Genomic DNA, 56,318 nt, shown 5'->3' on the forward strand with positions numbered 1-56,318 from the left:
GGGTCGGTCTGCGCGGCGGCGAACTGTTCGGCGAAGCGGCTTTGGCCGTCGCGGAAGCGGGTCAACATTCGCCGGTAGAGCTTGTGGTTGTCCATCGTCGTGGCGAGGCCGGCGTCGATGTCGATGCCGGGCAGCGGGGGCAGGGTGCCTGCGGTTTTTGCCGCCGCCGGTGCGACGCTGCCGGCGCCGACGGTCGCGGGGCGGATCCACTTTGCGAGGGTGACGAACATTTCGCCGACGTTGAGCGGCTTGGCGATGTGGTCGTTCATGCCGGCGGCGATGACCTTTTCGCGGTCGCCCGCCATGGTGTTGGCCGTCATCGCGAGCACCGGAAAGTGCGTCCATGCGGGATTGCGGCGGATTTCGCGCGTGGCGGTGTAGCCGTCCATGACCGGCATCTGGCAGTCCATCAGCACGCCGTCGAAGCGCGCGTCGCGCGCGAGGATGTCGAGCGCTTCCTGGCCGTTGCCGGCGATGACAACGTCCATGCCGGCCTGGTGCAACAGGTCGTTTGCGAGCTCCTGGTTCATTTCGTTGTCCTCGACGAGCAACACGCGCGCACCCGCGAGGGCCGCCATCGCGGCGCTGGAGGCGTCGAGGTTCTCGTGTGCGCGGGACTCGACCAGGCCGCCCTTGTCGAGGGCTTCGCCGATGGCTTCGAGGAGGCGGGAGGCCGTGACCGGCTTGGTCAGCGCGGACTTGACTGCGACGCCGCGCTGTTCGGCCGATCCGAGCGCCTCATCGCGGCCGTAGGCGGTCACCATGATCACCGCGGGCAGCTTGGCGGGCGGATGCTCCTGCAGGCGCCGCACCGCCTCGACGCCGTCGACGACCGGCATTTTCCAGTCCATCAGCACAAGGTCGTAGGCGGTCCGGCGCGCGTCGGCGGCGGCGATCATGTCCAGCGCCTGGCTGCCGTCCCAAGCGGTATCGACTGCCAGCCCGAAGTGCCGCACCATGGCCGACAGGATTTCCCGCGCGGAGGCATTGTCGTCGACGACGAGGATGCGCACGCCCTGCAGTTCGTCGGCGCGGAACATGCGGCGCGCCATCGGTTCGGCCTGCAGGCCGAAGCGGGCGGTGAAGTGGAAGGTCGAGCCGCGGCCGGCCGTGCTTTCGACCCAGATGCGGCCCTTCATCATCTCGACGAGGTTTTTCGAGATCGCAAGGCCCAGCCCGGTGCCGCCGTACTTGCGTGTGGTCGACGCGTCGGCCTGGCTGAAGCTGCGGAACAGCGTGTCGCACTGTTCGGGCGTCATGCCGATGCCGGTGTCGCGGACCCAGAAGTGCAGCTCGACTTCGTCGTCGGTCTGCGCGACGGTGTCGATGCCGACGACGATTTCCCCGGCGTCGGTGAATTTCACTGCGTTGTTGCCGAGGTTCACGAGCACCTGGCCCAGACGCAAGGCGTCACCGACGAGGGCGGTGGGGACGTCCGGCGCGGCGTTGAAGAGCAGTTCCAGCCCCTTGTCCTCGGTCTTGATGCCGACGAGATTGGCGAGGTGGTCCATGACGTCTTCGAGGCGAAACTCGACCGTCTCCATCGACATCTTGCCGGCCTCGATCTTCGAGAAATCGAGGATGTCGTTGATGATGCCGAGGAGGTTTTCGCCGGCGCGGTGCACCTTCTCGATGTAGTTGCGCTGCTTGCGCTCGAGCGGGCCCTGCAGGGCGAGATGCGACATGCCGATGATGGCGTTCATCGGCGTGCGGATCTCATGGCTCATGTTGGCGAGGAAGTCGCTCTTGGCGCGCGTGGCTTCTTCGGCGATCTCCTTGGCGCGCAGGATTTCCGCCTCCACGCGCTTGCGGTCGGTGATGTCGAGCAGCCAGCCCATCACGCCCTTCTCGCCCTCGTGGGCGAAAGGCATGAAGGTGACGAGGAAGTCGCGCAGCTCGCCGCCGGCGGCCACCAGGCGCATTTCGCGGTCACGGATGTAGCCCTCGCGGCGCAGGTCCTCGATCATGCGCAGGCGCTCTTCCGGCGTCGCGTAGATGTGCTGCGCGGAGTCGCCGGGACGGCTGTCGAACATGCGCGTGAACTCGGGGTTGGTGTAGCGGAACACGCCGTCGGTGGTGAAGGCGGTGCCCACCGGGCTGTGGTCGAGGATGTACTGCAGCGATGCGCGCTGGTCGGCGATGGCCTTCTCGGCCGCCTTGCGCTCGGTGATGTCGCGGAACACGACGACGGTGCCGACGAGGGTGCCGTCCTTGTGGATCGGGGTGGTTGAATATTCGATCGGTACCGGGGTGCCGTCCTCGCGCCACAGCACTTCGCTGTCGACCGTGCGCGCCTGGCCGTCCAGTCCGGTGCGGTACATCGAGCAGTCGTCGCGGGGAAAGGCTCGGCCGTCGGGATAGCTGTGGTGGATCAGCGCGTGCATGTGCTGGCCGACGAACTCCACTTCCGCAAAACCGAGCATGGCCGGCGCGGCCGGGTTGGCAAAGGTGATCACGCCATCCTGGTCGAGGCCGACGATGCCGTCCTTGACCGAACCCAGGATCAGCCGGCTGCGCTCTTCCAGGATCGCGAGGTCGGCGGAGGTTTCGCGGAGGGACGCCTGCTGCGCCTCGAGTTCGACCGTCTGCTCTTCGAGCTGTCGCGCCTGCTGCTCCATGTTCTCCGCCTGGCGCTGCGTTTCCTCCAGCAGGGTTTGCGTGCGCGCGTTGCGTTCCAGAATCTCGAAGCTCATCGCCAGGATCGGCATCACCACATCGAGCAGCGCCTGTTCGGCGGCGCCGAGAACGTCGAAGCTGGCCAGCTCCACCACCGCCAGCAGACGCCCGTTGCGCAGCACCGGCAATACGGCAATCGCGCGCGGAGCCGCGTCGCCCAGTCCGGAGCCGATGTGCAGGTAGTCCGCGGGCAGCTCGGTGAGGATGATCGGTGCCCGCTCCCGCGCACATTGACCCACCAGACCCTGCCCCAGGGCAAACTGCGGAACGGGCGTCACGGGCTCGCTGCGCGCGTAGCCGGCGAGCAGGGCAAGCCGGTCGCCGGCTTCGTCGTGGCGGTAGAACGCGGCATGGCCCAGCTTGAGCACCGGCGCGATGCTCGACAGGAATTTCTGCGCGAGTTCGGCAAGGCTGGAGGTCGTCTGCAGTTCGCCCGAAATCTCCGCCAGGTGCGTCTTGAGCCAGCGCTGCGTTTGGACCTTGCGTGCCTCGAGGCGCAATACCTCCATGGCGCGGGCAAGATCGCCGATCTCGTTGGGATATTCCGTATGCGGGACGGGTTGCTCGAGCCGGCCGGCCGCGAGTTGCTCGACGACGGCGCGCAGGCGTTCGGTCGGACGGCGGATGGACAGGCCGACGAGGGCGCCGAAGAGCAGCGCCAGGGCGCTGCCGCCACCGATCAGGCCGTAGGTGCTCCGCTTGACGACCACCATGCGCCGCTCGGCACGCTGCGCGGCCTCGTAGGCTTCCTCCTCCATGACCCGCGCAATATCGGCCAGTGTGTCGCCGGCGGCCTGGCCGGCGAGCTGGAATTCGGGTGACGCGACCGCGCTCAGCGCATCGCTCAACTCGCCTTTCTTCTGGTACTCGACCACCCGCGCGATGCGCGCCTTGTACAGGGCAAAGCGTTCGTCGAAGCGCACCAGTTGGGCACGGTTGTCGTCCCGGTGAAACAGCCGGGCGGCCTCGGTCAGTTCCCGGCGCAGGCGGCTTTCGGCCTCGGCCAGCTGGCGGAACGCCTGGTCGCGTTCGCCGGGCGTCTGCGGCAGGATGGTCTGGCGCAAGGCGTCGCCCATCTGCACGAACTGGATGCGCGCCTCCTTGACGTGCGACACGCCCAGCAGCTCGTTTTCGTACAGCGCCTGCAGCTCGTCGTTCATCTGCTGCTGGTTGTACAGGGAGTGCAGGCTGATGGCGACGAGAACCAGCAACAGTCCTGCGAAACCCAGGAGCAGCTTCGCTGTGAGCGTGCGGCGTTCCAGCGCCATCATCGAAAGATTCATCCCTGCGGCTCCTGTCTGGCGCGGCGGCGTCCGCCTAATCGTTGAAACGCGCGGCAATGGCGCGGAATTCGTCCTGCAGTTCGACGAAGGCATCGACGATGTCGGGATCGAAATGCGAGCCCCGGCCGTCGCGGATGATTTCCGCCGCCGCTTCGTGCGACATGCCCTCCTTGTATACGCGCCGGCTGATCAGTGCGTCATACACATCGGCCACCGCCATCAGGCGTGCGGAGATCGGGATGGCGTCGCCGGCGATCCCCTCCGGATAGCCCGAGCCGTTCCATTTCTCCTGATGGCAATAGGCGATTTCCTTGGCCAGGCGGAGAAAATCGACGTCCATGCCGAGCTTCCGCTCCGCATGAAGGATGGCATCGCGGCCCAGCGTCGTGTGCGCCTTCATCGTTTCGAATTCGTCCGCGCTGAAGCGCCCCGGCTTGAGCAGGATGCGGTCCGGAATGCCGACCTTGCCGATGTCGTGCAGCGGTGCCGACTTGAACAGCAGGTCGATGGTGTTGCCGGCGAGGAACAGGCGGAAGCGCGGGTGGTCCCTGAGCCGCTCGGCCAGCGCCCTGACGTAGAACTGGGTGCGGCGGATGTGGTTGCCGGTATCGTTGTCGCGGGTCTCCGCCAGCGAGGCCATGGCCAGGATCGCGACATCCTGGATCGCCGCGAGCTCGCACGTGCGCCGGGCGACCTCGGCTTCGAGATAGGCGTTCTGGTCGCGGAGAAAATCGGCGGCGGCCTTCACCTGCAGCTGGGTCGCCACGCGCGCGAGCACCACCGGGGGATTGACCGGCTTGGTGATGAAATCGGCCGCGCCCATCGCCAGACCCTTCGTCTCGTCCTCGGTCGCCGTCATCGCGGTGAGGAAGATGATCGGGATGTCGCGCGTCGCGGGGTCGCCCTTGAGCGCCAGGCACACGTCGTAGCCCGACAGGCCGGGCATCATGATGTCGAGCAGGATCAGGTCGGGCGCGGGTTCGCCGCGGGCGATGCGCAGGGCCTTCTCGCCGTTGTTGGCAACCTTGATCTTGTAGCGGTCCTTGAGCAGGCCGGACATGAGCGACAGGTTGTCCGGCGTGTCGTCCACCACCAGGACCGTCGCCTTCTCGGTGAGATTCGGTGCATCCATGTGTCTTCCCCTTGCAGCCGATGGAGCGGAAGCGACGTCGCCGCAGCCTTTCCGTTTGACGCGCGGCGCCGTGAGCTTCGCACATTCAACCCCCGCTCCGCCTCCCAGGCAACAGGAATTCGGCACTTCGCGCAGCCCGGCGCGTCGCGTTGCATGGCAGATGCCAGTGCGCGCGCGCCATGCAGGCCGATACATGGCGAACGGGATTGGGCTAAACTCTCGCCCGACCCTGCATATGCGGGATAACCCCATGACTGGAGCGTAAAACATGTTCGATCAGGAAGACGGCGAACTCAATGTCGTCATCGGTGTGCTTTTCGGTGTCATTGCGCTGGTGATCGCGCTGGTCATCGGACTCGGCACCTGGAAGCTGCGTGCGGCCGATGCACCGGTTGCGGCGGCAGCAGGCGGATTCGTCGAGGTCGCGGAAGTGGGCGAGGCGCTGGTGAAGATCTATTTCGACCTCGGCGTGACGACGCTCCCCGCGGACGCGCCGGCCGATGTGGCGACGGTTGTCGTCGCGCTGGACGCTGCGCCGGGGAAGAGGGTGCTGCTGTCGGGTTTTCATGATGAAAGCGGGAGTGCTGCGGTAAACGCCGAAGTGGCGAAAAACCGCGCGCTGTCGGTGCGCGATGCGCTGGTCGCGGCCGGCGTGCCCGCCGAGCGCGTGCTGCTGCGTCGTCCGGCGGTGACGCTGGGCGGGGGCGATGCGGCTGAAGCGCGTCGCGTCGAGGTCCGCGTACAGTAAGCGGCACCGGTTCAGCAGCCAACGAATCAGCCGGGGACTCCCCGGCTTTTTTGTGTGCGCCAGGCACCGTTGCGCGGCGCGGCTCGCTGCCGAGGCTCGCGCCCTCGCGGTCCCTACATCCGCCACCCGGTCCACGGCCGCGTGGCGGATATACTTTGGCTTTCCCCAATAACATGGAACAAGGAGCCTGCATGTCCGCCCTGCATAATCGGCCTGCCCGCCAGCCCCTCCGCCCCGCACGGCGCCTTGCGCTGAGCGCCGTCGCCGTGCTCGCGACACTGCTCGGCGCCTGCGGCAAGCCGCAAAGCGAGGATCCGGAAGCCCGCGCGCGCCTGATCGAGCCGATCGCACGCGTCGTGCTGAAAGTGCAGAAGGTCGCTGCGGGCAACCGCAGCGGCGAACAGATATATCAGGGCACCTGCGCCGGCTGCCATGCCTCGGGGGCACTCAACGCACCGAAGGCCGGCGACACCGCCGCGTGGGCGCCGCGCATCGCGCAGGGTTTCGACACGCTGACGAAAAACGCGATCAGCGGTATCCGCCAGATGCCGCCGCGCGGCGGCGGCGCCGATCTGACCGACACGGAAGTACGCCGTGCGGTCGCCCATCTCGCCAACTCGGGCGGGGCGAAATTCGAGGAACCCCCGATCGCGAAATAGGGGCCACCCGCGCGCCGGGACACGTGGCGCGCGGCATTCGCCGATGCCGTCGCGCCGTGTCGTTGCCGGTCAACGCACGAGGCAGACGTGGCCGGTAAAACTCATGTCAACCGCGCCGGCGCAATTGATCGTGCCTTCGATGTACAGCCGCCCGCCACCGGTGGGGGAGAACTGTCCGCGTCCGGCCTGCGGGTCGGAAATCTCGCGAAAGCTTCCGTATTGCAGGTCCATGCCGGGGATGCCGCAGGAGCCGAAGTTCGGCAAGCCGTCGAATCGGCTGATCGAGATGACCTGCGAATGGATGCTGTCGACAGCGTTTTCGGCCTGGAGGGTGTCATCGCAAACGACCGAATGCGTGAAACCGCCAAAGGAACCATCCGGATTCAAGAAGGCCTTGCCGTGGATGCCGCATTTGAGCTTCTTCGAGCCAGCCAGCGTCCCCTGCAGCGTGCCGAGCGTATCGCCCGGCCCGAGCGAGTTGTTGAGGATCTTCCCGGCGATGGGCACCAGTTTGCCCGGGGCTTCGCAGGGACGTTCGTCCGCGCTCGCGGCGCCAGGTACAAGGGCGAGTGCGGCGAGCGCTACCGCGGCCGCGCTGGATCGAATCCGGGAATTCCTCATCATTGCTTTCATTGCCTGGCCTCCACCAAAATTTGTATCGAAGCACCCCGTGGTGCCGCGACAGGAAACAGCCCTGCCACGGAACATAATCCATGTTCAATCAAAGGCATATTCATTTGTGGAAATTGGTTTTCCGAGGGCATTGTAAAGGGAGCCGATCCGCGGCCATGCAGCTGACGCCGCGGCATCCGTGACGAACTACACACACACGGACTTGCGGTCTCCTGCGCGGCATGGCATGACGGCGGCTTGACCCGTGGAGCCGAAGGCGTGATGCTTGCGTGATGCTTGCAACTACCGGCGCGCGGCACTACCTGTTCGGTGCAGCGCTGTTCCTCCTCGCCGCCCTCGCACCGGTGCGCGCATACGCGGTGGACGACGCCGGCGCGGTGCGCATTGGCGTGCTCGCCTTCCTCGGCGCCGAAGCCGCGATCAACGAATGGTCGCCGGTGGTGCGCCGCCTGCAGGCGGCCATGCCCGGGCGCAAAGTCAGCCTTGTGCAACTCGACCACCGCGGCCTGCACGATGCGTCGGCCGCGGGCGAGATCGATTTCGTCATCACCAACCCGGGCCACTATGTCGAACTCGAGGCCGTGCTTGGCGCAAGCCGTATCCTGACGCTGGACCCCGGGCCGGCGCGCACCCCCGAACGGGCGATCGGATCGGCGGTGATCGTGAAGGCCGGCAGCGGCGACTTGCGCACGCTCACCGACCTGCGCGGACGGCGCGTCGCGGTCGTCGCGCGCGAGGGCTTCGGCGGCTTCCAGCTCGTGTGGCGCGAACTGGCGGCCCTGGGTATCGACCCGGAACGCGATTTCGCCGGCCTGAAGGTCGTCGGCCTGCCGATGAACCGGGTGTTCGACGCCGTCGCGCGTGGTGAGGCCGATGCCGGCATCGTGCGCAGCTGCCTGCTCGAAAGTCGCGAGGAATGGCGCAGCGCGTTCCGGGTGCTCGGCGCACGCAGCGAACCGGATTTTCCGTGCGCAAGCTCGACGCGCCTGTACCCCGACTGGCCGCTCGCGACGCTGCGTCACACCCCGGCGGCGCTGGCGAAGGAGGTGGCGATCGCGCTGCTGGCGATGTCGGAAGCCGAGGACGGCATGGCGTGGGCCGTGCCGGCCGACTACCAGGCGGTGCACGAGATGTTCCGCGAGCTGCAGATCGGGCCGTATGCCTATCTGCGCGAACCGACGCTGATGACGCTCGCCGAGCGCTACTGGCGCTGGGTTGTCGCGCTCGCAGTGTTGCTCGCGGCGTGGATCCTGTACACGGTGCGCGTCGAACACCAGGTCCATACCCGCACCGCGGAACTGCGCACGGCACTCGCGGTGCGCGAGGCGCTCGAAGCGCGCATCCGCGCGAACCAGGAACAGGCCGACCACCTGTCACGGCTGTCGGTGCTCGGCGAACTGTCGGGCACGCTTGCGCACGAGCTGAACCAGCCGCTCGCCGCGATCGGCAACTACGCCCAGAGCCTCGTCCGGCGCGTCGACAATGGCCGTCTCACCAATGATGCGGTGCGCGAGGCCGCGGGCGAAATCGCCGGCCAGGCCGAGCGCGCCGCGGGCATCCTCGCCCGCATCGGCGGTTTCGCGAAGAAGCGCGCCGCGGTGCGCGAGCGTGTTGCGCCGGTCACCATCGTCCGTGAGGCGATCGCGCTGTTCCGCGGCATGCTGGCGAATGCGCCCGAGGTGAGGCTGACGGACGAGACCCGGCCGGGAACGACGGTCGAGATCGATCCGTTGCAAGTCCAGCAGGTGTTGCTGAACCTGCTGAAGAACGCCTGCGACGCGACGCGCGGGCTCGCGCCGGAGCGCCAGCGGCTGCTCGTGCACATCACTCGGGGTGGTGACGGGAACGTGCACATGGCGGTGCGCGACTTCGGCACCGGGCTCGACGCAACGAGCCGAGACCGGCTGTTCGAGCCCTTCTTCACGACCAAACCGGACGGGCTGGGACTGGGCCTGTCGATCTGTCGTACGATTGCCGAGGCGCACCGCGGCCGCCTGACCGCCGAAGCCCCTGTCGACGGCACCGGCTGCGAATTCGTCCTGAGCCTGCCCTCGTGCGCCCCTGCAACCACGCCTGACGCCCGACCCGACGATGCTGCCGACCGATGATTGCGTGATCCATGTCGTGGACGACGATGCGGCCTTTCGCCGCTCACTGGTCTTCCTGCTCGAATCGGTCGGCTGGCATGTCGCCAGTCATGCCTCGGCGGAAGACTATCTCGCGGTGAGCGACGCGCCGCCCGCTGCGCCCGGCTGTCTGGTGCTCGACATCCGCATGCCGACAATGAGCGGACTCGAACTGCAGGAGCGACTGCAAGCACGCGGCGCGCTGCCGCCAATCATCTTCATCACCGGTCACGGCGACGTCGAACTCGCAGTGCAGGCGATGAAGCATGGTGCGTGCGATTTCCTGCAGAAGCCGTTCAAGGATCAGGCGCTGCTCGACGCGGTCGCCAGCGCCGTGCGACGCAGCGTCGAGGACCGCTCACGCAATGCACTGCGCGACGAGGCAACGGCGCGGCTTGGCCGCCTGTCACCACGCGAACAGGAAGTCGCGCGCCTGGTCGCGCAAGGCCTGCCGAACAAGCTCGTCGCGCGCGAACTCGATATCAGCGAGAAGACGGTGCATGTGCACCGCCAGCATGTGATGGAAAAGACCGAAGTGGGCAGCGCCGCCGAACTCGCGCGCCTGATGCTGCGCGCAGATCCCGCCGCGCTCGATTGAGCGGCGCGCCGGCGCTCGCGCAGGCATCCGTCCGCCCACGCCGATGCGTGCTTGCCGTGCCTAGCGGCCGGGCCCGCCGCCCATGCCGCCGCCTGGCCCCATGCCTCCACCCGGCCCCATGCCGCCGCCCGCCCCGGACCCGGGGCCCATGCCACCGGGCCCCATCATCCGTCCGCCCCGCATCGGCGGCTCGTCCGGCAGCGTCACGCCGCGCTCTTTCGCGCGCTGCATCATCCGCGCATGGTGCTCGGTGCGGATCTGCTCGCGCTCTTCGAGCGTCTTTGCGGCGCGCATCCGGTCGCGAAGTTCGGTACGTTCCTGCGGCGTCATGATCTGCGAGCCGTAGAGCGGCGCATCGTCAGCGATCGGCGGCAAACCGCCGGCCGGCTGGGCGTAGGCGCCGCCCGCCATCAATGCGGCAGCACACGCCGCAATCAGTATCCTGTGTTTCATCGGAACCTCCATCGTATGTCATCGACACGCACATCTGCCACCCGGCAGCCACCGAAGGCATCCGGGTGCCATTCCGATTCAATATAGACCTTCGCTTATATATAGGGTCATCCTGTTACATCCCGTTTTGATAATCCCGGAAACTCAGATCCTCATCAGTTTCGCCGGCAGGCCGTTGCGCACCGAGGTGCCGGACACTGCATCCACCCAGATCGCTTGATTGCCGCGCGTCGGGTCGGCGAGGCCGAGGTCATTGAGATTCACCCCCGCGCGCAGGTCCGGGCGCTCCGGCTGACGCGCGTCGCCCAGCGTGTGCGCGCGCGCCCCCAGCTCGCGGTGGCCGTAGCCATGCTCGACCGCGAGCACGCCGCGCATCACGCCTTCATGCACGATCACGCGGCAGGTCGCCTCGCCGCCGGGCGTCTGGATGCGCGCGAGATCGCCCGTCGCGAGCCCCAACCGCGCTGCGTCTTCGGGATGCACGATCACCGGGTTGTCCGGGTGCAGCGACGTGATGCGTGTCGCGATGCTGTAGGAATTCTGCAGCGCCGACTTGTAGCTGACGACGAGTAGCGGCCAGTCGCTCTCCTTGTGCACGTCGCGCATCGGCGTGCCATCGGCGAAGGCGGGCGGCTGCCAGGTCGCGCAGCCGGTGAAGCGCTTGCCGGTAAGGCTGTTCTTCGTGCCGCCGACGTTGTCGTTCCACAGCCACAGCGCGTTCTTGAAGCGGTTGGTCTGCCATTCGGGGTTCGTTTCGTCCTGCGCCTCCTTCGCCGGCTGGTAGCGGCCGCCGCGCGTGTAGAGGAAAGCCACCTTGCGCCACTCGTCGGGCTTCAGCGTCGCTTCGAGCAGCGGACGCAGGCGTTCGACGCCGGACAGCGCGAGATCCTCGTCGGTCGCGTCGCCGACCGGCGCCTTGCCGCCGAAGGCGACGTTCGCGCCGCCGCGCAGGTACCAGTCCTCGGGCCGTTCGAGCGGCAGGCGATTGCCTTCGATGTCGGCGAGCCCCGCCGGGCCGAAGCCCGGCAGTTTCATCGCCTGCGCCAGCGCAATGAACAGGGTTTCCATGCCGATCGCCGGAGCGTCGGGCGCATGCGAGGTCTTGGCGGCCTTCGGCTCGACGACCGGCCAGCGCGCGGTCGTCGCTTTCGTCGGCACACCGTTCCACGGTGCCGACCAGCCCCAGCTCTCGTACATCAGCGAATCGGGCACGATGTAGTCGGCGAACGCATTGCTCTCGTTGATCAGCGGATCGACCGACACGATCAGCGGCAGCTTCTTCGGGTCGGCGAGCGCCTTCTCGACCAGCGGGCGCAGGCCGGCGATGCCGTACAGCGGGTTCGAACTCCACAGGATCAGCGCCTTCACGCCGTACGGATAGCCGCGCAACATCGCGGGGAACCACTCGGTGCCGAGGCCCGGTGCGTTCGGAAACCACGCGTCGCGCGCCGGATAGGCCTTGCCTGCGGCCTTGCGACGCGCGAACTCGGCGGATTTCTCGTACGGCACGTTGCGCCCGAGCGGCGTACCCTTCGGTTTCACCGCGCCGGGGAAGGTCTCGAGCTCGTAGCGCGGACCGGCGCCGGCGTCCTTGAAGCCGCCGCCATTGACGACGAAGCCGCCCTTCCAGTTGAGGTTGCCGATCAGCGCGTTGAGCGTGACGACGGCGTATGCGTTATAGAAGCCGTTACCGGCCATCATGCCGCCGTGGGCGATCGCGCAGGCCTTGCGGCCGTGACGGGTGAATTCGTCGGCGAGGCCGGTGATCACCGCTTCGGGTACGCCGCAGATCCCCGCGTACTCGGCAAGGCCCAACTTCAGCGCCGATTCGCGCAGCAGTTCGAACGCGGTATTCACCGCCAGCTTCCTGTCGCCGACCATGACCGGAGCCGCTGCTTCCAGCGGCGCCGGACCGGTCGCCACGTCGGCCGGCATCGGCTTGCCGTCGGGCCCCTGCACGAGATAGGGATCGGCGTCCTTGTGCTTCTCTTCTTCCGCGACCGCGATGCCGATGTCCGAACCGCGCAGGAAGCGCCCTTCCCGCGGGTGCCCCTTCTCGGCGACGACGAGCCAGCTCGCGTTGGTGAAGGACGGCTCGCCCGCGGCTTCCGCGGCGTTCAGGTTCGGGTAGCCAAGGTAGGCGGTGTTGACGCGCCCGTTCTCGAACATCCAGCGCATCATGCCCATCACCAGCGCACCGTCGGTGCCCGGGCGGATCGGCACCCAGCGGCCGCGCTCGCCGGCGGCGCGGTTGTCGGCGTTGGTCAGCACCGGGTCGATGACGACGTATTCGAGGCGGCCTTCGCTGCGCCCTTTCGCGAGCAGGGTGCCGGTGCGCTTGAACGGGTTGCCGGCATTGCCCGGCGCGGTGCCGATGAAAAGCACGAACTCGGCGTTCGCGAGGTCCGGCTTCGCGTGCGGCATCTTCTTCAGGTCACCGAACAGCGCGCCCGAACCGGAGCGATAGGCGCCGCCGCAATAGGAGCCGTGGCCGACAAAGTTGAGCGTGCCGTAGGCCTGGTTCCAGAAACGCCGGGCGAAGGGCTCGCGGCCGTCATTGACGCTCGACAGCAGCGCGACCTGGTTCACCTTCGGACCGAGTTCGGGTGCGTCCGGGTCGATCGGCGTCGCCAGGTCGCGCAGCGCGGCGAAGCCCTCCACATGGCCTTCGCCGAAGAGATCACCGCCTTCGACGAGTTCCCTCACGAGCTGCTCGAACGAGATCGGCTGCCACTGGCCGCCGTTGCGCGGGCCGACGCGCTTCAAAGGCGTCAGCACGCGGAACGGCGAGTTCATCTGGTCCATCGCCGCGTTGCCGCGCCCGCAGGCGGTCGAGCGGCCCGCGAGGCCCTTGTCCTGGAAACGCGACAGCGCCACCAGACTGTCCCTCACGGACGCCTTCATCGGCAGATGCGGCTCGGTCGACAGCGGGCTGTACGGGTTGCCCGCCACACGGATCACGTTGCCGCTCGCGCGGTCGACGCGCACGCGCACGCCGCACTGCGTCGTGCAGCCGAGGCAGGCGGTGTAGCTCACCTGCTGGTTCGGGTTCGGGCGTAGCGCGCCGGTGGCCGGATCGACGCTGAATTCCGGCTCGGCCGAGCGCCCGTGGATGTTGTGCGCCTTCGGCGCGTCACCGACGAGACCCGACAACATGCGCCCCAGGGTCTGGGAGAAGCCGACGGCGAAGGCGGCCAGGCCCCCGGCGGCGATCAGTTCGCGACGTTCGATTTTCATGATGGCTATCCTGTAACTCGTTTCAAGCGCCGGTTGCGCCGGACTTGCCGATGCGATCGAGCGGCAGCAGCGTTGTCAGCACGACGAAGAGGAAGATCCACAGCCCGGCGGTGCCGACGATGCCCATCAGGCCTTCGGGCCCGAACGGCAGCTGGTAGCTGTAGTAGCCGGCGCCGGTCTTCGGCACTTCCTGGCCGCCGATGAAGATCGTCCAGCGCATCATCCAGGCCGAATGCAGCGCCAGCAGGCCGATCGCGAGACCCGATCCCGGCCGCTTCCACGCGAGCACGAGGGTCACGACCGTCGCGGCCACCGCCCACACGGCGCTCAACTGCCAATTCGCCGACGGCGCGACCTCGGCGAGGGCCTGCGCGTGAGTCGGCGACAGCCCACTCAAACCCAGCGCGAGCCACACGCCGCCGACCAGCAACGCGACAAGCTGCGTCACCGCGAGCGCGTTCGCCATGCGCCGCGTCGCCAGCGGGTCGCCACGGCCGGACAGGTAGCGGTTGAACAGCAGCGTCAGGCCAAATCCGCCGGCGAGCGCAGTGACGAAGAACTGCAGCGGCAGCAGCGGCGTGTGCCACAGCGGGCGGGCGCGCACCAGCATGACTTCGACGCCGGTGTAGAGCGCGACGAGCGCGGCGCCGACGAACGCGAGCAGCGCCGCGGCGACGAGCGCGTTGCGGCTCTCGTGGCCGCCGTAGGCGAGCCGACGCGCGAGGCCCGCAAGCCTGCCGCCTTCATCGGCATGACGCGCGAGCGCCGGACGGAACGCCAGCCACGCGTACAGGATCAACCCGGTGAGATACACCGGGATGAAGAACGCGCCCCACGACATCCACGAGCTCGGTGTGAAGTAGGCGTAGAAATGCCAGAAGCGCCCCGGCTGGTGCAGGTCGGCGAGCAGCGCGACCGGTGCGGTCAGACCGCAGACGAGCGCCGCCAGCAGCGCCAGCCGTGAGATGCCTTCCCAGCCCGGCCGGCGGAACACCAGGCCGGGCAGCGACACGAGATACGCGCCGTAGGACAGGCCGATGAGGAAGAAGTACTGCACCGCCCACGGCAGCCACGCGACTTCGCGCGCGACATTGACGGTTTCGACGATATCCGGATTCATGATCGGTCTCCTGTTGCCGTTCAGCCGTGCGTTGCGCGCGGCTGCCACAGCGTGCCCTGGCCTTCGACCCTGCCCTGGAAGCGCTCGTCGAGACCGATGTAGAACACCCGCGGTTCGGTGCCAGACTCGGGCTTCAGCACCTTCACTTCGGCCTTCGCCGCGTCGAGCCGCCGCCGCAGCTCGCCCGCAGGGTCGTTCAGATCACCGAAGATGCGCGCCCCGCCGACACAGGTTTCGACGCATGCCGGCAGCAGTCCGGCGTCGACCCGATGCGCGCAGAAGGTGCATTTTTCGGCCTTGTCGGTGTCGTGATTGATGAAGCGTGCGTCATACGGACAGGCCTGCACGCAGTACGCGCAGCCGACGCAGCGGTCGCCATCGACGACGACGATGCCGTCCGCACGCTTGAAGGTCGCGCCGACCGGGCACACCGGCACGCAGGGCGGCTGGTCGCAGTGGTTGCACAGGCGCGGCAGCATGTAAGTGCCGGCCGGCTGTTCGGCGTCGGCGAGCTTGACGCTATAGGTCGACACGAAGGTGCGGAAGCTGCCTTCCGGCACCGCGTTTTCCTGGATGCAGGCGACGGTGCAGGCCTGGCAGCCGATGCATTTGCGCACATCGACGAGCATCGCCCAGTGGTGCGTGGCGTCGGCGGCCAGCACCGGGGCAGGCGCCATCGCCGCGGCCGCGGTGAGCACCGGGATGCCGCGCAGGAATGCCCGCCGCGAAGGCGACGTCGCGGGCGCTGCGGTGGGCGGATTGTGGTCTTTCATGACAGCGCTCCAGAGGTTTGGGAGTCGCTGTCACTGTATGCCGGCAAAGACCACACGAATATCGGGTATATCGGCGAGGCGCCTAGATGAATTTACCTATTGCGCGGCCCATGCGCCGCGGAAAGAGTGCCGCTATCCCTTCCGCCCGCGCCAGATCGAGAGCAACACCCAGATCCCGCCGACGGCGGCGCCGAGGAAGCCGAGCAGGCCGAAAGTGCGCAGACCGGCCAGCGCCGGATCGCGCACCACCGTCATGACGATCGCCGAGCCGATGATCAGCGCCGCGGTGACGATGCCGATCGTCATGCGGCTGGCGGCGCGGTCAAGCTGCTCGCCGAAGCGCTTCAGCGACACCACTTCGACCTGGATCTGCAGTTTGCCGCGCCGCCCGGCACGCAGCATCTCGCTCAGGTCCTGCGGCAGGCCGGCGAGCACGTCCAGCGTGCCGCTCAGCGCGCGCCAGCCGCGCTTCGCCAGCGCCGCCGGGGCGTTGTGCGCCAGCAGCACGCGTCGCAGGAAGGGCGCCGCCTCGGCGCCCATGTCGAACCCGGGGTCGAGCTGGCGGCCCATGCCCTCGAGGGTGATGAAGGCCTTGACCAGCAGCGACAGGTCGGGCGGCAGCGCCAGCCCGTGTTCGCGCAGGATCGCCACCAGATCGGTCAGCATCGCGCCGAGATCGAGCTGCTTCAGCGGTACCCCGCTGTATTGGTCGACGAAAGCGTCGATTTCGGCGCGCAGGCGCGCGGGGTCGGCGTCCGCGTCGCCGTCGATGGTGCTGCGCCAGTCGAGCAGCACCCGGGCGACGAGTTCGGACTGGTGACTCACCAGTCCGTGCAGCAACAACGCGAGCTCGTAGCGCCGCGTCTCCGACAGGCGCCCGACCATGCCGAAGTCGATGAAGGCGATGCAGTTGTCCGGCAGGTAGAAGACATTGCCGGGGTGCGGATCGGCATGGAAGAAGCCGTCCTGCAGCATCATTTTCAACACCGCTGCGGCACCACGGCGCGCCAGCAGCTTGCGGTCGAGGCCGGCGGCGTCGGCTGCCACCATGTCATGGCCGGGGATGCCGTCGACGTAGTCCTGCACATTCAGCCGCTCGCCGCACCACTGCCAGTGGATCGCCGGCACGACGATGTGCGGTTGATCGACAAAGCGCGCCGCAATGCGTTCGGCATTGCGGCACTCGGCCGCGAAGTCCAGTTCACGGCGCAGCGAATGGGTGAATTCCTGCACCACCTCGCGCGGCCGGTAGCGCCGCAGATCGGGGGCTTCGGCGTCGATGATCTCGGCGAGGCGCGCGAGCAGATGCAGATCGGCCTCGACCGTCGGGCGGATGCCGGGGCGTCGCACCTTGAGGACGACCTCACGTCCGTCGGCAAGCCTGGCGCGGTGCACCTGGGCCAGCGACGCCGCCGCCAGCGGGCTGGTTTCGAGCGCCGCGAAAACCGTCGCGGGATCCTCGCCGAGATCTTCGGCGAGCTGCGCGCGGATCGTGGCAAAAGGCACCGCCGGCGCCGCATCCTGCAGCTTGCCGAATTCCGCGATCCACTCCGGTGCGAACAGATCCACCCGTGTCGCGAGGATCTGCCCCAGCTTGATGAAGGTCGGACCGAGCTCCTCGAGGGCGCGGCGCACGCGCGCCGGCGGCTCCAGCCGCGCCAGCTCCTCCGGCGCACGCCAGTGCAAAGCCTTGCCGGCCCGCTCCAGCGCCTCGGCCATGCCGATACGGCGCACCAGGTCGCCGAAGCCATAGCGGATCAGGACGGCCGCGATGTCGTGCGCCCGCGCGAGATCGCGCGCGGCGCCGATGGCCTGCCAGAACATCAGTTGCTGCGGTCAGTCGGCGGGGGCTCGGTCTTGTCCGGCGGCGCCGCATGCAGGCGATCGGCAATGCCCCGCAGCACCCCCGCCGCAAGGCTCGCGAGCAGGGTCGCCTCGTTGCGCAGCGTCTGCCTGCCGCCTTCGACCTGCTCGCGCGCCGCCGCGGGAACGGCGCGCGCGAGTTGCGACAGCGCGGAGCCGACCCGTCCTCCCACCGCCGTGCCGCTGTTGCGCGCATGCTCGGCAAGATCCCGCAGCGTCGCCTGGGCATGTCCGCTCGCACTTTTCGCCGCATCGGCCAGCGTATCGACGAACTGTGATTCCAGCGCCCCGAGCTGATCCACGGCCGTCTTCAGACTCTCGCGCGAGAACTCGCCGGTGCGCGACGCGGCCTCCTGCACGGCCAGCTGGGTGGCTTCCGCAGCCGATACCAGCGCCTCGTCGAGCCCCCGCACGGCCTCGCGCAGCGCTGCGGTGCGCTCGCCGCCGGGACGGGCAATGCCCTGCTGCGCGCCCGTCACCACGGCCCCCATCACCTTTCTCAGCGCCGCCGCATCCAGCACGCCCTGCGACAATGCCCGCAGCGTGATGGCGCGCACGCGCTCGGCAATCGACGCCTCCTCGCCATCCAGAGCGGCCTGCACGTCGTGCTCGATCCTTTCCACGTCCTGGCTCATGATTCCCCCCTGTCCTCGCATTTCTGGCTAGTACATTGTATTGATAGCCCACTCATGCGGGATTGGGTAGATGTCACGCTGCGGTGCCGACGACCATCCGGCGGGGACGTCGCCGATTCAGCCGCCGCGCCCTTCGAGCATCGCCATCAGGTTGGCGACGCGCGCGCGGCCTTCCTCCTTCGATACCGGCGCGTTCGACTTGCGGTCGTTGGTCTTGATGTCGCCGCCCATCTCCTCGATGAAGCGCGACGGATCGCAGGTGCGCGTCTCCTTGCCGGCCTTGCGCCGCTCGCACCAGGTGATGTTGAGGCTGCGCTGCGCGCGCGTGATGCCGACGTACATCAGGCGCCGCTCCTCCTCGACCTTGTCCTCGTCGATGCTCGACTGGTGCGGCAACAGGCCTTCCTCGACGCCGATCAGGAACACGTGCTTGAACTCCAGCCCCTTCGACGCATGCAGCGTCGCCAGCTGCACGCCGTCGAACTCCGCATCTTCCTTGTCGAGCATCGAGATCAGCGCGATCGTCTGCGTCAGCTCGATCAGGTTCTTGCCGTCCGCCTCGCCCTTCCTGCCGAGCCAGCCGACGAAGTCACGCACGTTGTTCCACTTCGACTCCGCCTCGCGCGTGTCGAAGTGCTCGAACAGCCACGCCTCGTAGCGGATCGCCGCGAGCAGGTCTTCGAGCAGGCGCGCCGCCGGCTCGCGCGTCGCGCGGTACTGCAGGCGGTTGATGAAATTGCCGAACTCCTGCACCTGCTCGAGCTGGCGCGCGCTCAGCGCGTGCGCCGCGCCTTCCTCGAAGCTCGCGGCGAACATGCTCACATGACGCCGCCCGGCGTAGCTGCCCAGCGCCTCGATGGTGCTGGCGCCGATGCCGCGGCGCGGCGTGGTGATCGCGCGGATGTAGGCGAGATCGTCGTCCTCGTTCATCAGCAGGCGCAGGTAGGAGATCAGGTCGCGGATCTCGGCCTTGTCGAAGAAGGACTGGCCGCCGGAAATCGCGTAGGGGATCTTCTGGTTGCGCAACTGCTGCTCGATCAGCCGCGCCTGGTGATTGCCGCGGTACAGGATCGCGTAGTCGGAGAATTTCGTGCGGAACTCGAACTTGTGCGCGTTGATCTTCGACGCCACCCATTCGGCCTCGTGCTCGGCGTCGCGGCATGCGGTCACCACGACCTGATCACCGTCGCCATGCTCGGACCACAGGCGCTTCTCGAAAAGCTTCTCGTTGTTCGCGATCACCGTATTGGCCGCGGTCAGGATGCGCCGCGAGGAACGGTAGTTCTGCTCCAGCTTGATCACCTTCAGCTTCGGGTAATCCTGCTGCAGCAGCTTCAGGTTCTCGACATCGGCGCCGCGCCACGCGTAGATCGCCTGATCGTCGTCGCCCACCGCGGTGAAGGCCCCGCGCACGCCGGAGAGCTGGCGCAGCAGGCGGTACTGCGCGCGGTTGGTGTCCTGGTATTCATCGACGAGCAGGTAGCGCAGCTTGTTCTGCCAACGCTCGCGCACCTCCGGGTTGTCCTCGAACAGGCGCACCGGCAGGCTGATCAGGTCGTCGAAATCGACCGCCTGGTAGGCGCGCAGCGTGCGCTCGTATTCCGCATAGAGCTGCGCGGCGGCCGACGCCAGTTCATTGTCGGCAAGCTGCGCCGCTTCCGCCGGCGTGATCATCGCGTTCTTCCAGCCCGAGATCTGCCACTGCATCGCCTTCGAGCGCGCCTTGTCCGAATCCCGCGACACATCGGCGACGATCTGCACCGTATCGGACGCATCGAGGATCGAGAACTGCGGCTTCAGCCCGCAATGCTTCGCCTCCTGGCGGATGATCTTCACCCCCAGCGCATGGAAGGTGCACACCGTCAGCCCGCCCGGCGCGCGCCCGCCCATCAGCCCGGCGACGCGCTCCTGCATCTCCTTCGCCGCCTTGTTGGTGAAGGTGATCGCTGCGATGTTCGACGGATTGAGGCCGCAGCCGTTGATCAGGTGCGCGATCTTGTGCGTGATGACCCGCGTCTTGCCGCTGCCGGCGCCGGCCAGCACCAGGCTGGGGCCGTCCAGATAATGGATCGCTTCGCGCTGCGGGGCATTGAGGAGGGCGGACATGGGCCTTGCTTGGGGGGAATCGCGTGCGGCGAAAATGACTGGCGCCACCCTCGGGCGGCGCCATCGCGAATTTTACCGCATCAACTCCGCGACTTCGGGTTCGTTACAACCGAAGCGGACGCAAGTACCCCGCGTCGCGCGGATAAGCCGAAGGCGCCATCCGCCCCGCAAGGCCGTGCAGCCGCCCGCTAGCGCCCGAGCGCGCCGAACACCTTCTGCGCCAGAGAGCCCGCGGCAGCCACGGGGTTGCTGCGGATCGCGCGTTCTTCCTCGGCGATCATCAGATACAGCCCGTCGAGCGCCCGACGCGTCACATAGCCTTCGATCTGCGCATCTTCGCCCTTGACGAGTCCGAAGCTCGCGGCCTGGCCGGCGATCTTGTTGTACTGCTCGGCGAGGGCCAGGCGATCGGTACTGCCCTTCACCACGGGCAGGAACTTCTCGGTCAGGCGCGTCTGCGTTTTCGATTTGAAGTACTGCGTCACCGAGTCGTCGCCGCCGCCGAGAATCCGGCGCGCGTCATCCACCGACATCTGCTTCACAGCATCGACCAGCAGCGTCTTCGCCTCGGGTACCGCCGCCTCGGCGGCGCGGTTCATCGCCGTCACCAGCTTGTCTAGATCCTTGCCGCGGCCCATCATGCGCAGCGCCGGCTCAGCCTGGGCGAGCCCGTCCGGCAGCGGAATCTTCACCTTCGGGTTGCCGAGAAAACCGTCCTTGGCACCGAGCACCTGCACCGCGCGGTTGGCCCCCTGGGTCAGCGCCTCGCGCAGGCCACCGGAGGCCTCGCCGTCGGTGATATTAGCCAAACCGGCCGCCCATACCGGCACACAGATGACAAGCAGGGCGAAAGCTCTCAGAATGCAACGCATGACGGTCTCCAGGCAGGCTGACTTTGACGGAACACCAGCATAACCGCGCACACGGACTTGATGTGCTTCCGTCATGCAGCCTTTTCACTTATTGACAGAACCGCCCCGCCGGAATTGGCGAGACGGCAGCAACACGGAGAACCCATGATGAACGCGACAGCAACCCGCAATGGTCAGCTCTCCGAAGCCGAGCTGCTGGCAATGCCGGCCGACGACTACATGAACGCGGCGCAACTGGAGTTTTTCCGCCAACTCCTGCTCAAGTTGCAGGATGAGTTGCGCGAAAACAGCGAGGAGACGCGCTCGCACCTGCGCGAAACGGTGGCCACGCCGGACGAGGCCGACCGCGCCACGCAGGAAGAGGAACAGGTGCTGGAGCAGCGTATCCGCGACCGCGAACTGAAGCTGCTGCACAAGGTGGAAGCCGCGCTGCGCCGCATCGACGACGGCTCCTATGGCTACTGCGAAGTCAGCGGCGAACCGATCGGCATCGGGCGCCTGCTGGCACGCCCGACCGCAACGCTCAGTCTGGAAGAACAGGAGCGCCACGAGCGCGCCGAACGCCTGTACCGATAAAGCCGACAAAAGCGAAGGGCGTGGGTGCCGGGGACACGCCCCCGCACCCACGCCCTTCGGTGCTGCTCACCCCGCAGGGCGGCGTGTCACACCACGCCGGCGCCGTGGGCCTGCTGGTCGGCCCAGTAACTCGAACGCACCATCGGACCGCAGGCGGCATTCTTGAAGCCCATCGCGAGGGCTTCGCGCTCGAACATCTTGAAGGTGTCGGGGTGCACGTAGCGCAGCACCGGCAGGTGCCCCGTCGACGGCTGCAGGTACTGGCCGATCGTCAGCATTTCGACGTCGTGCGCGCGCAGGTCGCGCAGCACTTCGAGAATCTCCTCGTCGGTCTCGCCGAGGCCCACCATCAGGCCCGACTTCGTCGGCACGTCGGGATGGCGCGCCTTGAACTCCTTCAGCAGACGTAGCGAATACTCGTAGTCGGCCCCCGGGCGCGCCTGCTTGTACAGCCGCGGCACGGTTTCCATGTTGTGGTTCATGACGTCCGGGGCCGCCTGGTCGAAAATTTCCAGCGCGATGTCCATGCGCCCGCGAAAATCCGGCACCAGCACCTCGATCGCGGTCTTCGGCGAGGCCGCGCGAGTCTCGCGGATGCAGTCGACGAAGTGCTGGGCGCCACCATCGCGCAGGTCATCGCGGTCGACGCTGGTGATCACGACGTAGTTCAGGCGCATCGCCGCGATCGTTTCCGCCAGTTCCTTCGGCTCGTTCGCATTGAGCGGCTCGGGGCGGCCGTGGCCGACATCGCAGAACGGGCAGCGGCGCGTGCAGATGTCGCCCATGATCATGAAGGTCGCAGTGCCCTTGCCGAAGCATTCATGGATGTTCGGGCACGACGCTTCCTCGCACACGGTATGCAGCTTGTGGTCACGCAGCGTGGCCTTGATCTCGTTGAAGCGTTCGGCCTCGTGGCCGGCGCCGAGCTTGATGCGGATCCACTCGGGTTTCTTCAGGCGTTCGGCCGGAACGATCTTGATCGGGATGCGCGCGGTCTTGTCGGCGCCACGCTGCTTGCGGTTGGGGGTTTCCATGGCGAAGTCTCTCGTCTCTCTGTGTCGTGTCAGGGCAGTTGTGCCGCCCGATTCATTATGGCCGTTCGGCGGCCGGGGTGTGCGGCGGCAGCAGGCGCAGCAGGTGCGCGAGCAGCCGCTCGCCCACCTGGTCCACGCCGTCGGTCACGCCGAAATCTTTCATCCTGATGGTCTGCAGGCCCTCGTAGCCGCAGGGGTTGATCGCCGAGAATGGCGCAAGGTCCGCATCGACGTTCAGCGCCAGGCCGTGGTAGCTGCAGCCGTTGCGCACGCGCAGCCCCAGTGCGGCGATCTTGGCGCCGTCGATATACACGCCGGGCGCGCCGTCCTTGCGTTCGGCAGCCAGTCCGTAATCGGCGAGGCAGTCGATGAGCGCCTGCTCCATCAGTGTCACCAGCTCGCGCACCTTGAGGTGGCGGCGGTGCAGGTCGATCAGCAGGTACACCACGATCTGCCCGGGACCGTGGTAGGTGATCTGCCCGCCGCGGTCGATCTTCACCAGCGGAATGCCGGTTTCGCGCAGCAGGTGCTCGGGCTTGCCGGCCTGGCCGAGCGTGAACACCGGCGGGTGCTGCAACAGCCACAGTTCGTCGGGCGTGTCGGCCGTGCGCGCGTCGGTGAAGGCGCGCATCGCCGCCCAGGTCGGCTCGTAATCGACCAGACCCAAGCGATGCACGACCGGCGGCAGCGTGTCGCCAGCCTGCACTACAGCACCACCTTGACCAGCGCGTGAGCGCTTAATTCGCGGTACAGCGCATCGAGCTGCGCCTGCGACACCGCATGAATGGTGCAGGTCAGCGCGAGGTAGTTGCCCTTGCTCGACGGGCGCATCTGCACCGTCGCGGGATCGAAGTCGGGCGCATGCTTCAGCACCACGGCGACCACCGCCTGGGCGAACTCGTCGACGCGCGCGCCCATGATCTTGATCGGGAATTCGCACGGGAATTCGATGAGGGTTTGTCGGGTTTCGTCAGCCACCGCGCATCACCGTAGTCTTGAAGTCCTGATACCAGGCATACATCTGCCGCCCCATCGGGCCGGGCTCACCGGAGCCCACCGGGCGCTCGTCGAGCGCGGTGATGGCGAGCACTTCCTTCGTCGACGAGGTCATCCACAACTCGTCGGCGCTGCGCACCTCGTCCTCGAGGATCTCGCGCACCACGTGCGGCAGCGCGTGGCGGGCGGCCAGTTCCAGCACCACGTCGTAAGTGATGCCGGGCAGCATCAGGTGACTCTTCGGCGGCGCCAGCAGCACGCCATCGCGCACGACGAAGATGTTCGACGCCGCGCCCTCGGTGAGGAAACCGTCGCGGAACAGCACCGTCTCGGCGCAGCCGCAGTCGACCGCAACCTGGCGCAGCAGGCAGTTCGCGAGCAGCGCCGTCGTCTTGAGATCACAGCGCAGCCAGCGGAAATCCGCCGCACTGACCGCCGCAACGCCTTTGGCGAGCTGCGCCGCCGGCGTGGTGACGAGCGCCTCGCTCGTCAGGAACACGGTCGGCCGCATCTGCGCCGGGAAGGCATGGTTGCGCTTGTCGTCGGGGCCGCGCGAGACGTGCAGGTAGATCGACTGGTCCACCCACGGGTTACGCGCGATGATCTCGGCGATGATCGCGGCCCAGCCGGCGGCATCATGCGGGTTGGGCAGGCGGATCGCGGCGAGCGTGTGGCCGAGGCGCTCGATGTGCTGATCGAGCCGGAACGGCCGGCGCGAATATACCGGGATGACCTCGTAGGCGCCATCGCCGAACAGGAAGCCGCGGTCCATCGGCGAAATGCGCGCCTCCGCGAGCGGCTGATACGTGCCGTCCAGGTAGCAGATGCTCATGTGCGCCTCCGCGCGCCTTACAGGCTCTTGATCCACAGCCGCAGCGTATCCCACAGGCGGCCGAAGAAGCCCGCCACCGGCACGTCCTGCAGCGCCACGACCGGGTATTCGCCGATCGCCTTGCCGTCCAGGCTGAGCTGCAGCGTGCCGACCTGCTGCCCTTTCTGCAGCGGCGCGACGACCGGCTGCAGGCTGGTGAGCTGGCTCTGGATCTTTTCCGCCTGGCCCTTCGGCAGCGACATCACGAAGTCGTTCACGAAACCGACCGGCAGTTCGTTGATAGTGCCCTTCCACACGCGAAATCGCGACAGTTCCTGACCGCCCGAGTACAGCTTGGCGGTATCGAAGAACTGGAAACCGTAATTGAGCAGCTTGAGCGATTCCTGCGCGCGGATGGTGTCCGAATCGGTGCCCAGCACCACCGACACGAGGCGGCGCGGGCCGCGCAACGCCGACGCGATCAGGCAATAGCCGGCATTCGCGGTGTGGCCGGTCTTGAGGCCGTCGACGGTCGGGTCGAGCCACAGCAGGCGGTTGCGGTTCGGCTGGGTGATGTTGTTGTAGCGGTATTCCTTCTGCGAGTAGTAACGGTAGTACTCGGGGAAGTCGCGCGAGATCGCCGACGCGAGCAGCGACAGGTCGCGCGCGGTGGTGTAGTGGTTGGGGTCGGGCAGGCCGGAGGAATTCGTGAAGTTGGTGTTCTTCATGCCCAGGCGCTGCGCTTCGCGGTTCATCAGGTGGGCGAAGGATTCCTCGCTGCCGGCAATCAGCTCGGCCAGCGCGACGCAGGCGTCGTTACCCGACTGGATGATCATGCCCTGCACCAGCTCCTCGACCGCCACCGGCTTGTCGGGCTGGATGAACATGCGCGAGCCTTCCATGCGCCAGGCCTTCTCCGACACCGGCACCACCTGCTGCAACGTGATGCTGCCGCTCTTGAGCGCCGAGAAGGTCAGGTAGGCGGTCATCAGCTTGGTCAGCGAGGCCGGCTCGATGCGCGTATCGGGCTCGCGCGCCGCAAGCACCTGGCCGGTGGCCTGGTCCATCAGCAGCCAGGAGCGGGCGGCCAGGGTCGGCGCCGGGACAGTCTGGGCAGAAGCGGCAAGGGAAATGACAGCGAACAGCAGGGCGGTGAAAAAACGCATGAGAATCAGCAGTCTTGTGGGAGGAAGAGAAAAGGAAGCGAAGCCGGAGATTATAGTTCGGCCCCGGGGAGCAGACCAACGCCGGCACCGATTGGTTCAGCGCACATTCAGCGATTGACCACCAGCGGACGGAATTTCAGTTCGCGCGCAATGCGCTCTGCGTCCCCGCGCGCTGCGTCGGTTGACGCGAAAGGCCCCAGGTGCAGGCGGTAGCGGCTGCCGTCGTGCAGCACCTCGAGCCGATCGGCAAACTCCGCAAAGGCATCGCGCACCATGCCGCGAAACCCCTCGGCATTGGCCGCGGTGGAAAACACGCCGAGCTGCAGGAAGACGCCACGCGTCGCGCTGTCCAGTGCAGTCGCCTCGGCTGCGGCAAGCTGCAGCGGCGGCTCGGGCTCGGGCGGGGCCACGGGCTGCGGCGCGGCGAGCATCACCGGCTTGCGCCCGCGCAGTGGCGGCACCGGCGTCGCGGTGGCGATCATCTCGACGCCGTCGGGCACGATCGCCTCGACCTCGACCTCGGCACTGCCGACATTCACATAGCCGAGGCGATGCGCCGCGGCGTAGGACAAATCCATGATGCGGCCCTTGTGGAAGGGGCCGCGGTCGTTCACGCGCACGACCACCGATCGGCCGCTCGCACGGTGCGTGACGCGCGCATAGCTCGGGATCGGCAGCGTCGGATGTGCGGCAGTCATGCCGTACATGTCATAGGCTTCGCCGCTGGACGTCGGCTTGCCGTGAAAGCGCCGGCCGTACCAGCTGGCGCGCCCGAGCTGGCGGAACGGCTGCACCGCGGTGGCGGGCACGTAGTTCGCGCCGAACACGGCGTACGGCCGGTTGGCAAAGCGGTGCAAGGGCTCGGCGCGCGGTTGTGCATCGGGGATCTCGTCGAGGTTCGCCGGCGGGTTGTCGCCGGGGCCGTCGTCCTTGTAGTACCCGCCGCCGCGCTTCTGCACGCCCTCGGAGCCTTTGCCCGCGGGCGGGACCGCCTGTGACACCGCCTCTGCCGGACCGGTGATGGGGGATGTCGTAGCGCAACCAGCCAGCACCGTCGCCAGCAGGGCGGCGAACAGCGGCGCGCGCGCCAGCGGGCTGGATTCAACGGTATGCGTCGGCATCATGCGGTCTCCGCGATCAAGCCTGCGCAAGCAGGCGGCTGCGCTGGATGCTCATGAGTATCCCGATCCCGAGACACAGCGTGACCAGCGCGGTTCCTCCGTAGCTGATGAAGGGCAGGGGCACCCCCACGACCGGGAGGATACCGCTGACCATGCCCATATTCACGAAAGCATAAGTAAAGAAAATCATCGTGATCGCCCCCGCCAGCAAGCGGCTCGCGAGCGTCGGCGCCGTCGCGGCAATGGCGAAGCCGCGCAGGATCAGCAGCAGGTAGGTGACGAGCAGCACGACGATGCCGAGCAGGCCGAATTCCTCGGCCAGCACCGAAAAAATGAAGTCGGTGTGCCGTTCGGGCAGGAACGCGAGGTGCGTCTGCGTGCCGTCCATCCAGCCCTTGCCGAGCACGCCGCCGGAGCCGATTGCGATCGTCGACTGGATGATGTGGAAGCCCTTGCCGAGCGGATCCTGCGTCGGGTCGAGCAGCGTGCACACGCGGTGCTTCTGGTATTCGCGCAAGCCATACCAGTCGACGCCGGGCTGGCACAGGTGATCGCCGAAACCGACGATGGCGCCGATGCCGACCACCCCGATCAGCACCACCGGCGCGATCAGCTTCCATGACAGTCCGGCAAAGAAGATCACATACACGCCGGCCGCCGTCACCAGCAGGCTGGTACCCAGATCGGGTTGGATCATGATCAGGCCGACCGGCACCACCAGCAGCAGGCCCGCAACGATGAATTCGCGCAGACGGATCTGCCCTTCGCGTTGCTGGAAGTACCACGCGAGCATCAGCGGCATCGCGATCTTCATGATTTCGGACGGCTGGATACGGGTCACGCCGATATTCAGCCAGCGCGTCGCACCTTTCGAAGTCTCGCCGAAGAGGTCCACGGCCACCAGCAGCAGCACCCCCAGCGCATACAGCGGCAGCGCGAGGCTGAGCAGCCGCTGCGGCGGCAGGCGCGCCGCCACCCACATCGCCGCCAATGCCACCAGCGTATTCACCTGCAGCGACGGCAGCCGCTCGGGCGAGGCGCTCATCATCACCAGGAAAGCAAAGCCGAGGAGGGCTGCGAGCAGCAGCATCAAGGGCGGATCGATCGGCCGCAGGAAGGCGCGCAGCACATGGCGCGGATGAAAGCTCAGTTCTGTCATTGCACTTGGCCTCCGGCCGGATCGGCAGCAGGCGGCACGAGGGTGGCATCGGGCGCGCCTTCATGCGCCGCGGCACCATGTTCGGCGTGCTCCTCGTCACCTTCGTCCACCGCGGCGGCATCCTCGCCGGCCGGCTGCTCCCGCCGCTTGCCGAGCAGGTGAAAGTCGATCACCTGGCGCGCGATCGGCGCCGCCGACTGCGCGCCGAAACCGCCGTTTTCCACCAGCACCGCCAGCGCAATCGTCGGCTTGTCGGCCGGCGCGTAGGCGATGAACCACGAGTGGTCACGCAGCCGCTCGATCACGCGGCCTTCGACGTAACGCTGGCCGCGCAACGAAAATACCTGCGCCGTACCGGTCTTGCCGCCGGCCGAATACGGCGCACCGGCAAAGGCGCGCGCGCCCGTACCGGCCTTGTTCACATCCACCATCGCCTGACGCACCGCCGCGAGGTGTTCGGGCTTGAGCGCGAGCTGACGTACCGGCTCGGGCTCCACCAGCCGTCGCTCGCCGGTCACCGGATTCACCACGTGACGCACCACGTGCGGGCGAAACATCTTGCCGTCGTTGACCACCGCCGCCAGCGCATTGGCCATTTGCAGCGGCGTATAGGCGTTGTAGCCCTGGCCGATGCCGACCGAAATCGTCTCGCCGCCGAACCACTTCTGGTGCTCCTTCTTGCGGAACCGCTTGCGCTTCCAATCCGGCGTCGGCAGCACCCCTTCCCCCTCGCCATTCAGATCGACACCGGTACGCGAGCCGAAGCCCAGCGGACGCATGAAATTGGCGATGCCTTCGATGCCCAGATCGTTGGCGAGCTGATAGTAGTAGGTGTTACACGACACCACGATCGACTTGTGCAGATCGACCATGCCGTGACCGCCGATCTTGTCGTCCATGAAACGGCGCCCGCCGAACATGAAATAGCCGGGATCGGGAATCGTCTGGGTGATCGTGCGCTTGCCCGCAGCCAGGCCCGCCAGTGCCATGAAGGGCTTGAAAGTCGAGCCCGGCGGGTAGGTGCTGAAAATCGCGCGGTTCACCAGCGGATGGTCGGGCGAATCGTTGAGCGACTTCCAGTCCTCGTTGGAGATGCCATCGACGAACAGGTTGGGATCGAAAGTCGGCTTCGACACCAGCGCCAGCACGCCGCCGGTGGCGGGTTCGATCGCGACCAGCGCGCCGCGGCGATTGCCGAAAGCCGCCTCGGCGATCTTCTGCATCTCGATGTCGAGCGTCAGATCCAGATCATTGCCGGTCACCGCCGGCGTGCGCGACAACTGGCGCACCGCGCGCCCGCCGGCGTTCACCTCGACCTGCTCGGCGCCCGTGATGCCATGCAGTTCGGCCTCGTAGCTCATCTCCAGACCGCTCTTGCCGATGTAATCGGAGCCGCGGTAATTGGCCACCACGCCCGTTTCCTCGATGCGCTCCTGATCGCGCTGGTTGATGCGGCCGATGTAGCCAATCACATGCGACGCCAGTTCCCCGAACGGGTAGTCGCGGAACAGGCGCGCCTGCACTTCGACGCCGGGGAACTGGTAGCGCCGCGCGACGAAGCGCGCGACCTCCTCTTCGGTCAGGCGCGTGCGGATCGGCAGGCTCTCGAAGTTCTTGCTCTCTTCCAGCAGCTTGCGAAAACGCCGCCGGTCGCGCGGCTCGATCTGCACGATCTGCGCCAGCGCATCGATCGTCGCCTCCAGATCACTCACCCGCGAAGGCGTGATTTCCAGCGTGTACGCGGCGTAATTGCGCGCCACCGCCACCCCGTTGCGGTCGGCGATGGTGCCGCGGTTAGGCACCATCGGCAGCAGCGCGATGCGGTTGTCTTCCGCACGGGTGTGGTAGTAATCGTAGCGCAGCACCTGCAGATAATAGAAGCGCGCCGCCAGCAACCCGAAACACACGGCGACGAACAGGCCCGCGACCAGAACGCGGCGTCGGAAGCCCGCCAGTTCCTCGTCCGGAGTGCGAAATTCCATCATCAGATCGGCCGGTTTTCGTCCCGATCCACCGGTCGGTACTGCGGCAGCAGCAACAGGTAGTTCAGCGGCACCCACAGTGCCGCGCTGGTGACGCTGGCCAGGAAGTACCACCAGCCGGGGAACTCGGCCCCCGCCAGCAGGCGCACCAGCACCATCATCACCTGCACCAGCAACAGCAACGGAAACATCTGCAGGGCCTGTTGCGCCGGCGGAAACCACAACACACGGCGCGACACGGAGCTGGCCAGATAGCACAACACCACATAGGCCAGCGCGTGCTGACCCATCGCCGCACCATGGCCGATATCGACCAGCAGGCCGAATACGAAGCCTGCCCCCATGCCCACGCGCAGCGGTTCACGGATCGACCAGAAGGCCAGCACCAGGGCCACCCAGTCCGGCACGCCGGGCGCCAGGCCGGTCGGGATATAGCTCAAGCCGAGGGCAACCAGCAGGCTCAGGTAGGCGAACCAGGATTTCGCCGGCAGCAGGATGCGGCTGGAGCGATGGGTCGGTTGCATCGATCAGCCCTTCCTGCCCGCACGGGCCTCGGGTTGCGCGGCCGGCACGGGGCGCGGCGGCGGAAATTCCGCACGGCCGAGCAGCAGCACCTGGGTGGTGCGTTCGACGCCCGCCACCGGCTCGCACACGATCACCGCGAAGGTCTGCGCCTCGCGGTCCACGCTCACCACATCGGCTACCGGCAGGCCCGCGAGGAACAGGCCATCCAGCCCGGACGTCACCAGCCGGTCGCCGACGCGCACGTCGGCCCCGGACAGCGTGAAGCGCAACTCCAGCCGACCCTGCCCCGCACCGGCGAGCACGCCGCGCAAGCCATTGCGCGCCACCTGCACCGGCACCGCCTGATCCTTGTCGGTCAGCAGCGTGACTTCGGCCTGCACCGGATAGACGCGCGTGACCTGCCCGATCATGCCCTGCTCATTGACCACCGCCATGCCGCCCTCGACACCCTGCTGGCTGCCGCGGTTGAGGATCACCTTGCGCGAGAACGGGTCCGGCGCGTCGTAGAGAATTTCCGCGGCGACGCTCTTGACCGCCACCGACGCACGCATTTCCAGCAGACCCCGCAGGCGGCGGTTTTCCTCCTCGATCTGCTCGAAACGCAGTAGCCGCTGCGCCGCCTCGAGCTCGCGATTGCGCAGGTCGGCATTGTCCTGCTGCACCTCGACCAGCGTAGCGAAATACACCGCGGCATTGCGTGCGAAGTCGACCGGCGCCGCCGCCGCCATCTGCAGCGGCCAGGTCGCCACCGACAGCGCCTGGCGCACCACTTCGAGATATCGGAATTTCAGGTCGGCCACCAGCATCACCAGGCACACCGACACCAGCACGAACAGCCGCAGCAGCGGCGTCGGTCCTTGCTTGAAAATGGGCGGAGACTGATGGCCTACGAGGGACATCGTGAGTGCTGTGCCGCGAACGGCGACAGACGAAAACGCCTGCCGCCGCAGCGCGACTTACTCGGACGCAAAGATGGAGCCGAGCTTGTCCATCTTTTCCAGCGCCATGCCGCAACCACGCGCGACGCAGGTCAGCGGCTCTTCGGCAACGATCACCGGCAGGCCGGTTTCTTCCATCAGCAGGCGGTCGAGATCGCGCAGCAGCGCACCGCCACCGGTGAGCACCATGCCGCGGTCGGCGATGTCCGCACCCAGTTCCGGCGGCGTCTGCTCGAGCGCGATCTTCACCGCGGAAACGATCTGGTTGAGCGGCTCGGTCAGCGCTTCGAGGATCTCGTTACTGGAAATCGTGAAACTGCGCGGGATGCCTTCGGCGAGGTTGCGGCCCTTGACTTCCATCTCGCGCACTTCGGAACCGGGAAAGGCCGAGCCGATGTTCTTCTTGATGTTCTCGGCGGTGGTGTCGCCGATCAGCATGCCGTAGTTGCGGCGGATGTAGTTGACGATCGAGTCGTCGAACTTGTCGCCGCCCACGCGCACCGAACCGGCATACACCATGCCGCCGAGCGAGATCACCCCGACTTCGGTGGTGCCGCCGCCGATATCGACGACCATCGAGCCGGTCGCGTCCGACACCGGCAGACCGGCGCCGATCGCCGCGGCCATCGGCTCCTCGATCAGGTACACCTGGCTCGCCCCGGCCGCCAGCGCCGCATCGCGGATCGCACGACGCTCGACCTGGGTCGAACCGCAGGGAACGCAGACGATGATGCGCGGGCTCGGCGAGAACATGCGCGAATCGTGCACCTTCTTGATGAATTGTTTGATCATCTGCTCGGTGACGACGAAGTCCGCGATCACGCCGTCCTTCATCGGACGGATCGCGGTGATGTTGCCCGGTGTCTTACCCAGCATCTGCTTGGCGGCGTGACCGACCGCCTGGATCGTGCGCTTGGCGTTGGGGCCGCCTTCGGTGCGGATCGCCACCACGGAAGGCTCGTCGAGCACGATGCCCTTGCCGCGCACGTAGATCAGCGTGTTCGCGGTGCCAAGGTCAATGGCCAGATCGTTGGAAAAATAGGAACGCAGGAAACCAAACATGGGGACAATCCCGAAACCGGTAAAGATGGGGGGTACTGAAGCGGGCAGATGCCCGGCCGGACTGGCGGCAAACGAGTATGATAACCTACAAACCTTTGTGAATTAAGCGGGTTTTGTTACCTCATGTCGCTATCCACTGAACAGGTCCGGCGTATCGCCGGACTCGCGCGCATCGAGCTTTCCGACGGCGACGTCGAAGCCACCCGCGCCAAGCTGAACGGAATTTTCGGCCTGATCGAGCAGATGCAGGCGGTCGACACCAGCGGCGTCGAACCGATGAGCCACCCGCAGGACGTCGCCCAGCGCCTGCGCGAGGACGTCGCCACCGAGCCGAACCGCCGCGACGCCTTTCAGCACATTGCACCGCAGACCGAAGCCGGACTCTATCTGGTTCCCAAGGTTATCGAGTAAGGATGAGCGGGCAGACTGCGGCCCCGCAGCGCCCCACTAAGCCATGATCAACGCCAGCCTGACTGAACTGCGCGCCGCCCTCGACGCCAAGCGCGTCTCCAGCGTCGAACTCGCGACCCTGTTCCTCGACCGCATCGAGCGCCACAACCCCGCGCTCAACGCCTTCATCACCGTCGACCGCGACGGTGCGCTCGCCGCCGCGCGCGCGGCCGATGCACGCATCGCCGCCGGAACCGCCGCCCCGCTCACCGGCATTCCGCTCGCGCACAAGGACGTGTTCTGCACCGAAGGCGTGCTGACCACCTGCGGCTCGAAAATGCTGTCGAATTTCGTCAGCCCCTACGACGCCCACGTCGTCGCCCTGCTGAAGGCCGCCGGCGCGGTCAGCCTGGGCAAGACCAACATGGACGAGTTCGCGATGGGCTCGTCGAACGAGAACTCGCACTTCGGCCCGGTGAAGAACCCGTGGGACACCACCCGCGTGCCCGGCGGCTCGTCCGGCGGTTCCGCCGCCGCAGTCGCCGCACGCCTCGCGCCGATCGCCACCGGCACCGACACCGGCGGCTCGGTGCGCCAGCCCGCCGCGCTCACCGGTGTCACCGGCATCAAGCCGACCTACGGCGTCGTCAGCCGCTACGGCATGATCGCCTACGCCAGCTCGCTCGACCAGGGCGGCGCCTTCGGGGCATCCGCCGCAGACTGTGCGGTACTGCTGTCCGCGATGGCCGGCTTCGATCAACGCGACTCGACCAGCCTGGAACGCCCCGCCGAAGACTACACGCGCGAACTCGCCGCACCGGCTGCCGGCGACAAACCGCTCACGGGCCTGCGCATCGGCCTGCCGCGCGAATTCTTCGCCGAAGGCATGGCCGACGACGTGCGTGCTGCACTCGACACCGCACTCGACGCTTACCGCCAGCTCGGCGCGAGTACCGTCGAAGTGAGCCTGCCCAACGCCAAGCTCGCGATCCCCGCCTACTACGTGATCGCGCCGGCCGAAGCCTCGAGCAACCTGTCGCGCTTCGACGGCGTGCGCTACGGCCACCGCGCCGCCGAATACCGCGACCTCGCCGAGATGTATGCGAAGAGTCGCGCCGAAGGCTTCGGCGCCGAGGTCAAGCGCCGCATCCTCGTCGGCACCTACGTGCTGTCGCACGGCTACTACGACGCCTACTACCTGCAGGCGCAGAAGTTGCGCCGCCTGATCGCGCAGGACTTCCAGGCCGCCTTCGCGCAATGCGACGTCATCGCCGGCCCGACCAGCCCGACCACCGCGTGGGCGATCGGCGAGAAGGCCGACGATCCGGTGCAGATGTACCTGTCGGACATCTACACGATCGCCGTGAACCTCGCCGGCCTGCCGGCGCTGTCCCATCCCTGCGGATTCGGCGCCGGCAATCTGCCGGTCGGCCTGCAACTGATCGGCGACTACTTCGCCGAGGCACGCCTGCTCGCCACCGCCCACCAGTACCAGCAGGCGACCGAATGGCACCTGCGCCGTCCGGGCTGAGCATGAACACCCGCGAACTCCGCCTCGCATGCAGGATGGCGACGTTCGCCGCCGCGCTGCTGCTCGGCGCTTGCGCAACGCCGCCAGAGCGCAAGCCGGAGCCGGTCGCTACCAAGCCATCGGCCGCGCAAGCCGCCGCTGAGGCCGAACCGGAACGCGCACTCGAGCGAGGCCGGCTGAAGCCGATGCCGGTGCGTCCGCTCACCGTCAAGACCGACTGCCGCTTCAAGGACGAGGTTGGCTACGGCGGCAGCGCCGTGCTGGACATCAGCTATTCCGAAGTCCGCGCCTTCGCCGCCACTGTCGACGTACCCAAGCGCGGCAGCTGCAAGTTCGACCTCGTGGACTTCAAGCAGGTGCGCAAGGAGCCCCACGTCGAACTGCGCGCCCGCGACGGCTGCACGGTACGCATGTGGGAGCAGGGCGACCAGGTCACCGTCGCGTTTACAGAGTGCGCCAAGCGCTGCACGCGGGGCACTTTCGATTATGTCTGGCCGATCCTGGTGGACCGGCCGAGCGGTCGCTGCACCTGACCGCCTGAAACAACGGATACGAAGATGAGCAGATCGGATTGGGAAGTCGTCATCGGGCTGGAAGTCCACGCCCAACTCAACACCGCCTCGAAGATTTTTTCCGGCGCCAGCACCGCCTTCGGCGCCGCGCCCAACGTGCAGGCCAGCGCCGTCGACATCGCGCTGCCCGGCGTGCTGCCGGTGCTCAACCGCGGCGCCGTCGAACGCGCGATCCGCTTCGGCCTCGCGATCGGCGCCACGGTCGCGCCGAAAAGCGTGTTCGCGCGCAAGAACTACTTCTACCCCGACCTGCCGAAGGGCTACCAGATCAGCCAGTTCGAGCTGCCGGTGGTGCAGGGCGGCACGATCACGACCCGCGTCGGCGAAGGCCTCAGTGGCGAAAATCGGGCGTACGAGAAGACCGTCCAGCTCACCCGCGCGCACCTCGAGGAAGACGCCGGCAAGAGCCTGCACGAGGACTTCCACGGCATGAGCGGCATCGACCTCAACCGCGCCGGCACGCCGCTGCTGGAGATCGTCTCCGAACCCGACATGCGCTCCTCCGCCGAAGCTGTCGCCTATGCGCGCACGCTGCACGCGCTGGTGCGCTGGATCGACATCTGCGACGGCAACATGCAGGAAGGCTCGTTCCGCTGCGACGCCAACGTCTCCGTGCGCCGCCCCGGCGCGCCGCTGGGCACGCGGCGCGAGATCAAGAACCTCAACTCCTTCCGCTTTCTGCAGCAGGCCATCGATTTTGAGGTGCAGTGGCAGATCGCCACCATTGAGGATGGCGGCAAGATCCAGCAGGCCACCGTGCTGTTCGACCCGGACACCGGCGAGACGCGCATGATGCGTTCGAAGGAAGACGCGCACGACTACCGCTACTTCCCCGATCCCGACCTGCTGCCGCTGGTGATCGCGCCGGAATGGAAAGCGCGCGTGCAGTCGGAAATGCCGGAACTGCCGGGCGCGATGAAAGCGCGCTTCATCGAGCAATGGGGCCTATCGGCCTACGACGCGACGACGCTCACCGCCTCGAAGGAAATCGCCACCTTCTACCAGGCGACGGTCGACGCCGCCGGCGTGCCGCTCGCCAAGCCCTGCGCCAACTGGGTGATGGGCGACGTCGCCGCGCGCGTGAACAAGGCCGAAATGGACATTTCCAGCTCGCCGGTCTCGCCCGCGCAACTCGCCGTGCTCGTCACCCGCATCACCGACGGCACGATTTCGAACAACATCGGCAAGAAAGTGTTCGAAGCCTTGTGGAACGGCGAGGGCGGCAAGGACATCAATGCGGCCGATGCCATCATCGAGGCTCAGGGCCTGCGCCAGACCAATGACGCCGGCGCGATCGAAGCGATCATCGACGAAGTCCTCGCCGCGAACCAGAAATCGGTCGACGAATTCCGCGCCGGCAAGGACAAGGCCTTCAACGCGCTGGTCGGCCAGGTCATGAAAGCCAGCAAGGGCAAGGCCAACCCGGCGCAGGTCAATGAACTGCTGAAACGCAAGCTGGAAGGCTGAAGCCCACCCTTCACCGCAAATCGGGGGACGTGCGATGTGCCAGCTCCTCGGAATGAACTGCAACGTACCGACGGACATCTGCTTCTCGTTCGCCGGCTTCCAGGCCCGCGGCGGGGTCACGGACCACCACCGCGACGGCTGGGGCATCGCATTCTTCGAGGGACGCGGCGTACGCGTGTTCCTCGACCCCCAGCCCAGCGCGAACTCCCAGATCGCGGAGCTCGTGCGGCGCTACCCGATCCGCTCGCTCAACGTCATCGCCCACATCCGCAAGGCGACGCAGGGCGAGGTGAAGCTCGAGAACACCCACCCCTTCCAGCGCGAGCTGTGGGGCCAGTACTGGATCTTCGCCCACAACGGCAACCTGCTCGACTACGCCCCCGGTTTCGACGGGCGTTTCGTGCCGGTCGGCAGCACCGACTCCGAAGCGGCCTTCTGCGACATCCTGCAGTGCCTCGCCGCCGAATTTCCCGACGGCCCACCCTCGCCTCAGGCGCTGCACGCGGCGCTGCGCCGGCTCGCGATCCGCATCGGCGCTCACGGCCCGTTCAATTTCCTGCTATCGAACGGCGAGCGGCTTTTCGCGCACTGCTCCACGCGCCTCACGTACATCATCCGCAAGGCCCCGTTCGCGGTCGCGCACCTCGCCGACCAGGACGTCAGCGTCGACTTCAGCCAGCTCACGACGCCCGAGGACCGCGTCGCCGTGATCGCCACCACACCGCTGACCGACAACGAAACCTGGCATGCGATTGCGCCGGGCACCCTGCTCACGTTCCGCCACGGTGCCCCCGAAGCACTCGGCGACACCGCAACGATCGCCGGCGGGAGCGAGGCCGAGGCCGGCAGCGTGTAAATTTCCCTTCGCAGCACCATGCCGACAGGCTAAAGTTAGCGCTTTGACGACCTTGCCCATGGTGACGCCCGTGTCCACCGATTGCCCATTGTGTCTGGCTGCGCAGGAAATCCTCGTCTGGCGTGACGGCAGCTGCCGGGTCATCCTCGTCGACGAACCCGATTACCCCGGCTTCTGCCGCGTGGTGTGGCACGAGCACGTCGCCGAAATGACCGACCTCACCCCGTCCGAGCAACGCCATTTCCTCAATGTCGTCCTCGCGACCGAAGCCGCCTTGCGCCAGCTGATGCGGCCCGACAAGATCAACCTCGCAAGCTTCGGCAACGTCGTGCCGCACCTGCACTGGCATGTGATCCCGCGCTTCAGCGACGATGCGCATTTCCCGCAATCGATCTGGGCCAGCCCGCAGCGCACCGGCGCGCACCGCACAGCCCCTGCACCCGACGCGCTGACCGGCACGATCGTCGCAATGCTGACCGAACAGACCTCGGGATGAGCCCTACCCGGCAGGCGAATGCGCTGGCTGCCACAGCTGGAACGCCACACGGACTTGGAGGATTCATGGCTTATCAGGATCCTGTTGAATGCCTTGAACTGCTCAAGCAACTGCATCCGCTGAACATCGAGGAAACCCACCGGATCCTGTCGGAGATGGTGCCGGCCCTGCTGCATGCGCTGCCGGCGCCCGAGCAACATCTCGAGGTGCTCGAAGCCGCCCGTGCGCAGATCGCGCTGGCACAGGCCGAACTGGCCCGCCGCTACGCGTCGCACCCGCTGCCGCCGGACAGTGCCGAAAACGAAACGCTGCGCAACGTCGTCGGGCTGTGGCGCGCCATGGCGCGCTCGTACGCCCACATCGCGCGTCGCCGCGCCGCCGATGGCTTGCCCGCGGATCAGAGTGCGAGCCTTGCGCAACGGCGTGTGTATTACGCCGGCCAGGTGCTGCTCGAGTATTTCCGCGCACGCCGCGCACTGCCAGCCGGCGCATGGGCGGAGCTGCATGACAGCTATTCGGCCGCCGACGCCCTCGGCGTTGCCGGCACCCGCGTCTCCGACCCGCTCAACGAAATCTGGAAGGCGCAAAGCCCGACCGAAGCCTACGCCGCCGTGCTGCTCGTCGACCTCTCCAATCCCTACGGCCGCGGCGAGCGTGAATTCAACTGGGTCTGCCGCTGGGCGCAGCGCTTTGCCCCCTACTGCAGCCTCAACGGCGAAATGGCAGACGACGCGCCCAAGCCCGCCGCCTACGGACTCGACCTGAGTTCCGACCACGGCTTGCGCCCGCTCGGCGTGCTGGCACAGTCCGGATCACTGCGCCGCTTCGACGGCAGCCAGCTGGCCGGACAGATTCAGGCCGTCCGCAAGCAGTTCAAGCAGGGCGTTACGCCGGCATCGCTGGGCCTCGGCGCAGACTGCCCCGTCGATGCCTGCGCCAAGCTGCTGCTGTCGCTGTATCGCCCCTGGGGGCTCGCCTCGGCCGGGCGACGCTTCCCGCGGCGCGGCTGCCAGGGGGGTGCCGAACTGTGCACCGACTGGTCCGCCATTGCCTTCCACATCCTCGGCAAACCCTTCGAACAGCCGCCCACCTATGTCATCCAGCGCAGCCTGCGCAGCGACATCTCGCTGCTGACTTTTGGCGAACGCGTGGAGCAGGCCGAACGGCGCTGGTCCGAAGGCCAGCGCCGCCATGCCGCGACAAAGTTCGGCTTCATCTGCGAACGCTGGAACATGGCAGACCACTCCGTCAACGGTTTCCGCCTGCGGCAACATCCGCACACCCAGCGGCTCGAACACCATCAGCTCGTCGGCATCCGCCCGCCCGACGGCGAGCGTTTTCTTCTCGGGCAGATCAGCTGGCTGTTGTTCCGCGGCGACGGCATCATGGAGACCGGCGTACACGTCCTCGCCGGGCTGCCGAAAGTCATCGCCGTGCGCGCGTTCGGACTTCTGACGAGCCTGCGCGAAACCTACCAGGAGGCCTTCATGCTGCCCGCCACGCCGGCGCTCAAGGCACCGGCCACGCTGGTCCTGCCGGGCGGCTGGTACCACGCGCAGCGCGTGATCGACGTCTATGATGACGGCCGGCGCGTCCAGCTGCGCCTGACCGATCTGATCCTGCGCGGCACCAACTTCGATCAGGTCAGCTTCGAGTCCCTGGAGCCAGCGAACCAAGGCGTGACGCCGGGAAGCGCGCGCTGAAGCGGCTGCCCTTGCCGGGCTCGCTCTCGATGCGCAGCTCAGCCTGATGGCGCGACAGGATGTGCTTGACGATCGCCAACCCTAGGCCGGTGCCGCCGGTCTCGCGTGAGCGACCCCGATCGACACGGTAAAACCGTTCCGTCAGGCGCGGAATGTGCTGCGCATCGATGCCGATGCCATTATCCTCGACCGCAAACTCGCCGCCGCCGTTCACGCGGCGCCAGATCAGGCTGATCCGGCCGCCGGCCGGTGTATAGCGCACCGCATTACTGGCCAGATTGGCAAACGCCGAGCGCAGTTCCTTTTCGCTACCGAGCAAGGTGGCGCAGCCGGGCGCCTCATCGATCGCGACACTCAGCTCGTGACGGCCATTCGACAACAGTCGGGCATCCTCGGCGATGCTGCGCAGCAGCGGCGCGACTTCAACCTTTTCCTCGAGCGGCGCCGGCGCGCCCGTCTCGAGTGCCGACAGGGTCAGCAGATCCTCGATCAGCGTCTGCATGCGCAAGGACTGATCCAGTGCAAGCTTCAGAAAGTGCAGCACGTCGGCGCGCGCGAAATCGTCCAGCCCGTCGATCAGCGTTTCCAGAAATCCCCCGACCACCGTCAGCGGCGTGCGCAACTCATGCGACACATTGGCGATGAAATCGCGCCGCATCGTCTCCAGCTTCTCGAGCTGGCTGATGTCGCGCGACACGATCATCTTCTGCTCTGCGCCGAACGGCACGACCTGCAACAGCAAGGTCAGGCCGCCACGCCGGCTCAAATGCAGCACCAGCGGATCTGCGTAGTCACCGGAGTTCAGGAACTGCACGAACTCCGGTTCGCGCACCAGCATCGTTACCGGCACCCCCTGGTCGCGCTCGCTGTCGAGGCCGAAGTGCTGCGCCGCCTTGTGGTTGAGCCACTCGATGCAGTCGCCGCCCGACAGATACAACACCCCGTCCGGCATCGCCTGACTCGCCTCGTGAAACCGGTCGAGCGCCGTCGTCAGGCGCTCACGCACATCGTACGCAAGACGCGAACGCCGGCCGAGATCGCCGAACACATGGTTCCACGTCCCTAGGGCACGCGGCAAAGGCGTACCAACCGGCTCATGTGTCCAGTCAGCAAGACGCTGCACATTGCGCAGATGGTAGCCGAGCAAGAACAACAAACCGCCGACAGCGGTGATCAGCGCGGCCGAACTACCGCCCAGCCAGGCCGCCGCCAGCACGACCGGCGCCAGCACCGCGAGGGCAGCGGCTGCGCCGGTCCAGACATAAGGAATGGGGGATTTGATGGACCGCTCCAAGCGCGCAAATCGGAGCAGCGATCTTACACGCCACCAGCATCGGGCTGCGCCGAAAAGCGGTAGCCGCTGCCGCGCACCGTCTGGATCAGGCGGTCATGGCCGCTCTCTTCGAGCGCCGCCCGCAGCCTTCGGACATGCACGTCCACCGTGCGCTCCTCGACGAACACGTGGTCGCCCCAGACCTGATCGAGCAATTGCGGACGCGAGTGCACCCGCTCCGGGTGCGTCATCAGAAAATGCAACAGGCGGAATTCGGTCGGCCCGAGCGCGATCGGGCGGTCGTCGATGCCCACGCGATGGGTTGCCGGGTCAAGGCGCAGGCCACCCAGTTCCACCGGGTCTTCCGTCGCCTGTGGCGCCCGGCGCCGCAACACCGCCTTGATGCGCGCCACCAGTTCGCGCGGACTGAAGGGTTTGGTGATGTAGTCATCCGCCCCCATTTCCAGCCCGGCCACCTTGTCCTGCTCCTCGCCCCGCGCCGTCAGCATGATGATCGGGATCGCCCGGGTGCGTTCATCGGCCCGCAAGCGGCGCGCCAGTTCGATCCCGGACATGCCCGGCAGCATCCAGTCGAGCAGCACCAGATCGGGCAACGCGTCGCGCACGATGCGTTGCGCCGCTTCGGCGTCCGACGCGCGCACCACATGGTGTCCGGCCCGCCCCAGGTTGGCAGCAATCAGCTCCTGAATTGCCGGTTCGTCTTCCACTACCAGAATATTCGCGGCCATATCCACACTCCATGTCATCGCCTGCAGTGTATTGCAGTAAATTGACGCTTTTGTGACATGTCATGGGTGCGCAACGCTCACCCCCGGGGCCGCCCGGCACGCGTCGCGCCGATTCGGGTATGATTGTCGCCCCGACACCGCCAGACTTGAGGCTGACGCTCATGGCCGGACTCGACGAACACACCCCGATTCCCACCGCGATCACGCTGCACCGCAAGTCGCGCGTGTTCGAAATCGCCTTCGACGACGGCAGCCAGTTCTCCCTGCCCTTCGAATATCTGCGGGTGTATTCCCCGTCCGCGGAAGTCCGCGGCCACGGCCCCGGTCAGGAAGTCCTGCAGGTCGGCAAACGCGACGTCGATATCGTGGATCTCGAGCCCGTCGGCACATACGCGGTCAAGCCGGTGTTCTCCGACGGCCACGACAGCGGCCTGTATTCCTGGGACTATCTCTACATGCTCGCGCGACAGTTCGACACGCTGTGGCAGCAGTATCTCGATCGCCTTGCACAGGCCGGCGCCAGCCGCAACCCTGCCGATAACCCACCCCCCGCGCCGAAAGCCGGTTGCGGCGGTCACAAACACTGAGCATGAACGACAAAACCACCCACTTCGGCTTCAAGACTGTCGCCGAAGGTGAAAAGCAGAAAAAGGTTGCCGAGGTCTTCTCCTCGGTAGCGCGTCGCTATGACGTCATGAACGATCTCATGTCCTTCGGCCTGCACCGGCTGTGGAAGGCGTTCACGATCCAAATTTCTGGTGTCGGCCGCGGTGACCGCGTGCTCGACGTCGCCGGCGGCACCGCCGACTTGTCGCTCGCCTTCGCCAAACGCGTCGGCCGAGAGGGCCAGGTGTGGCTCACCGACATCAACCACGCAATGCTGTCGGTCGGTCGCGACCGTGTGCTCGATCGCGGCTTCGCCCTGCCGGTGGCGCAGTGCAACGCCGAGAAGCTGCCCTTCCCGGACAACTGGTTCGACTGTGTCACCGTCGCCTTCGGCCTGCGCAACATGACCCACAAGGACGTCGCCCTCGCCGAAATGAAGCGCGTCCTGCGGCCCGGCGGCCGCCTGCTGGTCCTCGAGTTCTCCAAGGTCTGGGCGCCGCTAGCACCGGCCTACGACCTGTATTCCTTCAAGATCCTGCCGTGGATGGGCGAGAAAGTCGCAAAGGATGCCGACAGCTACCGCTACCTTGCCGAATCGATCCGCATGCATCCGGGACAGGAGGAACTCAAGGCGCTGATGGAACAAGTCGGCCTCCAGCGGGTCGACTACTTCAACCTGACGGGTGGCGTCGTCGCGCTGCACCGCGGCTACAAGCTCTGAGCCGGGAGGGATGTCGCGGCGCCACGGAAACGGGGCCAACTGATGTCCCGGCCCGAGTTCGAACGTGCAAACGGAGTAAAGCCAAACATGAAAAACTTCATTCTCAGCCTGATTGCGGTGGTCATCACCTTCGGCTTCAGCGTCCCTGACGTCGAGGCCAAACGCCTTGGCGGCGGCAGCAGCCTCGGCATGCAGCGCCAAGCCACACCACAGCAGGCGCCGCGCCAGTCGGCAACGACCTCGCCGCAACAGACCCCGACGACACCGCCGAAGCGCTCGTGGATGGGCCCCCTCGCCGGCCTCGCCGCAGGCCTCGGTCTCGCCGCGTTGTTCTCGCACCTCGGCATGGGCGAAGAACTCGCCTCCATCATCATGATCGCCCTGCTCGCCTTCGGCGCACTGATGCTGTTCCGCCTGCTGACCCGCCGCAAGGCAGGCACACAGGGCCAGGGCGCAAGTCCGATGCAATATGCGGGCGCCAGCACCGCCGGCATTCCCGCATCGCCGCCGGCCAATGTCAGCTTCCCGGCGGGCAGCCGCGGCGATGCTGTCGCACCCGCGATTCCGCACGACTTCGACACCGCAGCCTTCGTCCGCCAGGCCAAGGTGCACTTCATCCGCCTGCAGGCCGCCCACGACGCGGGTAACGTGGACGACATCCGCGACTTCACGACTCCCGAAATGTTCGCCGAGATCCGCCTGCAGATGGCCGACCGAGGAAATGCTGAACAGCGCACCGACGTCGTCGAACTCAACGCCGACGTCCTTGAAGTCGCCGAGGAGGCACAGCGCTACATTGTCAGCGTACGCTTCAACGGCCTGCTGCGTGAAGAAGCCAACGCCGCGCCCGCAGCCTTCGACGAAATCTGGCACCTCACGAAACCGCGCACCGGCAACGGTGGCTGGGTCGTTGCCGGTATCCAGCAAGTCGCCTGACCGCTTCGCGCCGGGGCGTCCCGGCGCCCTTTCTACGATCCCCATGGCCCTCAGCACACGCGGCTTCCTGGCTGCGATCAACCACCTGCTCGCCCCCGCCACCTGGGCGCGCGAACGCCTCACGCCCCACGCGGGCCGCAGCGCACGCCTGCGCGCCGAACCGCTCGAATGCGTATTTACCATCGCGCCTGACGGCTTTCTCGTTGAAGCGGACGCCGAAACCGAAGCCGCGGTAACGCTGTCGATCCCGCTTTCGGCCGTGCCGCATTTCCTTGGCGGCGATCACAACAAGGCCATGAATGCGGTGCGCATCGAAGGCAATGCCGACTTCGCCGATGCGCTCGGCTTCGTGTTTCGCAATCTGCACTGGGATGCCGAGGAAGACCTCTCCCGCGTTTGTGGCGATATCGTCGCTCACCGTCTGGTCATGGCCGCCCATGGCCTCAAGGACGCCCAGCAACGCGCCTGGAACGCACTCACCGGCAACCTCGCAGAATATCTGACCGAAGAACAACAGACGCTCGTCACCCGCACATCGCTCGAGGCGCATGCCGATCGGCTGCGCCAGGTGCGCGATGACATCGCCCGCCTCGGCAAGCGCCTCGACCGCCTGTCGGCTCCGGTGCGTCGCTGAACCCCCGCCACACCGCGAGCCACCACACCCGCGCCCCGCCGATCCTCCTCGGCGGGTACATCGCGACGAACTGTTTTCCGTTCTGAAAAAACAAAAAGGGCAGCCCGTGAGGAACTGCCCTTTTCAGCCTTCGTCGGATTGCCCGACGAGCGACCTGTCAGTGACCGTGCTTGCGCAGCTTCTGGATCGCGGCGATCTGTGCGATCGCCTCGGCCAGTTCGGCCTGCGCCTTGGCGTAGTCGAGCTCCGACGACTTGTTCTGCATCGCCTCTTCAGCCATGCGCTTGGCCTCGAGAGCCTTCGCTTCGTCAAGATCCTTGCCCCGGATCGCGGTGTCGGCCAGAACGGTAACCAGTCCCGGCTGAACTTCGAGAATCCCGCCCGCAACGAACACCAGCTCTTCTTCGACCTGGCCCGGCACCTTGACCCGCACCGCACCCGGCTTGATCCGGGTCATCAGCGGCATGTGCCCGGGCAGGATGCCGAGCTCACCCGCTTCGCCCGGCAGCGCGACGAACTCTGCCAGACCGGAAAAGATCTGCTCTTCCGCGCTGACGATGTCCACATGGACCGTCATAGCCATAGTGATGTCCTTTTCAAGGCCGCACGACGGCTCACCGCCGTGCGGCATACCCGGTTACTGAAGCTTCTTCGCCTTTTCCATGGCCTCTTCGATACCACCGACCATGTAGAACGCCTGTTCGGGCATGTGATCACACTCGCCGTTGACGATCATCTTAAACCCGTTGATCGTATCCTTGAGCGGCACGTACTTGCCCGGCGAACCGGTGAACACTTCGGCGACGTGGAACGGCTGCGACAGGAAACGCTGGATCTTCCGCGCGCGCGAAACGGCCAGCTTGTCTTCCGGCGACAGTTCGTCCATGCCCAGAATCGCGATGATGTCGCGCAGTTCCTTGTAGCGCTGCAGCGTCATCTGCACCTGGCGGGCGACGTTGTAGTGCTCTTCGCCCACCACCAGCGGGTCGAGCTGGCGCGAGGTGGAGTCGAGCGGATCGACGGCGGGGTAGATACCCAGCGCGGCGATGTCACGCGACAGCACGACGGTCGAGTCGAGGTGCAGGAAGGTCGTCGCCGGCGACGGGTCGGTCAAGTCATCCGCGGGCACATACACGGCCTGGATCGACGTGATCGAGCCGACCTTGGTCGAGGTGATGCGCTCCTGCAGGCGGCCCATTTCTTCCGCCAGCGTCGGCTGATAACCCACCGCGGACGGCATCCGGCCCAGCAGCGCGGAAACTTCGGTACCGGCCAGCGTGTAGCGGTAGATGTTGTCCACGAAGAACAGAATGTCACGGCCTTCGTCACGGAACGCTTCGGCCATGGTCAGGCCGGTCAGCGCGACGCGCAGACGGTTGCCCGGGGGTTCGTTCATCTGACCGAACACCATCGCGACCTTGTCGAGAACGTTGGAGTCCTTCATCTCGTGGTAGAAGTCGTTACCCTCGCGAGTACGCTCACCCACGCCGGCGAACACTGACAGACCGCTGTGCTGCTTGGCGATGTTGTTGATCAGCTCCATCATGTTCACGGTCTTGCCCACACCGGCACCGCCAAACAGGCCGACCTTGCCGCCCTTCGCGAACGGACACACCAGGTCGATAACCTTGATACCGGTCTCGAGCAGGTCAACCGACGGCGCCAGCTCGTCGAACTTCGGCGCCTTCGCGTGGATCGGGCGGATTTCATCGCCCTGGATCGGGCCGGCTTCGTCGATCGGGCGACCCAGCACGTCCATGATCCGGCCGAGCGTGCCGTGACCGACCGGCACCGAGATCTGCTTGCCGGTGTTGCCTACCTTCATGCCGCGGCGCAGGCCGTCGGAAGAACCCATCGCGATGGTACGCACGACACCATCGCCAAGCTGCTGCTGGACCTCGAAGGTCAGGCCAGCTTCCGCGAAGGAGTCGGACACGTCCTCGAGCTTGAGGGCGTCATACACCTTGGGCATCGCTTCGCGGGGGAACTGGATATCCACCACGGCGCCGATGCACTGAACGATCGTTCCTTGACTCATCGTCGTTTCCTTAATTCAATAATCCGTTACACCGCGGCGGCGCCGCCGACGATCTCCGACAGCTCCTTGGTGATCGCGGCCTGGCGGGTCTTGTTATAAACCAGCTGCAGGTCGCCAATCACGGTCTTGGCATTGTCGGAGGCGGCCTTCATTGCCACCATTCGCGCACTCTGTTCGGAAGCCATATTCTCGGCAACGGCCTGGTACACCAGCGCTTCAACGTAACGCACCAGCATCTCGTCGATGACCACCTGCGGATCGGGTTCGTAGAGGTAATCCCACGAACTTTCCGGAGTGCCAAGCTGTTCGCCGGACAGCGGGAGCAGTTGCTCCATCACCGGCTCCTGCTTCATCGTGTTGATGAAGCGCGTATAGGCAACGTAGACCGCATCGAGCTCGCCGCTCTGGAACGCGTCGAGCATGACCTTGACCGGGCCGATCATCTTTTCCAGGTGCGGCGTGTCGCCCAATTGCACGACATGCGACACCACGTTCGCGCCCATCCGCTGCATGAAGCCGAAACCCTTGTTGCCGATGCAGCAGGCACGGATCTCGGAAACGCCATTGGCGTTCCATTCCTTCATCGCGTTCAGCGCGACACGCTGGACGTTGGTATTGAGACCGCCGCACAGCCCCTTGTCGGTCGTGACAAGGATCAGGCCCACCCGCTTGATCTGGTCCTTGTGGACCAGGAAGGGGTGCTTGTAGTCGGTCACATTGGCCTGGGACAGGTTCGCGGCGAGTCGGCGGATCTTGTCGGCATAGGGACGGGCAGCACGCATCCGGTCCTGCGCCTTGCGCATTTTGGATGCGGCCACCATTTCCATGGCCTTGGTGATCTTGCGCGTGTTTTGCACGCTCTTGATCTTGGTACGGATTTCCTTACCGCTAGCCATATTCCGTCTCCGTCCGCGGCCTTAGGCCCAGCTCTTCTTGAACTCTTCGATCGCAGCGACCAGTTGCTTCTCGCCTTCGGCGTCGAGCTCCTTGGAGGTCATGATCTTGCTCACCAGCGCGGCGTTCTTCGTCTTGACGAATTGCTGCAGCGCGGCTTCGAAGGCCAGCAGGCGGGGCACTTCGACGTTGTCGAAGTAGCCGTTGTTCACCGCGAACAGCGTGATCGCCATGTCGGCGATCGACAGCGGCGCGTACTGCGGCTGCTTCATCAGTTCGGTCACGCGACGGCCGCGCTCGAGCTGCTTGCGGGTCGCCTCGTCGAGGTCGGACGCGAACTGCGCAAACGCCGCGAGTTCGCGGTACTGCGCGAGGTCGGTACGGATACCGCCGGAGAGCTTCTTGATGACCTTGGTCTGAGCAGCGCCACCGACGCGGGACACCGAGATACCGGCGTTGATCGCGGGACGGACACCGGCGTTGAACAGGTCGGTATCGAGGAAGATCTGACCGTCGGTAATCGAAATCACGTTGGTCGGAACGAACGCGGACACGTCGCCGGCCTGGGTTTCAATGACCGGCAGCGCGGTCAGCGAGCCCGTCTTGCCCTTCACTTCGCCATTGGTGAAGCGCTCGACGTAGTCGGCCGACACGCGGGAAGCGCGCTCGAGCAGACGCGAGTGCAGGTAGAACACGTCGCCGGGGTAGGCTTCGCGGCCCGGCGGGCGGCGCAGCAGCAGCGAGATCTGACGGTAGGCCCAGGCCTGCTTGGTCAGATCGTCATAAATGATCAGCGCGTCCTGGCCGCGGTCGCGGAAGTACTCGCCCATCGTGCAACCCGAGTACGGCGCGATAAACTGCATCGCGGCGGATTCGGACGCGGTGGCGGCGACGACGACGGTGTATTCCATCGCGCCGTGTTCTTCCAGCTTGCGCACCACGTTCGCGATCGTCGAGGCCTTCTGGCCCACCGCGACGTAGACGCAGAACATGTCCTGGCCCTTCTGGTTGATGATGGCATCAACCGCAACGGCAGTCTTGCCGGTCTGGCGGTCGCCGATGATCAGCTCGCGCTGGCCACGGCCGATCGGCACCATGGCGTCAACCGACTTCAGACCGGTCTGCACCGGCTGCGACACCGACTGACGCCAGATCACGCCCGGCGCGACCTTTTCGATCTTGTCGGTGAGCTTGGCGTTGATCGGACCCTTGCCGTCGATCGGCTGACCCAGTGCATTGACGACGCGACCGATCAGCTCGGGGCCGACCGGCACTTCGAGAATGCGGCCGGTAGCCTTGACGGCGTCGCCTTCGGTGATGTGTTCGTACTCACCGAGAACCACCGCACCGACCGAGTCACGCTCGAGGTTCAGTGCGAGGCCGAAGGTGTTGCCGGGGAACTCCAGCATTTCGCCCTGCATGACGCCAGCCAGGCCGTGAACGCGGGTGATGCCGTCGGTAACCGACACCACCGTACCTTCGTTGCGCGCCGTCGCTGCGAGCTGCAGGTTCTGGATCCGGCTCTTAATCAGGTCACTGATTTCAGAGGGGTTGAGTTGCATGTGGGTATGCTCCTAGTTCTTTAGCGCAGCGGCCATGTTCGCGAGTTTGCCGCGGACCGAGGCGTCGATCACTTCGTCGCCGATGGCGATACGGACCCCCCCGATGAGTTCGGGGTCAAGGCTCACGCTGATGTTCAGCCGGGACTTGAAACGGCTTTCAAGATCGGTTTTCAGCGTTGCCAGAGTTGCATCGTCGAGCGGGAAGGCGGAGGCGATTTCTGCCTCCTTGACACCCTCATGTTCGTTTTTGCGTTCAACGAACAGGTCACGGATCTCCGGAAGCACTTGCAGGCGCTCGTTGTCTACCAAGACACGAACGAAGTTCTGCAGTTCGGGAGTGAGGGCCTGCCCCGAAACGTCGAGGAACAGCTGGTACAGCTGATCGGCCGACAGTTTCGGGTCACTGATGCAGGCCAGCATCGAGCTGTCCGCGGCAATCGCGGCCAGTCGATCCAGTGCTTCCGACCAAGGCCCCAGCGCACCTGCCCCGCGGGCCAGCTCGAAGGCGGCATCCGCATAGGGGCGCGCGATGGTGACGTTCTCGGCCATGACTTATTGCAGTTCCTGTTTCAGGTTGGCGAGCAGGTCGGCGTGCACCTGGGCGTTGATCTCGCGGCGCAGGATGCGTTCGGCACCGGCAACAGCCAGGTTCGCGACCTGGTCACGCAGAGTTTCCTTGGCACGCTGCGCGGCAACGGCGGCTTCGCCCTGCGCGGCTTCACGTGCCAGGGCGACGATGCGGGCGGCTTCGGCGCGTGCATCGTCGAGGAACTTGGCTGCCTGCTTTTCAGCAGAAGCCCGCACATCGCCCGCGGACTCGCGAGCCTTGCGCAGTTCCTCGACAACCTTCTTCTCGGCGTGAGAGAGGTCTGCCTTGGCCTTGTCCGCAGCTGCCAGCCCGTCCGCGATCTTCTTCGCACGCTCGTCGAGTGCCTTCACGATGGGCGGCCACACGAATTTCATCGTGACCCACGCCAGAATGAAGAACACAACGAGCTGGGCTATCAGAGTTGCGTTCAAATTCACTGTTCTTGTCCCTCAGTTGTGTTCAAAGAGGCCAATAGAGGCCAAATGAGCGAACCGATTAGAGCTGGAACGGGTTGGCGAAGGCGAACATCATCGCGATACCGACGCCGATCAGGAACGCAGCGTCGATCAGACCGGCCAGCAGGAACATCTTGGTTTGCAGCGCGTTCATCAGTTCGGGCTGACGTGCCGAAGCTTCGAGGTACTTCGAACCCATGATGCCGATACCGATACAAGCACCGATAGCACCCAGGCCGATGATCAGACCAGCAGCCAGCGCAACAAAACCCAGAACGTTTTCCATGACGACTCCTTGAGAAGAGATGATTGAAGTTAAAAAAACCAGTTACGACAAAAAAGCGATTAGTGACTTTCGTGGGCCTGACCGATGTACACCAGGGTCAGCATCATGAAGATGAAGGCCTGCAACGCGACGATCAGAATATGGAAGACCGCCCAGATCGAGCCAGCGACGATGTGGCCGAGGAAACCGAACACGGTGGCGGTACCGCCCAGCAGCGCGATCAGCATGAAGATCAGTTCGCCGGCGTACATGTTGCCGAACAACCGCATGCCGTGCGAAATGGTCTTGGCGAGGAATTCGATCATCTGCATCAGGAAGTTCACCGGATACAGCAGCGGGTGGCCACCGAACGGCGCGGTGAAGAGCTCATGCACCCAGCCGGAGAAACCCTTGATCTTGACGTTGTAGTAGAGGCAGATCAGCAGCACGCCGATCGACATGCCCAGCGTGCCGTTCAGGTCGGCGGTCGGCACGACGCGCAGATAGGCGTGCGAATCGCCCGTGATGGCGGCCCAGATGCGCGGCAGCAGATCAACCGGCAGGAAGTCCATCGAGTTCATCAGGAAGATCCAGACGAACACGGTCAGCGCGACCGGCGCGACGAACTTGCGCGACTCGGCGCTATGCACGATGCCCTTGGCCTGATCGGCAACCATTTCGAAGAGGATCTCGACGGCCGCCTGGAAACGGCCCGGCACCCCGGAGGTGGCCTTGTTTGCCGCGCGGATCAGGAAAAACAGGGTCACAACACCCAACAGGATCGAGAAAAACAGGGTGTCCAGGTTCCACACGCTCCAGTCGATGACCGCGGCCTGCTTGTGGCCGGTGGAGTTCATGTGGGTGAGGTGGTGGACGATGTATTCGCCGGAGGTCGGTGCTTCGGTAGCCATAGTCAGGTCTTCACCAAAAATGCAAATAAATTCGCTTTGAGCGCCAGAATCAGACCGATGAAGAGACCGCCCCAATGGACGTCTTCATAAAGCAGTCCGACCAGCACCAACAATCCCACGATCGACGCGATCTTGAGGAACTCGCCGACAAAAAAAGCGGCCACATGACCTGACCCGCCGCGCTGCGCAACAAAATGCAGCCTCAGCGCAAACAGGCCGCTCGGCAGCACACAGGCGAGCCCCCCAAGTGCGGCGGAGATCGCCCCGGCGGGGCCGAAAAAAACGGCCGCGATGGCCGTGGCAGCGATCGTTGCGCCCAACTGCAGGAAAACCATTTTCAGCATGGATCTGCCGTCGTGCCGCGCCCAAAGGCGCAGATCGCCTTAAAAATTGCGCGAATACTAGGGGTTAACCGCTACAAAGTCAAATATCTATGGCGGCGCAGCATGGCGCGCACGACAAGTCCTGCATCTTATACAAGATACGCACAATTGCGTAGGGAATCGGGTCGGGAATCGCTCACCGCGAACCCCGCGAGGACAGGACTCAATCCGATGATCCGCGCAGTCGAGAAAGCAGGCCGTCGAGCTGGTCGAGGTCGCCGAAGCGCAGCGTGATTTCGCCCGCTCCCTTGCGGTTGGCCTTGATGCGGACGCTGGCGCCGATTAGGTCGGCAATTTCTTCTTCAAGGCGCAGCAGGTCGCGGTCCGGCGCGGGAGTGGTTTTCTTCGGGCGCGGACTGACGGTCTGCTGCACCAGACGTTCGGTGTCGCGTACCGACAGACCGCGGGCGGCAACCTGATTGGCGAGCTGGATCTGGTTGGCGCCATCGAGCGGCAGGATGGCGCGCGCATGCCCCATGTCGATATCGCCAGCCATCAGGAGTTCCTGCACGGGACGCGCGAGATTGAGTAGGCGCAAGAGATTGGAGGCGGCCGGACGCGAGCGGCCGACGGCGTCGGCAGCCTGCTGGTGGGTCATGCCGAATTCGTCGATGAGGCGCTGGATGCCGCCGGCCTCTTCCAGCGGATTGAGGTCTTCGCGCTGGATGTTTTCGATCAGCGACATCGCCAGCGCAGCTTCGTCGGGGATCTCGCGCACCAGACAGGGCACTTCGGCGAGGTCGGCGATCTGCGCGGCACGCCAGCGACGTTCGCCGGCAATGATCTCAAAGCGCGAACCGTTGACGGGTCGCACGAGGATCGGCTGCATGACGCCCTGGGCCTTGATCGAAGCCGCCAGCTCCTCGAGCGAACCGGGATCCATGCGCGTGCGCGGCTGATACTTGCCCGGCTGCAGGGTGTCGACGGCGAGGATCTGCAATTCGCCAGTCGCTTCGTCGTCGTTGTTCGCGGCGAGCAGCGCGTCGAGGCCGCGGCCGAGGCCTTTGAGTTTGGGTCGGGTCATGAGCGTTGCCTGATGAGTCGTGGGCGGGTCACAGCGTCTTAACGCGTTCGATCATTTCGGTGGCAAAGGCCATGTACGCTTGCGCGCCCTTGGCGGCCTTGTCGAAGATGACGCCGGGCATGCCGTGGCTGGGGGCTTCGGCGAGGCGCACATTGCGCGGCACGATGGCGCGGAACACCTTGTCGGCGAAATGATTTTCGAGCTGGGCGGAGACCTGCTGCTGCAGCGTCATGCGCGGGTCGAACATGACACGCAACAGGCCGATGATCTTGAGGTCGCGATTGAGGTTGGCATGCACCTTCTTGATGGTGTTGACCAGGTCCGACAGGCCTTCGAGCGCGTAGTATTCGCACTGCATCGGGATGATGACGCCGTGGGCGGCGCACAAGCCGTTGAGCGTCAGCATGGACAGCGAAGGCGGGCAATCGACGAGGACGAAGTCGTAGTCGGCATCGAAAGCCTTGAGGGCATCGCGCAGGCGATTTTCGCGGCGCTCGAGGGCGACGAGTTCGACTTCCGCGCCGGCGAGGTCGCGGTTCGCAGGCAGCACGTCGTAGCCGCCACTGGGCGAGCTTGCACGCGCCTGATCGAGCGTCGCGAGGCCGACCAGCACGTGATAGACGGATTTCTGCAGCGCGCGCTTGTCGATACCGCTGCCCATGGTCGCATTGCCTTGCGGATCGAGGTCGACGAGCAGGGTGCGTTGACCGGCCTGCTGCAGCGCGGCGGCGAGATTGACGCAGGTGGTGGTCTTGCCGACCCCGCCTTTCTGGTTCGCAACGCAGAAAATTCGAGCCATTCAGTCGAGTTCCAGGATGATCAGGTGTCGTTCGGCGCCCAGCCCGGGGATTGTCAAGGGCAGCGCCTCGACAACGCGGAACGCAGCCGGGAGGCGGGCGATTTCGTCGCGAGGATACACGCCCTTCATGGCAAGAAGGCGTCCGCCGGGACGCAGCAGGTGGGCGGTGAGGCCGACGAAGTCCGACAATTCGGAGAAGGCGCGCGAGATGACGGCGTCGAATGGCAGGTCGGGGCGGACGTTTTCGACGCGTTCGTTGAGCACGGTGAAGTTCGCGAGGCCCAGCTCGATTTTCGCCTGCTGCTGGAAGCTCGCCTTCTTGTTGACCGTTTCGATCGAGTGGATCGCCAGTGCGGGAACGCGCCCTGCGGTCGCGATCGCCAGCGGAATGCCGGGCAGGCCGCCACCGGAGCCGATGTCAGCGAGACGCTCGATGCCGGCCAGATACGGCAGCACGGCGAGCGAGTCGAGCAGGTGGTGGGTGAGGATCTGGCCGGCGTCGCGGATCGACGTCAGGTTGTAGACCTTGTTCCATTTCTGCAGCAGGGCGGCAAAGGCGAGTAGCTTCGCCTGCGCCTCGGACGGCAGGTCCAGCCCCATCTCGGCGAGGCCACTTTCGAGCGTCATCGCGCTCATGCAGATTTTGCCTCGGGCGCGGCATCCGGGCCGGCACCGCCGCGCGCGCGGGCGACGAGTTCGCGGCGCTTCAACCATACCAGCAGCAGCGAGATCGCCGCGGGCGTGACACCCTGGATGCGCCCGGCCTGGCCGATGGTTTCCGGCTTGTGCAGGTTGAGCTTCTGCTGCACTTCCTTCGACAGGCCACGCACTTCGGCGTAATCGAGGTCGGCCGGCAGGCGCGTCGATTCGGCGAGCAGCTGCTTGGCGACTTCGTCCTGCTGACGGTCGATGTAGCCTTGGTATTTCGCCGCAATCTCGATCTGCTCGATCACCTGAGGGTCGGTCTCGGGGGTCTCGGGCGCACCGGGCAGGCCCATCAGATCGGCGTAACGCGTATTCGGGCGGCGCAGCAGTTCGAAGAAGCGGTATTCGCGTTCGAGCGCCTTGCCGACGACGCGCTCCGCGTCTTCCGCCGGGATGCGCTCCGGGTGCGCCCAGGCGGCCTTCAGGCGCGCGGTTTCGCGCTCGATCGCTTCCCGTTTGCGGCAGAAGGCTTCCCAGCGGACGTCGTCGACGAGACCCAGCTCGCGGCCTTTCTCGGTCAGGCGCAGGTCGGCGTTGTCCTCGCGCAGACTCAGGCGGTATTCGGCGCGCGACGTGAACATGCGGTAGGGCTCGGCAACCCCGCGCGTGATGAGGTCGTCGACCAGCACGCCGAGATAGGCTTCGTCGCGGCGCGGGCACCAGGCTTCGCGCCCCTGCACCTGCAGCGCGGCGTTGGCGCCGGCGAGCAGACCCTGCGCGGCGGCTTCCTCGTAGCCGGTGGTGCCGTTGATCTGGCCGGCGAAGAACAGGCCGCGGAAGCTCTTGGTCTCGAGGCTGCTCTTGAGATTGCGCGGATCGAAGTAGTCGTACTCGATGGCGTAGCCGGGGCGCAGGATGTGCGCATTCTCGAGGCCGCGGATCGAGTGCACGACGGCGAGCTGGACGTCGAAGGGCAGCGACGTCGAAATGCCGTTGGGGTAGATCTCGTGGGTCGTGAGGCCCTCGGGCTCGAGGAAGATGTTGTGACTATCCTTGTCGGCAAAACGGTGGATCTTGTCCTCGATCGACGGACAGTAGCGCGGACCGACGCCTTCGATGACGCCGGAGTACATCGGCGAGCGGTCGAGGTTGGCACGGATGATGTCGTGGGTGTGCGCGTTGGTGTGCGTGATCCAGCACGGCAGCTGGGCGGGATGCTGCGCGGCCGAGCCGAGGAAGCTGAACACCGGCACCGGATCGTCGCCGGGTTGCACCTGCATCACCGAGAAGTCGATCGTGCGCGCGTCAAGGCGCGGCGGCGTGCCGGTCTTGAGGCGCCCCTGCGGGAGCTTCAGTTCCTTGAGGCGCTGGCCGAGCGAAATCGCCGGAGGGTCACCCGCACGGCCGGCCGCGTAGTGCTCCATGCCGACGTGCACGAGACCGTTGAGGAAGGTGCCGGCGGTGAGCACGACGGCGGGCGCCTCGAAGGCGAGGCCGATCTGCGTGACGACGCCGGTGACGCGGTCGCCGACGACGGTGATGTCATCGACGGCCTGCTGGAACAGCCATAGGTTGGGCTGGTTCTCGAGGCGCTCGCGGATCGCGGCCTTGTACAGCAGGCGGTCGGCTTGCGCGCGCGTGGCGCGCACCGCTGGGCCCTTCGATGCGTTGAGGATGCGGAACTGGATGCCGCCTTCGTCGGTGGCCGCCGCCATCGCGCCGCCGAGTGCGTCGACTTCCTTGACCAGATGGCCCTTGCCGATACCGCCGATCGACGGGTTGCAGCTCATCTGCCCGAGGGTTTCGATGTTGTGCGTGAGCAGCAAGGTTTTCGCGCCCATGCGCGCGGACGCGAGTGCGGCCTCGGTGCCGGCATGGCCGCCACCAACAACGATGACATCGAAACGGGAGGGATAGAGCATGGCGCACCCCGGCGCGGATGAAGCTGGAAGACGGCGGATTTTACGCTGTTGCAGTGCGAAAGCCTAGTGTTCCTCAAACATGTTTCACGGAAAAGTTATTGCCAAACAGTTACTTGACGTCTGATTGCATTCGAGGCGGCATGGACTGTCGGGCCACTTTCGTGGAACCCGGACCACCGTCCGGAAATGGTGTAGGGTTATCAGGGAGCGCCGGCAGCGATCCGGACGCATACAGGAAGGACGACGATGGATCTTGGGCTACGAGACACGGTGGTACTCATTACCGGGGGAAGCAAGGGCATCGGGCTGGCGTGTGCCCGCGCGTTCGCCGCCGAGGGGGCACGCGTGGCGCTCTCGTCGCGTAGCGCCGACAACCTCGAGCGGGCCGCCGCCACGCTGGGCAGCGAAGGCTTCGAGGCCTTCACCGTGGTCGCCGACCTGCGCGACCCGCAGCAGGCTGCCACGATGGTGCAGGCGGTCGAGGCCCGACTGGGGCCGATCGGCGTGCTCGTCAACTCGGCCGGCGCGGCGCAGCGCACGCCGCCCGCCGAACTCACTGCCGCGCACTGGCATGCCGCGATGGATGCGAAGTATTTCACCTATGTCCACGCCA

The 56,318-nt window shown here is 66.1% G+C and carries 54 protein-coding genes (1 of these 54 running past the window's edge); 17 read left to right on the forward strand and 37 right to left on the reverse strand.

Annotated features, from left to right (window positions below; genetic code table 11):
• Together GPA25_RS07205 and GPA25_RS07210 are read right to left on the reverse strand one after the other, a co-directional pair.
• A partial coding sequence (locus tag GPA25_RS07205) for a response regulator (RefSeq protein ID WP_169259701.1) occupies positions 1–3,959 on the reverse strand: 3,959 nt, incomplete at its 3' end.
• Between the two features lie 34 nt (positions 3,960–3,993).
• Positions 3,994–5,091, reverse strand: coding sequence for a response regulator (locus tag GPA25_RS07210; RefSeq protein WP_169259702.1), 1,098 nt, complete (start codon positions 5,089–5,091; stop codon positions 3,994–3,996).
• A 268-nt stretch (positions 5,092–5,359) separates the two neighbouring features.
• On the opposite strand from GPA25_RS07210, the gene GPA25_RS07215 reads away from it, so the two are divergent.
• A complete protein-coding gene (locus tag GPA25_RS07215; protein WP_169259703.1) occupies positions 5,360–5,839 on the forward strand; it encodes an OmpA family protein in 480 nt (159 codons plus the stop codon).
• Positions 5,840–6,030: 191 nt separating this feature from the next.
• The gene (locus GPA25_RS07220; protein ID WP_211162995.1) at positions 6,031–6,498 is read left to right on the forward strand and encodes a c-type cytochrome; all 468 of its coding nucleotides are present in this window, start codon (positions 6,031–6,033) and stop codon (positions 6,496–6,498) included.
• 69 nt (positions 6,499–6,567) lie between these two features.
• On the opposite strand, the gene GPA25_RS07225 is transcribed toward GPA25_RS07220, so the two are convergent.
• Positions 6,568–7,122, reverse strand: coding sequence for a hypothetical protein (locus GPA25_RS07225; protein WP_246265447.1), 555 nt, complete (start codon positions 7,120–7,122; stop codon positions 6,568–6,570).
• A gap of 281 nt (positions 7,123–7,403) precedes the next feature.
• Here GPA25_RS07225 and GPA25_RS07230 point away from each other — a divergent pair, with 281 nt between their 5' ends.
• Both GPA25_RS07230 and GPA25_RS07235 read left to right on the forward strand, forming a co-directional pair.
• Positions 7,404–9,239: a sensor histidine kinase gene (locus tag GPA25_RS07230; protein WP_169259800.1), complete on the forward strand. Its 1,836-nt coding sequence runs from the start codon at positions 7,404–7,406 to the stop codon at positions 9,237–9,239.
• Positions 9,223–9,855, forward strand: a complete 633-nt coding sequence (locus tag GPA25_RS07235; RefSeq protein WP_169259704.1) for a response regulator transcription factor — start codon at positions 9,223–9,225, stop codon at positions 9,853–9,855. Before GPA25_RS07230 ends, GPA25_RS07235 begins: the two co-directional genes overlap by 17 nt.
• Positions 9,856–9,915: 60 nt before the next feature.
• Here the strand turns inward: GPA25_RS07235 and GPA25_RS07240 are convergent, their stop codons facing one another.
• The 8 genes from GPA25_RS07240 to GPA25_RS07275 all read right to left on the reverse strand — a co-directional run bounded on the left by GPA25_RS07240 (position 9,916) and on the right by GPA25_RS07275 (position 20,914).
• Positions 9,916–10,308 carry a hypothetical protein gene (locus GPA25_RS07240; protein ID WP_169259705.1) on the reverse strand — a complete coding sequence of 131 codons (393 nt, stop codon included), beginning with the start codon at positions 10,306–10,308 and terminating at the stop codon, positions 9,916–9,918.
• A gap of 144 nt (positions 10,309–10,452) precedes the next feature.
• Positions 10,453–13,545 (reverse strand): molybdopterin dinucleotide binding domain-containing protein, encoded by a 3,093-nt coding sequence (locus GPA25_RS07245; RefSeq protein ID WP_169259706.1) that lies wholly within the window; start codon positions 13,543–13,545, stop codon positions 10,453–10,455.
• 22 nt (positions 13,546–13,567) lie between these two features.
• Entirely contained in the window at positions 13,568–14,665 is a 1,098-nt protein-coding gene (gene nrfD, locus GPA25_RS07250; RefSeq protein WP_169259707.1) for an NrfD/PsrC family molybdoenzyme membrane anchor subunit, read from the reverse strand.
• 20 nt (positions 14,666–14,685) lie between these two features.
• Positions 14,686–15,438 carry a sulfate reduction electron transfer complex DsrMKJOP subunit DsrO gene (dsrO, locus tag GPA25_RS07255; protein WP_169259708.1) on the reverse strand — a complete coding sequence of 251 codons (753 nt, stop codon included), beginning with the start codon at positions 15,436–15,438 and terminating at the stop codon, positions 14,686–14,688.
• Between the two features lie 132 nt (positions 15,439–15,570).
• On the reverse strand, positions 15,571–17,262 hold the full coding sequence (locus GPA25_RS07260) for an ABC1 kinase family protein (RefSeq protein WP_169259709.1): 1,692 nt from the start codon (positions 17,260–17,262) through the stop codon (positions 15,571–15,573).
• Entirely contained in the window at positions 17,262–17,936 is a 675-nt protein-coding gene (locus GPA25_RS07265; protein WP_169259710.1) for a DUF6781 family protein, read from the reverse strand. Before GPA25_RS07265 ends, GPA25_RS07260 begins: the two co-directional genes overlap by 1 nt.
• 117 nt (positions 17,937–18,053) lie before the next feature.
• Positions 18,054–20,042: a UvrD-helicase domain-containing protein gene (locus GPA25_RS07270; RefSeq protein ID WP_169259711.1), complete on the reverse strand. Its 1,989-nt coding sequence runs from the start codon at positions 20,040–20,042 to the stop codon at positions 18,054–18,056.
• 188 nt (positions 20,043–20,230) lie between these two features.
• Positions 20,231–20,914 (reverse strand): DUF4197 domain-containing protein, encoded by a 684-nt coding sequence (locus GPA25_RS07275; protein WP_169259712.1) that lies wholly within the window; start codon positions 20,912–20,914, stop codon positions 20,231–20,233.
• 147 nt (positions 20,915–21,061) lie between these two features.
• Between GPA25_RS07275 and dksA the strand changes: the two genes are divergently transcribed.
• Positions 21,062–21,490: an RNA polymerase-binding protein DksA gene (dksA, locus tag GPA25_RS07280; protein ID WP_211162999.1), complete on the forward strand. Its 429-nt coding sequence runs from the start codon at positions 21,062–21,064 to the stop codon at positions 21,488–21,490.
• A gap of 86 nt (positions 21,491–21,576) precedes the next feature.
• Here the strand turns inward: dksA and lipA are convergent, their stop codons facing one another.
• The 11 genes from lipA to GPA25_RS07335 all read right to left on the reverse strand — a co-directional run bounded on the left by lipA (position 21,577) and on the right by GPA25_RS07335 (position 32,284).
• On the reverse strand, positions 21,577–22,557 hold the full coding sequence (gene lipA, locus GPA25_RS07285) for a lipoyl synthase (RefSeq protein WP_343034872.1): 981 nt from the start codon (positions 22,555–22,557) through the stop codon (positions 21,577–21,579).
• Between the two features lie 22 nt (positions 22,558–22,579).
• The gene (lipB, locus tag GPA25_RS07290) at positions 22,580–23,230 is read right to left on the reverse strand and encodes a lipoyl(octanoyl) transferase LipB (protein ID WP_343034867.1); all 651 of its coding nucleotides are present in this window, start codon (positions 23,228–23,230) and stop codon (positions 22,580–22,582) included.
• Positions 23,230–23,502 carry a DUF493 family protein gene (locus tag GPA25_RS07295; RefSeq protein ID WP_169259715.1) on the reverse strand — a complete coding sequence of 91 codons (273 nt, stop codon included), beginning with the start codon at positions 23,500–23,502 and terminating at the stop codon, positions 23,230–23,232. Before GPA25_RS07295 ends, lipB begins: the two co-directional genes overlap by 1 nt.
• Positions 23,495–24,352 (reverse strand): aminotransferase class IV, encoded by an 858-nt coding sequence (locus tag GPA25_RS07300; protein ID WP_169259716.1) that lies wholly within the window; start codon positions 24,350–24,352, stop codon positions 23,495–23,497. The genes GPA25_RS07295 and GPA25_RS07300 overlap by 8 nt, the downstream gene beginning before the upstream one ends.
• 17 nt (positions 24,353–24,369) lie before the next feature.
• Positions 24,370–25,497: a D-alanyl-D-alanine carboxypeptidase family protein gene (locus GPA25_RS07305; RefSeq protein ID WP_169259717.1), complete on the reverse strand. Its 1,128-nt coding sequence runs from the start codon at positions 25,495–25,497 to the stop codon at positions 24,370–24,372.
• A gap of 107 nt (positions 25,498–25,604) precedes the next feature.
• Positions 25,605–26,618, reverse strand: coding sequence for a septal ring lytic transglycosylase RlpA family protein (locus GPA25_RS07310; RefSeq protein WP_169259802.1), 1,014 nt, complete (start codon positions 26,616–26,618; stop codon positions 25,605–25,607).
• A gap of 16 nt (positions 26,619–26,634) precedes the next feature.
• The gene (gene rodA, locus GPA25_RS07315) at positions 26,635–27,777 is read right to left on the reverse strand and encodes a rod shape-determining protein RodA (RefSeq protein ID WP_169259718.1); all 1,143 of its coding nucleotides are present in this window, start codon (positions 27,775–27,777) and stop codon (positions 26,635–26,637) included.
• On the reverse strand, positions 27,774–29,762 hold the full coding sequence (gene mrdA / locus GPA25_RS07320; RefSeq protein WP_169259719.1) for a penicillin-binding protein 2: 1,989 nt from the start codon (positions 29,760–29,762) through the stop codon (positions 27,774–27,776). Before mrdA ends, rodA begins: the two co-directional genes overlap by 4 nt.
• Positions 29,762–30,283, reverse strand: a complete 522-nt coding sequence (mreD, locus tag GPA25_RS07325; protein WP_169259720.1) for a rod shape-determining protein MreD — start codon at positions 30,281–30,283, stop codon at positions 29,762–29,764. The genes mrdA and mreD overlap by 1 nt, the downstream gene beginning before the upstream one ends.
• Before the next feature lie 3 nt (positions 30,284–30,286).
• Complete coding sequence (gene mreC / locus GPA25_RS07330; RefSeq protein WP_169259721.1) at positions 30,287–31,183, reverse strand: rod shape-determining protein MreC; 897 nt, start codon at positions 31,181–31,183, stop codon at positions 30,287–30,289.
• Between the two features lie 57 nt (positions 31,184–31,240).
• A complete protein-coding gene (locus GPA25_RS07335) occupies positions 31,241–32,284 on the reverse strand; it encodes a rod shape-determining protein (RefSeq protein ID WP_169259722.1) in 1,044 nt (347 codons plus the stop codon).
• 123 nt (positions 32,285–32,407) lie between these two features.
• Here GPA25_RS07335 and gatC point away from each other — a divergent pair, with 123 nt between their 5' ends.
• The 7 genes from gatC to GPA25_RS07370 all read left to right on the forward strand — a co-directional run bounded on the left by gatC (position 32,408) and on the right by GPA25_RS07370 (position 39,299).
• Entirely contained in the window at positions 32,408–32,695 is a 288-nt protein-coding gene (gene gatC / locus GPA25_RS07340) for an Asp-tRNA(Asn)/Glu-tRNA(Gln) amidotransferase subunit GatC (RefSeq protein WP_169259723.1), read from the forward strand.
• A 43-nt stretch (positions 32,696–32,738) separates the two neighbouring features.
• Positions 32,739–34,205, forward strand: coding sequence for an Asp-tRNA(Asn)/Glu-tRNA(Gln) amidotransferase subunit GatA (gene gatA, locus GPA25_RS07345; protein ID WP_169259724.1), 1,467 nt, complete (start codon positions 32,739–32,741; stop codon positions 34,203–34,205).
• Entirely contained in the window at positions 34,181–34,738 is a 558-nt protein-coding gene (locus tag GPA25_RS07350; protein WP_246265448.1) for a hypothetical protein, read from the forward strand. The genes gatA and GPA25_RS07350 overlap by 25 nt, the downstream gene beginning before the upstream one ends.
• 24 nt (positions 34,739–34,762) lie before the next feature.
• The gene (gatB, locus tag GPA25_RS07355; protein WP_169259725.1) at positions 34,763–36,244 is read left to right on the forward strand and encodes an Asp-tRNA(Asn)/Glu-tRNA(Gln) amidotransferase subunit GatB; all 1,482 of its coding nucleotides are present in this window, start codon (positions 34,763–34,765) and stop codon (positions 36,242–36,244) included.
• Between the two features lie 34 nt (positions 36,245–36,278).
• Entirely contained in the window at positions 36,279–37,100 is an 822-nt protein-coding gene (locus tag GPA25_RS07360) for a class II glutamine amidotransferase (RefSeq protein ID WP_169259726.1), read from the forward strand.
• A gap of 58 nt (positions 37,101–37,158) precedes the next feature.
• Complete coding sequence (locus GPA25_RS07365; RefSeq protein WP_169259727.1) at positions 37,159–37,596, forward strand: HIT family protein; 438 nt, start codon at positions 37,159–37,161, stop codon at positions 37,594–37,596.
• Between the two features lie 65 nt (positions 37,597–37,661).
• Positions 37,662–39,299 (forward strand): hypothetical protein, encoded by a 1,638-nt coding sequence (locus GPA25_RS07370; protein ID WP_169259728.1) that lies wholly within the window; start codon positions 37,662–37,664, stop codon positions 39,297–39,299.
• Here the strand turns inward: GPA25_RS07370 and phoR are convergent.
• A complete protein-coding gene (gene phoR / locus GPA25_RS07375) occupies positions 39,241–40,593 on the reverse strand; it encodes a phosphate regulon sensor histidine kinase PhoR (protein WP_281357691.1) in 1,353 nt (450 codons plus the stop codon). The genes GPA25_RS07370 and phoR overlap by 59 nt on opposite strands.
• Positions 40,594–40,616: 23 nt before the next feature.
• Entirely contained in the window at positions 40,617–41,321 is a 705-nt protein-coding gene (gene phoB, locus GPA25_RS07380) for a phosphate regulon transcriptional regulator PhoB (protein WP_169259729.1), read from the reverse strand.
• Between the two features lie 161 nt (positions 41,322–41,482).
• Here phoB and GPA25_RS07385 point away from each other — a divergent pair, with 161 nt between their 5' ends.
• From GPA25_RS07385 to GPA25_RS07400, 4 genes are all read left to right on the forward strand, one after another.
• Positions 41,483–41,908: a gamma-butyrobetaine hydroxylase family protein gene (locus tag GPA25_RS07385; protein ID WP_169259805.1), complete on the forward strand. Its 426-nt coding sequence runs from the start codon at positions 41,483–41,485 to the stop codon at positions 41,906–41,908.
• Between the two features lie 2 nt (positions 41,909–41,910).
• Entirely contained in the window at positions 41,911–42,648 is a 738-nt protein-coding gene (gene ubiE, locus GPA25_RS07390) for a bifunctional demethylmenaquinone methyltransferase/2-methoxy-6-polyprenyl-1,4-benzoquinol methylase UbiE (protein ID WP_169259730.1), read from the forward strand.
• 87 nt (positions 42,649–42,735) lie between these two features.
• Positions 42,736–43,584 (forward strand): Tim44 domain-containing protein, encoded by an 849-nt coding sequence (locus GPA25_RS07395; RefSeq protein ID WP_169259731.1) that lies wholly within the window; start codon positions 42,736–42,738, stop codon positions 43,582–43,584.
• 43 nt (positions 43,585–43,627) lie between these two features.
• On the forward strand, positions 43,628–44,218 hold the full coding sequence (locus tag GPA25_RS07400; RefSeq protein WP_169259732.1) for a ubiquinone biosynthesis accessory factor UbiJ: 591 nt from the start codon (positions 43,628–43,630) through the stop codon (positions 44,216–44,218).
• A 157-nt stretch (positions 44,219–44,375) separates the two neighbouring features.
• On the opposite strand, the gene GPA25_RS07405 is transcribed toward GPA25_RS07400, so the two are convergent.
• From GPA25_RS07405 to mnmG, 13 genes are all read right to left on the reverse strand, one after another.
• Positions 44,376–44,801, reverse strand: coding sequence for a F0F1 ATP synthase subunit epsilon (locus GPA25_RS07405; protein ID WP_169259733.1), 426 nt, complete (start codon positions 44,799–44,801; stop codon positions 44,376–44,378).
• Positions 44,802–44,855: 54 nt separating this feature from the next.
• A complete protein-coding gene (atpD, locus tag GPA25_RS07410) occupies positions 44,856–46,256 on the reverse strand; it encodes a F0F1 ATP synthase subunit beta (RefSeq protein WP_169259734.1) in 1,401 nt (466 codons plus the stop codon).
• A 26-nt stretch (positions 46,257–46,282) separates the two neighbouring features.
• Positions 46,283–47,152: a F0F1 ATP synthase subunit gamma gene (gene atpG / locus GPA25_RS07415; protein WP_169259735.1), complete on the reverse strand. Its 870-nt coding sequence runs from the start codon at positions 47,150–47,152 to the stop codon at positions 46,283–46,285.
• Positions 47,153–47,173: 21 nt separating this feature from the next.
• A complete protein-coding gene (atpA, locus tag GPA25_RS07420) occupies positions 47,174–48,712 on the reverse strand; it encodes a F0F1 ATP synthase subunit alpha (protein WP_169259736.1) in 1,539 nt (512 codons plus the stop codon).
• Positions 48,713–48,724: 12 nt separating this feature from the next.
• The gene (locus GPA25_RS07425; protein WP_169259737.1) at positions 48,725–49,261 is read right to left on the reverse strand and encodes a F0F1 ATP synthase subunit delta; all 537 of its coding nucleotides are present in this window, start codon (positions 49,259–49,261) and stop codon (positions 48,725–48,727) included.
• Between the two features lie 3 nt (positions 49,262–49,264).
• A complete protein-coding gene (locus tag GPA25_RS07430; protein WP_169259738.1) occupies positions 49,265–49,738 on the reverse strand; it encodes a F0F1 ATP synthase subunit B in 474 nt (157 codons plus the stop codon).
• A gap of 58 nt (positions 49,739–49,796) precedes the next feature.
• A complete protein-coding gene (gene atpE, locus GPA25_RS07435; RefSeq protein WP_002925444.1) occupies positions 49,797–50,042 on the reverse strand; it encodes a F0F1 ATP synthase subunit C in 246 nt (81 codons plus the stop codon).
• A gap of 59 nt (positions 50,043–50,101) precedes the next feature.
• On the reverse strand, positions 50,102–50,932 hold the full coding sequence (atpB, locus tag GPA25_RS07440; protein WP_169259739.1) for a F0F1 ATP synthase subunit A: 831 nt from the start codon (positions 50,930–50,932) through the stop codon (positions 50,102–50,104).
• Between the two features lie 2 nt (positions 50,933–50,934).
• Positions 50,935–51,276: an ATP synthase subunit I gene (locus GPA25_RS07445; protein WP_169259740.1), complete on the reverse strand. Its 342-nt coding sequence runs from the start codon at positions 51,274–51,276 to the stop codon at positions 50,935–50,937.
• A gap of 202 nt (positions 51,277–51,478) precedes the next feature.
• On the reverse strand, positions 51,479–52,339 hold the full coding sequence (locus tag GPA25_RS07450) for a ParB/RepB/Spo0J family partition protein (protein WP_169259741.1): 861 nt from the start codon (positions 52,337–52,339) through the stop codon (positions 51,479–51,481).
• Positions 52,340–52,367: 28 nt separating this feature from the next.
• Positions 52,368–53,138: a ParA family protein gene (locus GPA25_RS07455; RefSeq protein ID WP_169259742.1), complete on the reverse strand. Its 771-nt coding sequence runs from the start codon at positions 53,136–53,138 to the stop codon at positions 52,368–52,370.
• The gene (gene rsmG, locus GPA25_RS07460; RefSeq protein WP_169259743.1) at positions 53,139–53,774 is read right to left on the reverse strand and encodes a 16S rRNA (guanine(527)-N(7))-methyltransferase RsmG; all 636 of its coding nucleotides are present in this window, start codon (positions 53,772–53,774) and stop codon (positions 53,139–53,141) included. It abuts the gene before it with no gap.
• On the reverse strand, positions 53,771–55,705 hold the full coding sequence (gene mnmG, locus GPA25_RS07465) for a tRNA uridine-5-carboxymethylaminomethyl(34) synthesis enzyme MnmG (protein ID WP_169259744.1): 1,935 nt from the start codon (positions 55,703–55,705) through the stop codon (positions 53,771–53,773). The genes rsmG and mnmG overlap by 4 nt, the downstream gene beginning before the upstream one ends.
• Before the next feature lie 246 nt (positions 55,706–55,951).
• On the opposite strand from mnmG, the gene GPA25_RS07470 reads away from it, so the two are divergent.
• Positions 55,952–56,318, forward strand: the start of a protein-coding gene (locus GPA25_RS07470; RefSeq protein ID WP_169259745.1) for an SDR family NAD(P)-dependent oxidoreductase. Its footprint extends 422 nt past the window's final position; 367 of the gene's 789 nt are visible here — the first part of the coding sequence; its start codon is at positions 55,952–55,954; its stop codon lies off the right edge, out of view.

The sequence above is a fragment of the Aromatoleum diolicum genome (genome assembly GCF_012910955.1).
GTDB lineage: Bacteria > Pseudomonadota > Gammaproteobacteria > Burkholderiales > Rhodocyclaceae > Aromatoleum > Aromatoleum diolicum.

Excerpts from the sequence above, each read along its gene's own strand:
- GPA25_RS07335 (WP_169259722.1), bottom strand. The coding sequence starts at position 32,284 with ATGTTTGGTTTCCTGCGTTCCTATTTTTCCAACGATCTGGCCATTGAC.
- phoB (WP_169259729.1), bottom strand. The coding sequence starts at position 41,321 with ATGGCCGCGAATATTCTGGTAGTGGAAGACGAACCGGCAATTCAGGAG.
- GPA25_RS07385 (WP_169259805.1), top strand. The coding sequence starts at position 41,483 with ATGGCCGGACTCGACGAACACACCCCGATTCCCACCGCGATCACGCTG.
- GPA25_RS07230 (WP_169259800.1), top strand. The coding sequence starts at position 7,404 with ATGCTTGCAACTACCGGCGCGCGGCACTACCTGTTCGGTGCAGCGCTG.
- rodA (WP_169259718.1), bottom strand. The coding sequence starts at position 27,777 with ATGACAGAACTGAGCTTTCATCCGCGCCATGTGCTGCGCGCCTTCCTG.
- GPA25_RS07300 (WP_169259716.1), bottom strand. The coding sequence starts at position 24,352 with ATGAGCATCTGCTACCTGGACGGCACGTATCAGCCGCTCGCGGAGGCG.
- GPA25_RS07370 (WP_169259728.1), top strand. The coding sequence starts at position 37,662 with ATGGCTTATCAGGATCCTGTTGAATGCCTTGAACTGCTCAAGCAACTG.
- GPA25_RS07400 (WP_169259732.1), top strand. The coding sequence starts at position 43,628 with ATGGCCCTCAGCACACGCGGCTTCCTGGCTGCGATCAACCACCTGCTC.
- atpG (WP_169259735.1), bottom strand. The coding sequence starts at position 47,152 with ATGGCTAGCGGTAAGGAAATCCGTACCAAGATCAAGAGCGTGCAAAAC.
- atpD (WP_169259734.1), bottom strand. The coding sequence starts at position 46,256 with ATGAGTCAAGGAACGATCGTTCAGTGCATCGGCGCCGTGGTGGATATC.
- GPA25_RS07455 (WP_169259742.1), bottom strand. The coding sequence starts at position 53,138 with ATGGCTCGAATTTTCTGCGTTGCGAACCAGAAAGGCGGGGTCGGCAAG.
- GPA25_RS07275 (WP_169259712.1), bottom strand. The coding sequence starts at position 20,914 with ATGCGTTGCATTCTGAGAGCTTTCGCCCTGCTTGTCATCTGTGTGCCG.
- GPA25_RS07215 (WP_169259703.1), top strand. The coding sequence starts at position 5,360 with ATGTTCGATCAGGAAGACGGCGAACTCAATGTCGTCATCGGTGTGCTT.
- gatC (WP_169259723.1), top strand. The coding sequence starts at position 32,408 with ATGTCGCTATCCACTGAACAGGTCCGGCGTATCGCCGGACTCGCGCGC.
- GPA25_RS07395 (WP_169259731.1), top strand. The coding sequence starts at position 42,736 with ATGAAAAACTTCATTCTCAGCCTGATTGCGGTGGTCATCACCTTCGGC.
- dsrO (WP_169259708.1), bottom strand. The coding sequence starts at position 15,438 with ATGAAAGACCACAATCCGCCCACCGCAGCGCCCGCGACGTCGCCTTCG.
- GPA25_RS07365 (WP_169259727.1), top strand. The coding sequence starts at position 37,159 with ATGGTGACGCCCGTGTCCACCGATTGCCCATTGTGTCTGGCTGCGCAG.
- GPA25_RS07445 (WP_169259740.1), bottom strand. The coding sequence starts at position 51,276 with ATGCTGAAAATGGTTTTCCTGCAGTTGGGCGCAACGATCGCTGCCACG.
- GPA25_RS07235 (WP_169259704.1), top strand. The coding sequence starts at position 9,223 with ATGCTGCCGACCGATGATTGCGTGATCCATGTCGTGGACGACGATGCG.
- GPA25_RS07305 (WP_169259717.1), bottom strand. The coding sequence starts at position 25,497 with ATGCGTTTTTTCACCGCCCTGCTGTTCGCTGTCATTTCCCTTGCCGCT.
- GPA25_RS07450 (WP_169259741.1), bottom strand. The coding sequence starts at position 52,339 with ATGACCCGACCCAAACTCAAAGGCCTCGGCCGCGGCCTCGACGCGCTG.
- mrdA (WP_169259719.1), bottom strand. The coding sequence starts at position 29,762 with ATGATGGAATTTCGCACTCCGGACGAGGAACTGGCGGGCTTCCGACGC.
- GPA25_RS07245 (WP_169259706.1), bottom strand. The coding sequence starts at position 13,545 with ATGAAAATCGAACGTCGCGAACTGATCGCCGCCGGGGGCCTGGCCGCC.
- GPA25_RS07405 (WP_169259733.1), bottom strand. The coding sequence starts at position 44,801 with ATGGCTATGACGGTCCATGTGGACATCGTCAGCGCGGAAGAGCAGATC.
- GPA25_RS07265 (WP_169259710.1), bottom strand. The coding sequence starts at position 17,936 with ATGAGCCAGGACGTGGAAAGGATCGAGCACGACGTGCAGGCCGCTCTG.
- GPA25_RS07210 (WP_169259702.1), bottom strand. The coding sequence starts at position 5,091 with ATGGATGCACCGAATCTCACCGAGAAGGCGACGGTCCTGGTGGTGGAC.
- GPA25_RS07310 (WP_169259802.1), bottom strand. The coding sequence starts at position 26,618 with ATGCCGACGCATACCGTTGAATCCAGCCCGCTGGCGCGCGCGCCGCTG.
- atpA (WP_169259736.1), bottom strand. The coding sequence starts at position 48,712 with ATGCAACTCAACCCCTCTGAAATCAGTGACCTGATTAAGAGCCGGATC.
- mreC (WP_169259721.1), bottom strand. The coding sequence starts at position 31,183 with ATGTCCCTCGTAGGCCATCAGTCTCCGCCCATTTTCAAGCAAGGACCG.
- GPA25_RS07220 (WP_211162995.1), top strand. The coding sequence starts at position 6,031 with ATGTCCGCCCTGCATAATCGGCCTGCCCGCCAGCCCCTCCGCCCCGCA.
- atpE (WP_002925444.1), bottom strand. The coding sequence starts at position 50,042 with ATGGAAAACGTTCTGGGTTTTGTTGCGCTGGCTGCTGGTCTGATCATC.
- GPA25_RS07270 (WP_169259711.1), bottom strand. The coding sequence starts at position 20,042 with ATGTCCGCCCTCCTCAATGCCCCGCAGCGCGAAGCGATCCATTATCTG.
- GPA25_RS07425 (WP_169259737.1), bottom strand. The coding sequence starts at position 49,261 with ATGGCCGAGAACGTCACCATCGCGCGCCCCTATGCGGATGCCGCCTTC.
- ubiE (WP_169259730.1), top strand. The coding sequence starts at position 41,911 with ATGAACGACAAAACCACCCACTTCGGCTTCAAGACTGTCGCCGAAGGT.
- GPA25_RS07260 (WP_169259709.1), bottom strand. The coding sequence starts at position 17,262 with ATGTTCTGGCAGGCCATCGGCGCCGCGCGCGATCTCGCGCGGGCGCAC.
- mnmG (WP_169259744.1), bottom strand. The coding sequence starts at position 55,705 with ATGCTCTATCCCTCCCGTTTCGATGTCATCGTTGTTGGTGGCGGCCAT.
- mreD (WP_169259720.1), bottom strand. The coding sequence starts at position 30,283 with ATGCAACCGACCCATCGCTCCAGCCGCATCCTGCTGCCGGCGAAATCC.
- GPA25_RS07360 (WP_169259726.1), top strand. The coding sequence starts at position 36,279 with ATGTGCCAGCTCCTCGGAATGAACTGCAACGTACCGACGGACATCTGC.
- dksA (WP_211162999.1), top strand. The coding sequence starts at position 21,062 with ATGAACGCGACAGCAACCCGCAATGGTCAGCTCTCCGAAGCCGAGCTG.
- GPA25_RS07240 (WP_169259705.1), bottom strand. The coding sequence starts at position 10,308 with ATGAAACACAGGATACTGATTGCGGCGTGTGCTGCCGCATTGATGGCG.
- atpB (WP_169259739.1), bottom strand. The coding sequence starts at position 50,932 with ATGGCTACCGAAGCACCGACCTCCGGCGAATACATCGTCCACCACCTC.
- GPA25_RS07350 (WP_246265448.1), top strand. The coding sequence starts at position 34,181 with ATGGCACCTGCGCCGTCCGGGCTGAGCATGAACACCCGCGAACTCCGC.
- rsmG (WP_169259743.1), bottom strand. The coding sequence starts at position 53,774 with ATGAGCGCGATGACGCTCGAAAGTGGCCTCGCCGAGATGGGGCTGGAC.
- gatB (WP_169259725.1), top strand. The coding sequence starts at position 34,763 with ATGAGCAGATCGGATTGGGAAGTCGTCATCGGGCTGGAAGTCCACGCC.
- GPA25_RS07225 (WP_246265447.1), bottom strand. The coding sequence starts at position 7,122 with ATGATGAGGAATTCCCGGATTCGATCCAGCGCGGCCGCGGTAGCGCTC.
- nrfD (WP_169259707.1), bottom strand. The coding sequence starts at position 14,665 with ATGAATCCGGATATCGTCGAAACCGTCAATGTCGCGCGCGAAGTCGCG.
- gatA (WP_169259724.1), top strand. The coding sequence starts at position 32,739 with ATGATCAACGCCAGCCTGACTGAACTGCGCGCCGCCCTCGACGCCAAG.